Consider the following 57,671-nt stretch of genomic DNA (forward strand, 5'->3'; position numbering starts at 1 on the left):
AACGGCGAACTGCCCGCAGATCTACCCTGGATTGGCAAAGTCATTCAGGATATTTGCTACTACAACGCTAAAAACTACTTTAATTTTTAAAAATAAAAAATTGTACCGGGTACCATTTGGTTTCTCAGGCTAAGAAACCCGGCTTTTTGGTAAATATTTCAAAATTTGATCAAATAGGTGGATGAGCTTCTGGTATGTAGTTGCCAAGAGGGTACTATGGTCTTTATGGTGATACTGTATTTGAGAAAAGCGTTACCGGACAATCCGCAAAAAGGACGGGTACTCTTTTTAATAAAAGCTTAACCCGTTTGAAAGACGAAAACAGGATTCCGGAAAACGTGTATCTTTGAGTAAAGTTATCAGAAATGGCTGAGTTTGTAGAAAGATACATCAACCCCTTTACCGATTACGGATTTAAGAAGCTGTTCGGCGAAGAACCGAACAAGGACCTACTACGGGACTTTCTGAATGTGCTTTTACAAGAAGAGCAGGGCGAGATAATTGATTTAACGTACCTGAAAAGTGAGCACTTAGGAACTGGAGAATTAGACCGCAAAGCCATCTTTGATTTATATTGTGAAAATAACCGGGGCGAAAAATTTATTGTGGAACTGCAAAAAACCAAGCAGAATTTCTTTAAAGACCGCACTGTTTATTATTCTACTTTTCCCATTCGGGAGCAGGCCAAACGGGCCGACTGGAACTACGAGCTAAAAGCGGTTTATACCATTGCCATTCTGGACTTCGTGTTTGATGAGGATAAAAAGGATCACAATAAATTCCGGTACGATATTAAACTGACGGATACCGAAACCAAGGCCGTATTCTATGACAAGCTCACGTTCATTTACTTAGAAATGCCAAAATTTAACAAAACCGTGGAGGAACTGGAAACCCGGTTTGACAAGTGGTTGTATGTAATACGCAATCTTAACCGGTTAGACAAAGTGCCGGAGAAGTTAAGAGAGCGGGTATTTGAAAAATTGTTTGAAACTGCTGAAATTGCCCGGTTTACCCCTGACCAAGTCCGTTCTTACGAAGATAGCTTGAAATACTACCGCGATTTAAAAAACTCCCTAGATACGGCCCGAGAAGAAGGTTTACTGGAAGGAATAGAGAAAGGAATAGAAGAAGGTAAAATTGAAGTAGCTTCCGAAATGCTGAAGGAAAATGAACCTCTCGCAAAAATAATTCGATTTACAGGCTTGTCACGGGAGCAAATCGAAAGGTTGAAAACAAACCAAGCGTAACTAGTTCTGCAAAGCCACTAAAGGCTTTTACCCTCAACTGCTATAGTCAATTTAAAAATATCAAAATGGAGCTAGAATACCTGCAGAGCGTTACGAAGCAATTCGAGTATTATAAATTGCTGGGCGAAAAAACTTTTTACCAACTCCAGGGAAATGATTTTTTTTGGCAGTACAACGAAGAAAGTAACTCGATAGCCATTATCGTAAACCACCTGTGGGGCAACATGCTATCCCGCTGGACTGATTTTCTGACTTCGGACGGAGAAAAAGAATGGCGAGACCGCGATCTGGAATTTGAATCGATTATACAAACCAAAGAGGAGCTATTTGCCAAATGGAACGCTGGTTGGGAAATCTTGTTTGCCGCATTAAGCACAGTTAACCACGAAAATTTTAATACCGAAATTTACATCCGAAACCAGGCTCACTCCATAATGGAAGCCATTAACCGGCAATTGGCGCATTATTCTTATCACGTTGGGCAAATAGTGTACCTGGGGCGCATGATTAAAGGGCAGCACTGGGAAACCTTAACTATTCCAAAAGGAAAATCGGTAGAGTTTAACACCGAGAAATTTGCCAAAGGCAAACACAAGGGTTATTTCTCAGATGATTTAAAGTAAAAAAGCTAGCTAAATACGAACAAAGCAGGAGTGTTTTTTAAATTTTAGAATTGATCGTTCAGCTATCATCATAGAAAAACAGGCTGTTCTAATATAGCAGTCCTTACAATCTGCAATAAAGAATTTTGAATTAGCGTGCGTTCGAAATAAGCCCTTCATTACACTAAGAATAGTACTACCAAGAAATATAAAATTCTATTTTAGGTTTCTTGGTATCCATTTCAGTCATCCTGGAAGGATCTAACCAGTAGGTAACCGATAAGATCCTTCCAGGATGACTGATTAAAGAGAATGAGCCTCCTTTTAACATATAAGTACTCGGACAAAATTAATTAAGTGCATAACTTAGAATAAAACATTGACTAGTAGTGTCTTATGAATCGAACAACCAACAACTACTAACGAACAACTACTTAGTTATTTTTATCTCGAACTCACCTTAAATTAACCAACCTCAACAAAGCCCGTATTATTCTAAATTTTAAAAAAAGCCACTTACCGGTTTTATCTGGTAAGTGGCTCTTCTCTGGAATTTAATTTAACAGGCTAATCTGGCCTAATTAGCAAGGCTTTGACTAGATCAGAACAATAATTTTTATTGACCGATTAAAATAAAGGGCGCCCAGTAAAAGGGCGATTTATGCTGACTCTTTCGTACAAGCTTGCGTTTAGCCGTTTGGAGCGCTTCTGTTTTGTTCTTGCCCGAGAGAAGTGCCTGGTAAAAGTATTTCATTAAATCAGCGGTAGATTCATCTGATACTTTCCATAAAGATACTAATACGTTTTTAGCGCCCGCAAATAATAAGGCTCTGGTAATACCAATTACTCCTTCCCCTTGGGCTAATTTTCCTAAACCAGTTTCACAAGCCGAAAGCGTGACTAAATCGGCTTTTAAATGTAAATTATAAATCTCCCCGGTATACAGTATTCCATCTTCATGACTGGTGTTTTCTTGCGAAAGCAGTAAACCCGATAGTTCCGGAAAATTTTCGTTAACAAAACCGTGCGTAGCTAAATGAATATAATTATAAGTAGAAACCGTCGGGCTCTTAACCCGATCTTCGGTGGCTTTATGGTACAGGTATAGCTGGGTTTTAGCTCCTTTGGCCCGGAATAACTGCCCTATTGTTTTAACTTCCCTTTCCGAGGCAATTAAAGGCGTTACGTACCCACCCTCAAGCACTGAACTGCGGCGAATCTTCTCGGTAATAATTGGTAAATCAAAGTTGCTTGCCGTAAGAGGCTCAAATTTTTGAAAGGCATTACTGGTTGATTCAGAATTGAGAATTGTATAGTCAGTATTTAGGCCGACAGTATTTTTACTTCTCAAAACAGAAATAGGAAGATGACTTTTAAGGCGGGTAGAAAGTAAATTTTTAGCAAGTGCAGAATCAGCAAAAACAGGCGCCAGAGCTAACAACCGCTTCTTAGAATTTTCCTCCGGATGGCTTAATCGTTCATACAGCAGCCGTCCGGAATAAGCATAGCTAATGTGGTATTTGTGCACCAGGTACGCACGGGTTTTGTTTAAATTAACTTTGCCGGACTGCGTGAGCAATGCCTCAAATGGAAAAGAGGCTAATTTCCCTTCCGGAATAATAATTAAAGATTTTATATGGCGCGGAATAGCCGGCGGTAATAGTAATTTGTAGAGTTTATGAGCTACTTGTTGGTAAAGATCCGGATCTTTTAAAATAATGCCATCCCTAAAAGCGGTTAATTGCCGGTCAAAGAGGCTATCCAGGGGAATAGATTTTACCTCAAAAAAACTTTTACCCAAGATAAATATTTGAAGAACATTGGGTTTAAGCGCATACTCTAACACAACCGAACTGGAGTTAAGTTTACGCTGCAATTGCTCCGGCGTAACGGTAGATGGTTGATATTTTAAATTATAATATTTTGGATAAAATCTTTCGTACTGGCTAACCAAGTTTTCCTTTTGGCGATTGGCGTCAAATAATTGATTTTGATAGGTTAATAGCTTCGTGCTATCTGCTTCAGTACCTTTATTAAGTTCTTTTGCTAAACGCTGCGTATTTTGGGCAATTTGGTTACGTAAAGTTTGATCTTGTTTTAACAAGGAGTCCGGGATACCCGCAAATATTTTGGCCTTCGACTCAGTTAGGGAAGCTAAGAGCACGCCGGATTTTCCTTGCTCCGAAAAGTAGAAAGCTTTATCCAGGTAAGTTTGTTCCTGCGTGAGGCGATGGAGCTTTAAACATAAAGAAAGCGCTTGATGATATAAAGCTGCCGTATTGGCAGTGGAGGCAACTTTATCGGTCTCATTTTCCTGGTTGCGCTGAATAATTTTGGCTAACGAATCGGCGGTAAAGGAGGTGTGATAAGCCAAGAGTAGGTCTGTAATCTTGCCGGACTGGTCAAATAACTTCTCCAGAACTTCTGCTTTTTTCTGAAGAGAAGTAAGTAAAGTTTTAGAATTTAAAAAAGTAGTAGCTTGGCTTTTTAATGCAGGATTATGCGCAATAAGGGTATCTTGAAAAGTGGGTACATTCGCCAGCATGGCTTGTTGAAAGTGCTTTAATGCTTTTGGGTAATCGCCTTTTTGCAAATATACCTTACCTAAATAATTATAGGTATCGCCAACATTGGGATGCGTTTTACCCAAAGATTTTAAATAACTCTGGAGAGCCTTTGTATGGTATTCGGTGGCTTTCTGGTAATTCCCGCTGGCTTGGTACAAGATACCGTGTTGGTTATACGTATCGGCCACACTGGGGTGCGATTCACCTAAAGCGGCGCACCTAATTTGTAAGGCCATCTGGTAGTATTCCAGGGCTTTTTGAAAATCTTTTTTAATTTGATGCACATTGCCCAAACTGTAATAAGAATCAGCTACTTTAGGATGTTTTTCCCCTAATACAGCACACCTGATTTGTAAAGCTTTTTGGTAATATTCCAATGCTTTCTCGTAATTTTCTTTTGCCTCGAAAACATTTCCTATATCGTTGTACGAGTTGGCTACATTGGGGTGGGCTTCCCCTAAAGCAGAACGCCGGATCTGCAATGATTTTTGATGGTACTCCAGAGCTTTGTCGTATTCGCCTTTTAAAAAGTAAATACTGCCTATTGTTTGATGCGAGCTAGCTATACCGGGATGCGTTTGGGCTAAAACAGCGCTTCTGATTTGCAGCGCTTTCTGGTAGTATTCCAAGGCTTTATCGTACTCGCCTTTATCACCGTATATATTGCCAAACAAATGATAAGAATCGGCAACATCCAGGTGATTTTCGCCTAAAACCGAGCGCCGGATAAGTAAAGCAATTTGGTGGTATTCCAGCGCTTTGTCGTATTCTCCTTTGTTGAAGTAAACGTTGCCGATATTGTTGTAGGAACCGGCTGAACTAGGGTGGTCTTCGCCTAAAATAGAGCACCGGATCTGCAAGGCTTTCTGGTGGTATTCTAAAGCTTTATCGTATTCTCCTTTATAGTGGTAGTTATTCCCAATGCTGTTAAAAGAATTAGCTACATCCGGATGAAATTCGCCCAAAGCAGCGCGCCGGATTTGGAGTGCTTTAAGGTGGTATTCCAGTCCTTTATCGTACTGCCCGGTAATAAAGTAATCATTACCTATAGCATAGTAAGAATTGCTGATTCCCACATGCGTTTCATTTAAAGTAGCGCGCCGGATTTGTAATGCTTTTAGGTGATATTCCAAAGCTTTGGGATACTCTCCTTTTCCGAAATAAACATTACCTACCAAGTGATAAGAATCGGCTACCTCCGGATGATCTTCACCAAAAACCGAGCGCCGGATGCGCAAGGCTTTTTGCTGGTATTCCAGCGCTTTGTTGTGGTTACCTTTAACCAGGAGAACATGACCTAAATTAATGTAGGAATAAAGCGTTTTAGTTGAATCTTCTTTGACCTTCGCAATGGTTTCCAGTAAAGTCTGGTTTGCCTGGTCCAGCGCCTCGTTGTACTTACCCATGGAATATAGGTTATAAGTAAGTCCATTGTCACAATCTATTTTTTTCGCCCATTGCTGGTGCTCCCGGTACAATTCTGAGGCTTTTTTAAAATATACGATAGAATTCCCGTATTTTCCTTGTTCTTGTAAACTTAAGCCTTGATTATACAATTGGTGCGCACGCTTAATAGCCTTTTCTTTAAGCTGGTTCTGTGCCTGCACCTCCTGTATACCTAAACACATTAAAACAAAGATTATTACTAAAGAAGCTTTCATCTGGCCAGAATGGATACGTAAGAATGAATATCTTCAAAACTTTAATCTAAATAATAAGGAAATGACCATTTCTGTAGCGAATGACTATAAAACCTTATAAATTTAATATTATTTGTAATTTACTGAAGTTAAGTCAGATATTTTAAAAAACGCGGTAAAAACATAATGTTTTTCTCCTAATTATCTTTCCGTTGTTTATAAGAAATCTGTACAAAGCGGCATTAATCTATAATAGGGGAAAGCAGATGAAAACACTAAGGAATACCCGATGTATTTTTAAAACAAGAAATACTAACATGATAAATCTCCGCCAAATTATAAGTAGTTTGCTGCTATTTTATGGCTTAGCTGTAAAGGGATATGGACAAGAGTTATTGCCCACCACTTCCTATAAATACCAGGTAACCCGCCATGTATTTGATCGCTTGACATACGCATTTGCTAATACCCGTCCGCAACCCCGGTTAGAAATAATTGCGCGTAACTTGAAGAAGCCTCAAATTATTGCCCAATACCGGCCCGGCAGCCAACCGGTAGTGCAAATAGATGAAGAGGTTTATGATTTATGCCTAAAGCTACAAAGTGATTCATTAAACGCTTTGGCCGTTTTACTCAGTCATGAACTGGCCCACCATTACGAAAAACACGAATGGTATTTTACTTTTGGTATTAGTCAGTCCTATAATAAAATTCCGAAAGAAAGCATCCAACAGTTTGAATCGGAAGCTGATTTTTACGGGTGCTTTTACGGCGAACTGTCCGGTTTTGCAACCGGGCGGGTGTTTCCGCGCATCCTTGATTTAATTTATCAGCATTTTAATCTGGCAAACGTTTTAGAGGGTTATCCCACCAAAGAAAACCGAAAAGCTATTTATGCCGCTAAGCAAAAGGATGCCATTAAAATGGTTTCGGTTTTTAAGGCCGGTTTATTTCTTTACTTAATGCAAGAATTTGAATCGGCGGCCATGTGCTTTGATTACCTGGTAAATCAATTCCCAAGCCGGGAGATTATCAATAATTTGGCAGCGGCTAAACTGCAGCAAGCCTTATGGTTATACACGAGCCAAGAGCAGTCAAGTTTTGTGTACCCCGTAGAGTTAGATGCGCAAAGTCGTTTGGCCTCTTTAAGGCGCGCCCTACCCGGCGAGGTGAGCGATAAGCAATATGTGCAATTGTTAACCGATGCCCGCAAATATGCCGAAAAGTCTCGGGAGATTGATCCTACTTATGTACCCGCTTATATTAATCTGGCTTGTATTTATTCGTTACAAGGAAATCAGGCAGCGGCCATTGGTGTTATTAATGAGCTAAAACCAAGCAATATAACCGGCAATGCTTATTCCATCCGGGCTATCGCTTATCATAAAGATAATCAATTAAGTAAAGCGCAAACCGATTTTGAATTAGCTTTCCAGAAAGGAGCCTACCAGGGAAAGTATAATCTGGAACTGTTTAATAAATTAAATGAATCTTTGGCCGGGACTTTAACTACCTGGATGAGAAGTTGGTTTGCGGAAGAAGAGTCGGCCAGTGGTTTTGTAAAATCCGTTGCCAAAGAACAAATAGGCGCCCCCATCACTAACACGTCCTTGCCGGCACAAGCCTCCCGAATAAGTATTAGCAAAACGCCGCACCTGGTTGTTCAATGGAATGAGCAAAAGGACTATTCTCAATTAGGAATTCAAAATGGTACCCGGAACTACCTGGTGCATCTTACGCAGGATAATTACGCCAAACAAACAGCCCGTAAGGTAAAACGAGGTGCTCATCTGGAAACTTTAAAAAGCAAATACGGAGATCCGGCTTATTCTTTTTCGGGAGCTAAAGGGGAGTATCTGGTTTATCCCAATAATAAAATTGCTTTTATCATAGATAGAAGTAATCGGGTAAATAGCTGGTTTGTTTATGGTCGAATTTTTTAAATTTTAACTGTTTATAATTTCTCCTCAATCAAAAATTATTAAACAGAAAAAAAAGTGCCCGGAAAGAAGTTGTACCATATTCGCATTAATCAATCTTCCTGAAATATATACCTCCCTATTATTAACAACCTTTCTAAACGGGTTGTATCTGTTTATTTGCCGGTCGTTGTTTGTTAAAATGACAACTTTCTTCTTGCTTCGTTTAGTTTACAGAATAAGCTTCAATTAGAGTAAAAGCTTCTTTACTATATATTAAAAATTATTTTTTAATTTTTTAAAAAAGTAAGGTAACAATTATGAAGTAAGGAGTATGTATACAAGTACGGTCTTTAAGGCTACTCCAAATATTAAAAGGTATTGAAGTTTTAAGAACCGTTTCTAAAATAAACTCAAAAATTATTTACAACTAAGCAGCATGCAATTTAATGTCTGATAAATCTAAAAAATATTCTCAGAAATAACCTCATAATTTCGACTCCTTCTTTTTTTTAACTTAAAACTTTATATAATTTAGGCTGGATGGAGCATTCAGACCAAAAATATATAAAAGCATTAGTAACGAATGATGAAGTCTTGGTTAAAGAGATTTATCGAAAATTCTCCGGTAAAATCAAATGGATGGTTTTAAAAAATAACGGGACAGAAACAGCAGCGGGGGACATATTTCAAGAAGCTTTATTGTCTATTTGTCATAAAGCAAAAATGTACGACCTGGTTCTGTCGTGTCCTTTCGATGCATTTATTTATACTATTTGTAAAAATCTTTGGCTAAAAGAATTAAGCAAACAAAAAGCACATCCCGTAATTTCCGACGACGAAGGATTGGAGATAGGAGAAGATAATACAAAATTGGCGGAAGAATGCCTGATGCAGGAGCAACGGGTGAACTTATTGAATGAAAAACTCGATGAATTAGGTGGAGATTGTGCTAAACTGCTTCGCTTAAACTGGGGAGGTAAATCAATGGGGGAAGTAGCGCAAGAATTAAAGATGACTTACGCGTATGCCCGCAAAAAAAAGGTAGGCTGCATGGAAAAATTAATCGGGCTAATAAAACGAACCCCGCAGTTTAATTCATTGAAATGGTAAAAATATGAACCAAGATTATTTAGAGCAAATTGAGGCGTACTTAAATGGCGAAATGAGCCCGGTAGATCAATCTCTTTTCGAATCGGCTTTAGCTTCGGACAAAGAACTATCTCATACTTATAAGATGTACCGCACTATTGAAGCAGATATGCGCGGCTTTGAAAAATACAAGCTGGAGGATGACCTTCTAAAAAACACCTTAAGCACTTTAAATAAGGAATATTTTAAAAATGAACCGCAGCCAGCCACCAGAGTAATTCCTTTATATTCTAATCGGATTTTTAAAATGGCTGCTGCTATTGCGGCCAGTATAATTTTTGTTTTGGTTAGCTATTTTGCCTTTTTTCGGCCAGCAGAAAACATGCAAGTTCTGGCGGATGCTTACCTGAAAGAGCATTTACAACAAATTAGCCAAACGGTGAGTGTGCCGGACGACACGCTGCAATTTGGTGTGGCCGGAAAGCACCACGCGAAAGATACCAATCAGGATAGCCTGGCCATTGGCATTACTGCTTATAATAATCAGGAATTTAATACCGCTCTGGGCTATTTTCGGGGAGTTTTAAAAAAATATCCCAATGATAAAAACGTTAAAAAGTACACCGGTCTCGTTTACCTGCATACGCAGGCGTATGATCAAGCCTTGCGGGAGTTTGATGAACTAGCCAATAACCCGGACCTAGAAAACAATTCTGCCCTTTTCCTGAAAGCAGTAACTTTAATGCTGCGGAACCAGCCAGGCGATAAAAAAGAAGCTAAACAACTACTGCAACAAGTAGTAAAAACGCATGCCGAAGGAAGCAAAGAAGCGGCGGAGTGGTTGCAAAAGTTGTAGAATAAAGTGTTATAAAAATGGGTATTTCCTCACTTACAGATGGCTTTTTACAAATGCAATTGCCTGATTGTTGCCTCAATAAAAGCTTCGCGTAAGTTAAATCAATGACGTTCTTTTTTATTCTTTTGACAATTTTTCATTAAACCTTTTCTTCTCAGCCAGCGCCTTGGAACCTGCACCCAAGGACACAAACGGCTTATTTCATCTAAAATTTATTTTTTCGGGCAAAAAATCAATAAAAAAGGGTAACAATCCTGGCGCTACCGGAATCTATAAACGGAAATGCTTCGGAATCAACTATTGTGCTTGGTTTGCTTGTAAACTTGCAGAAATATCAAAATAAAGTTTTTTTGATCTGTCACCTTAGTAAGGTTTAGGAGGCATTGCCTGGAGCACTATATTTTACAAATACCTGGTTAATCCTAGTAATGCTGCCGCTCTCCGTAGTTCCGTTTTTTAGCATCTGCGCAGAAGGTTACGAACAAAAGTCTGGACTACCTACCAAAATAGCCTATGGTAACGCTCATCCTTAGGGGTGTATCTTACTCCGTGGAATAAGAAGATGGCGATTGGATAGTACCGACCGGAGAGCGGCCAGCATGGAGGGTTTAAAATTTAAAAAAACATGCCATTTGAACTCAGATGATACATGCCGCCGGATGGTTTAAATGCCTGGGTTGTTCCCAGATAAGCGCCTTTTTATCTAGTAGCAAACAAGCCGGTAGCGGCAGTATCAAATTATTTTAACTGGTTAATGATGCATCAACCGTTCTTAAATAATAAGATAAAGCAAAGCCTTGTTTATGTCTCTATTTGGGTAGTTGATGCATTAATTATTTAAAAATTTAAAAAAACTTGGCTGTTCTATTAATAGCCAAGTTTTTTTAAATTTTTAAATAGATGGAGTACGGCCCTATTTATTTTTATTTACCTGCTACCGTTGGCATGGGCTTATCAGAATAGGTGATAATATCTCCTAGTTGGCAGGTGTTTTCCGGAGTGGGATTAAGTAATTTAATTTTTACACTGTGTTGGCCATTCGGTAGTTTATATTTCCAGAATAACTCAGGACGGCGGCCGGTAAAGCTGGTGGGTAGTTCTACGGTTTCCAGCAGTTTGTTATCCAGGTATATTTCTGCTTTACATACGTACTCCGATTTAGAATCCCATTTGGCTGTTTCGCCGGTTACTACAAAGCCGTTGCCATCAAAAGTAAAAGTATACTCATCTTTTAAAGGTTTATTAACGTTTAAGCGTTTAGCCGGAAAATGGCCCCCAAAACTTTGTTCTAAACGCACGGGTTGAGGTTGTTGCAGCTGGATTGTAACGTTGTTGCCCACTACTTTGCCACCATTGCTGGTTATTTGTTGTAAAGCATGCTTTAAACCTATATCGTAAACTTCATTCAGCGACATGGTAGTATATTTGAAATCTAAAGACTCGACTTCTTTTAAACCTTGTTTCCAGTACGGGGGTATTTTGCTGTAACCCAACATGGTTCCTAAAATACCGGCCGCCGAGGATGGATTACAATCGGCATCTTGTCCGCAGCGAGTAGCAATTTCCACTGTTTTCCCGAAATCGCTGTTTCCATAGAGTAAACCAATAATCACGTACGCTGAATTTACGGTAGCATCAATATTAAAAGGTTTATAAATGCCATCCGGGCAACCTGTATCGGAGGTCCATTTTTTTTGTACCTCAAACCAGGTTTGTTTCCAATCGTTAGGGTATTGCTCGTGCCACCGGATTACATCGCTCATACATTGATAGTAATTGCTTTTAGCCGGAATTGTTTTCAAGGCTTCTTTTACAATATATTTTATGTCGTTAGAAGTAAAAGCAAGCGTATACAAAGCGCCCATGTAAACTCCACCGTACCAACCGTCGCCGTAGTTCATGATATGCCCAATTTTATCGCTTATCTGGGAAGCGGTATTAGGCATGCCCGGCGACATCAGGCCAGCAAAATCGGCTTCTATCTGATAATCAATACAATCGGCGTGCGGGTTATTTAACCAATGACCGGACTCCGGTGCGGCTATACCGTGTAAAATATTGTACCGGCCAACTTGGTTTGCGTGCCATAGGGCATAACCCGCGTTAGCGTACGATTTAGCAAAAGAACTCACCGGCGCATCTAAACCTTCTTTTTCTAACACATCCACAAAGGTGAGATCCATGTAAATATCATCGTACAAACCAGGATTTTCGGTCATGGTTTTTTTCAGATATCCATCGTACCAAACAATAGGTTGATATTCCTGAATGAGCGTACCATTGTAGCGAAACTCCATAGGGCCGCCGTATGTAACCCCAATAGTCTGACCAGCCCAGCCCCCTTTAATTTTATCTTGTAAAGCATCTTTCGTAAGGGTTATGGTTTTGTGATTAGAACTACTAGTTGGGCCATTGCCTGATTTAAATGTTTGGGAAAAGACGCTACTATAACAGAGTAGTAATAAGATTACAAAGGTTTTGTTCATATGTCAGTACGTTTTAAGCTATACAACTTTGTTACAATGGTTAGTAAAAATTTAAAAAACAGACAGGCGTATGATTATTCAACAGCCTTTACACTTTTATAGATGAAATAGAGCAGCTAAAGGAATGCTTTTTATACCTAGAGTTAGTGTAAAGAGCGTGTTGCTTAATTCAAACTACAAACAAGAAATCAATTTACTTCCGCTATAAAGTTGACCGACCAAGAATTTAATTAAAGTGCTTGGCTTAAATTGATTTACTAAGATAATTGTCCCGGTCGGGAATAAAATGCTGTAATTTCAACTTTCAGACATTCCTATTCATTATAAGCAACTTAGCTTAACTTAAAATTAGCTGCTTAACTGCAAGCAATTTTTCGAGGTATTTTTATATCAAGTAATTCCCTGAAATGCTACTGAGCCGGAGTAAATTTTAAAAATACTTTAAGCTGGGGCTTCTTTACTTGGTAAATAGGTTAAACAAATAGCTGCTCTTTGCTAAACCTATTTACCATTGTGCATTTTCCCACTCATTCAAAAATAAATATGTCTTGCATTTTAGTTGCAATATTTTAAACATCTTATTTTCATCGGGGTTTATTTGAATTGTGCAATTATGTTATTATTATGTTTAAATTGTTGATATTGGTTATTTACTAAATGCTTAAAAGTGTCTGGTAATATTTACTTTTTAATAAAAGCTGTATTTAATTATATTAAAATTAAAAAATTAATAAGTGTTTGGTATTTTAATAAAGTATGCTTCACTGTAAAATTGTTGTAAATATCTTATAAATACTGATCAGTGTAGATAAAAGCCGTTTTTTTAAGGTCTAGTTATTTGTGGCAAGTTTGTATAAATTGTACTTTTTTGTTTTTTATGTATTATATATTTTTAATATAATTGTTTTTTAATTTTTAATATAACCTCCATGTTCATACTTTAAATACCAGTTGATACATTTGTAATATAAATAAAAGTACAAAAAAATAGTTGGTATAAATTTAAGCGTGTTACTGTAATCTTTATTTTATGATAAAAACTTCTACAATTCTGATTTATTTAGTTAGCCTTTTTTGTCTGATTTTTACTAATGATAGTGTGGCGCAGACCTGGTTAGATGTAAATTCAACAGAGCTTGCCGGTGGAAGAGGGGCTAATCTGGTCTTTGCCTTGGCTAAGAATGGTACCCCTTATGTAGCTTATTCAAACGGATTATTAAGCGGCCGGGCTACAGTTAAAAAATTTGATGGAGCACACTGGGTGAAAGTAGGTGCCGAAGGTATTTCGGTAGATTATGCTGGTGAATTAGCCCTAGCGGTTGATGCTAATAATGTTCCTTACTTAGCTTACACGGATAATGCCACTAATGGACAATTAAGTGTAAAAAAGTTTGACGGAACCAATTGGGTTGCAGTTGGTACAGGACTGCAAACAAACAAATATCCGAACGGACTTCGATTAGTATTAACTTCAACGGGTACACCTTACCTCGCTTTCACGGAGAATGGTAAAGGCTGGGTAAAACAATTAAATGGTGCTACCTGGCAAACAGTAGGTACCGGTAGCTTTCCTTTGCCACAAACTGAAAAGTTAGCATTAGCTCTGGATCCAAAAAATACGCCTTACGTAGCATTTACTGATATCACTAAAAACGGACAAGCTGCCGTACAGCGCTGGGATGGTAGTAACTGGGTAAATGTGGGTACCAGCGGAATAGCCGTTGGTGCAGCCTTTGATCTTTCCATTAACATAGCTCCTAATGGCATTCCTTACATCACCTTCCGGGAATTTCAAGCCGCAGCTATTAATAAATTAGGAGTAACTAAAGTAAAACAATTTAATGGTACCACCTGGGAAGAAGTAAGTGCTTCTAACTTTTCTGATTCGTGGGTATATTTTGCCTCATTAGGAATCGATAACAATAATAACTTATACGTGGCTTACCGGGAAAGTGCTGCCGGAATGGGCAATCCGGGTCAGACAAAAGTAAAACGTTTGATTGGTGAAGAATGGGAAGAAATTGGTACATCAAATCTTACTTCCGGAGCCGTTAATGATGTTTTTCTTGCCCTTACCGATACTGGTTTAATGTACGTTGCCTTTGCGGATGGCGCAAAGGCCCGGGCAGCAACGGTCTTAAAAATTGATGTTTCTACTCTGGTAGTGACCGCAAAAGCTCCCACTAAATTAGATTTAACAACTAATAGCGATAAAGGAACCAGTGCCACTGACAATATCACGAATGTAGCTTTACCAACTATAACCGGTATAGCCGGCTCAAAAGCTCTGATTACTGTTTATGTTGATGGAAAAAGTGCCGGCACCACAATAGCTGATAGTATTGGTAACTGGAGCTTTACTTTTACAACAGCTTTAGCAGCCGGTAACCGGAATCTGGCGGCTACTGCCACCTATAATAATGGTTTAATTAGTGCTTTTAGTAGTACATTATGCATTAACCTGGACTTTACAGCCCCTGTTGTAAATGGTATAGCCAATAACGGAATTTATAAAACAAATAAAACTATTACTTATAGCGGCGGAACAGCAACCTTAAACAACGAAGCTTATGTAAGCGGTACCTTGGTTAGTGCAGATGGCGTATATAATTTATTAGCGAGCGATGTAGCAGGTAATACCACTGCTGTACAATTTACAATTGATCAAACAATTCCGGTCGCTAGCCTGGTAATAAATAACAATGCAGCCACTACTAACCAGAACGAAGCAACGCTTACGATTACTGCTCCGGATGCTACCTCAATGCGTTTTTACGATAACGACGATAATATAATATGGTCGGCTTGGGAGCCAGTAAACGCTACTAAAACCTGGACCTTATCAAGCGGTAGCGGCAGCAAGTGGATAAAATTACAAGTACGCGATGCCGCGGGTAATGTATCTGCATCGGTTTCTGATAATATTACTTTAGATCAATCAGCGCCAACGGTTTCTTTTAGCAGTACCGTAATCAGTCCTACTGGTACTAATAATATTCCCGTAAAAATTAATTTTTCTGAAGAGGTAATCAACTTTACTGCTGCTGCCGTTACGGTAACCAATGCTACAAAAGGTACCTTTTCCGGAAGTGGCAAATACTACACTTTATATATTAAACCGGTTAATGTGGCCGGAGGAGCATCCGCTGTGATTTCTCTCAACGTTCCGGCCGGCGTAGTAGCCGATGCCGCTACCAACAAAAATCTGGCATCTTCTACATTTACTATTACTTACGTTGCCCCCATCACGGCTCCGCAGGTGGTAAATCTTCCTTTCACGGTATTATCTGCTTCTACGGTAAGTTTAGGTGGTAATGTTACTTCCAGTGGAGGTAGCCCAGTAGTAGCAAGAGGTATTGTGTACAGCGCTACCGCCACCGCACCATCTATTAATAGCGCGAAAATTTTAATGGGTGCCGGAGAAGGATCGTTTACTACAACCTTAAGTAACTTAAAACCAGGTATTACCTATTACGCTCGCGCTTATGCTACTAACTTGGTCGGAACAACTTACGGAGCAGTTCAAAAAATTACAACCACTCCCTTAACTTCACTTGAAACCGGAACTACGGGTGTACCGGCTACTAACGTTAGCGAACCGGTAACCAACGCTACAACTACGCAAGCTAGCTTAAATGCTTATCCAAATCCTTTTCAGCAACAAGCTACTATCGAGTTTACCTATAACACAACTACTACCTATAGCATCGCCGTTTACGATATGAACGGAACACAAGTACAAACTTTACCTACAGGTACTGCTCAAGCCGGCGAAAAAGTTCAGGTTAGTTTATCCGCTGAAAAATTAGAAAGTGGTATTTATACCATTCGTCTCAGCACTCCAAAAAGCGTTCAAAATTTAAAATTAATCTGTAAAAAATAAATTCGCTTCCTTAAACAAACAAACCAGAATAAAAAACGGCCACTCCAGATAGAGTGGCCGTTTTTTATTCTGGTTTGTTTAACTATAAATCGGTAGAACGGCGGTTATCTAAATCCGTAGTTCGCCTATTTTCTAAATCTACATCGGTATCCAAATTATCGATTTCTACATCTGTACGGCGGACAGTATCTCGGATGGTTTCTTCCCGTTCTTCCACTTCTTTTTCCAGCGAAATCTCTTCTACTACCCGAGCTTCTTTAGCTACAACCGGTACTTCGGCGTGTTCAGTAATTTCAATTTCTCCTTCCTGGAAGTTAGATAAGTCGGCCTCAGTGGCGGGGCGGTTAACTGGAGTACGCTCCACATGCACATGTTCTTCGCGCAAGTTAATACTTTCTTCCACTGGTTTTTCAATAACGCGGCTGCGCAAGCGGGCTCCTCCAGTTTCAACTACCCGTTTACCAAGGTGTAGTTCTTCTTCTATAATCGGAATAGCACCTGTTTCGGTGGCGGTTGTAGTGGCACCAGCTTGACGGTTGCGGTAAAAATTATCTTCGTTGTAAAAATCGTGATTATAATAGTCATCGCCTCCAGCACCGGCCAAGGCGGCTCCAGTTCCTATTCCGGAAAAAGCATTCCGTACGGAATCTTCGTAATCGCGGGTTAGCATGCCTTTTTTATACCGAGGCAAGGAGCTTAATTGAGAAGCATCCAGGTTAGACAATATTACGTCATCATTCGACTCGTGTAATTCGGCTATTCCAATGGGGATAAGCACATCATTGTCATCGGTATCTAACATGCTGGTGTCTTCCAGGTCAAGTACCAAATAACGTACCTTTAGCGATTGCGGATCGAAAATAAGTTCATCTACTTCGCCAATCGTTTTACCCTGACGGTCCTTCACATCCCAACCCCGAATATCCGGTTGACCTTCGGCAATTTCGTAATCGCTGTCACTTAGTTCCAGCAGTTGATTGTTGTTATTATTATCGTTTAAAGCCATGATTTTAAGGTAATTAAATTAAACATTAAAATGAATAATACTGTAATTTCCCAACTTGGGTTTATTAATTTTTTAATTAATTAGCCTTGGTCTCCACGCCGAACTACAATTTCTACCCGGCGATTCTGCTGACGGCCTTCGGCACTGGCATTAGAAGCTACCGGCTGCGACTCGCCTACGGGATGCAACGAAATCCGGTCTTCGGTAATATTACCATTTTGCGTCAGCCAATTCTTAACGGCTTCAGCCCGTTGTTCCGCTAATTGCATGTTGTATCCCGCCGATCCTTGCGCATCGGTGTGTCCGTAAATACGCACTTGGCCATTTGCAAAACGTTTTCCCATCGATTCAGAAACTTGCTTTAACTTATCTGCAGCGTTAGCTTTAATGGTATTTTTGTCAGTATCGAACAAAATAGTTTCATCCACGGAGTAGATAGCGTATTCATCATTACCGCGTACGGAAATACCAGCATCAGTAATTTCTTCGTAAGTTGCAGCAGGAGCTCCAAAATCTATTCCTTCCCAATCTAGCGTGTTTCCTGTAGGAGCCATTGCGGTAGAATCAGCGGGGGCGCCAGTATTAGTTGGGGTAGTTGCTTCTTCCCGGTTGCAACCACGCAACAAGAAAAATAATAGGGCTAGCGCCAGAAGAGCTAAAAGAAGCCAGAGCCACCAGGGACGCTTACTTTTGGGTTGTACATTTAATTCGGCCATAATTGTAGTTTTTTAATAGTTAGTTAGAGTTGGTAGAACAATCGTAATTTTTATTAAGTGAGGTGATGTACGATTTAATAGAAAAATATGTTATCATTATTGCATTTTTTCATCTAATTAGATAAAAGGTTAACTTTAGTACTCGTATATATAAATTATTCTTCTCTGAATAATACTATTACGAAGTGTTAATTTTTTGAATTTTTTTAGGTTGGTAGAGTAAAAATTTAAAAAATTTACCTGAATAGGTGTTATGATCACTGCCTTGGGTATAAGGTAGGACAGTAATCAGTAGGTATCATGTTAAAACAAAGCTTAAAAATTAGATTTTAGTACTAAAATAATACCATAAGGCAGCAGTCCGGGCCATTACTGCATGCTTCCAGTTTTAAAATAAATGGTGTTAGGAGTAAACTACCCGATATTAATTTGTTGATAAAACCTTTTATTTAAATAGGCTGCTAGATAGCTTTTAGGTATTCTTTTTTATACGCGTACGGTGTTTTATGAGTAACTTCTTTAAACTGCTTGTTAAAGTTAGATAGGGTATTACAACCACTTTCATAACAAATTTGGGCAATGGTATTATCATCTTCCAACAAAAGTTTGCAGGCATAACCTATCCTTAGTTCTGTTAAAAAGGAAGTAAAAGATTTGTTAGTCCTGACTTTAAAAAATCGGCTGAAAGAAGTGGGGGACATACTGGCGATTTCGGCAACTTCTTCCAGTAAAATATTCTTCCGGTAGTTTTGCATAATAAAGGTGTATACTTCATTCATGCGATCTTTTTCTCCTTCTTTAACATTATTGGTATAACCTAGACTAGATATATATTGGTATTCCGTGGACTCGGACAATACATTTAAAATGGACAGTAGTTGAATAATCCCTTCCAGGCCCGGCAGGTACAACAAGTCTTTCATCATGTTGGCTATTTTTTTTCCGGTTTGGCCCTGGAATTCAATTCCGCGATTTGATCTCTCGAGTAGCTGCTTAATGCCTAACATTTCGTCTTTGTTTAGCAGGCAATCTCCAAATAAATTGTTAGGGAAGTAGATTACTATGCCTTGTGCACGTAATTGACTGTTTTTATTAAAAAAAGCGTCATCATTCCGCCACAAATGGGGCATATTAGGAGCGATAAATACCACTTCACCTTCCTGAAAATGCGCAATATTATCGCCAATAAACCGCGTACCCCGGCCTTCTAAAACAACGAACAATTGGTATTCGGAATGAAAATGCCAATTAGTATCAAAAAAAGGATCGTCTAAATAATTTATTACAAAAGCTTTCGACTCTCGAATTTCAGATTTGCGAATAGCAGATTTCATAGTAATACTTATATATCTTATAACTATATTTAAAATTTAATTAATGCTAAAATACAGTCAGTATTTGGTGAAAAACAGAAAGATTCTTAAAAAATAAATAAGGAACATTGTAAAACGCTCTAGTATTTATTGGAGGGTAATTTGAAACCTTTATTCTATTAATTTCTGGATGGCAATTATTAGAAAGTTGTCTTGTAAATAAGAAAATATAAAACAACCATAATACTGGTAGAACTGCGCAGTTTGCTGCAAGCTATTTTTAAGATGCACAATCTCAACTTCTACTAATCTTATACTAGTAGAAAATATTTATAACAAGATAATAACGTGGTGAAAAAATCAGTGACAATGAATAATAGTTAACTGATTAAACAAAGAGAGAAAGTTGATTTTAAAAGCTCAGATGGAGGATAATTTAAGTTGTTGACGGGTGCTGTTAATTATATCGAGCAAATTTTTTTTATTTTCTACTGCTTTATTGCTTGTAAGTCTTTCTCAAAAGTGATTTAGAAATAAAAATATCTTAAGCAATTATATGCAAATAATACAGCCATTTTAAACTAAATGGCCTTAAAAGCATGCTAAAATTTAAAAATGTATAGTTTACACTTAATTAAAACTTACTAGTGTCGGATTTACATTTACTCGTTGCTATTATTAATTCACCCTTTAATTTTTTTATTATGAAACACTTCGTACAGAAAATTCTACCTCCTCCCGGAGCTTGGTTCCATCTGAGGCTTCTAAAAAGAAAACTCCTTTATGCCAGTTTGCTGCTTGTTATGTCGGGGTTCATCAGTAAACCTAGTTTTGCACAGCAAACTACGGTGACTGGAAAAGTAACCGGAGAAAAAGAAGAAGGTTTACCTGGAGTAACGGTATTGTTAAAAGGAACATCCAATGGTACAACAACAGATCCGGATGGTAATTATTCGTTGAATGTACCTAATGGCAGCGGTACGTTGGTGGTTTCTTTTGTAGGTTATCTTACGCAAGAAGTGCCAATAAATAATCGCTCTGCTATCAACGTAGCCCTGGCCCCAGATACCAAGGCCTTAGAAGAAGTAGTGGTTGTGGGATATGGAACACAATCCCGGGGAACGGTTACCGGAGCTGTAAGTCAAATACAAGCCAATGATATTACCCGTACTCCGGCCGTAACTACTTCGGGCGCTTTGGTGGGTAAAGTGCAGGGCATTACCAGCCGCCAAACCGATGCCCGGCCCGGTGGTACTACCAATATTCAAATCCGAAATTTAGGTGACCCATTGTATGTCATTGATGGGGTGCCTTCCGATGCGGGTCAGTTTAATAACCTGGGAATTAATGATATTGAAAATATTTCCATTTTAAAAGATGCTTCGGCGGCCATTTACGGTTTACGGGCGGCTAATGGAGTAATATTGGTTACCACTAAAAAAGGCAAGGCCGGCGAAAAAACTAAAATTAACTTATCGGGTTATTACGGCTTGCAAAATTTTACCCGCTTTCCCCAACCGGCCAATGCGTACCAACACCAGCGGGCCTTAGTGGAGTCGGCGCAGAACCGCGGTGAAACCTCCAACATCACGCCGGAAGAACTGGAAAAATGGCGCATCGGTACCGAAAAAGGTTATCAAAGTACCGATTATTATGATTTTATCATGCGCCCCAACGTGCCGCAATACTTTTTAAACGGGAGTGCTTCCGGCGGTTCCGAAACCATGAATTATTACTTATCGGTTACCCACCTGAACCAGGAGGCGTTAATCAAAGACTTTCGATTCGATCGGACGAACATCCAGGCTAATTTAGATGCGGGTATTGCCAAAGGTTTACGGGTGGGTACGCAAATCAGCGGACGAATTGAGAAACGCCACCAGGCTGGTTTACCGGGGCTGGACGATTATTTTAATCCTTTTCTGAGTATTTTTACCATGTGGCCCACCGAAAGACCTTATGCGAACGACAACCCGAAATACATCAATCAGACGCACAACGTAAACGTAAACCCGGCTACCTACGACGAAGATATTACCGGACCAATAGATGAAATCTGGCGCGGTATCAAAGGCAACGTGTACGCGCAGTACGATTTTAATTTTGGTTTAACTGCCAAGGCCACCTATTCTTACAATTTTACCAATTTTGATTTTGATGGTTTTGAGTACACCTACGATGCCTATACTTACGACGCAGCTACCGATACCTATAATAAAGTACCCGGCGGTGGAAATCAAAATCCGTGGCGGGAGCGGCGCAAACGCAATGTAATCGACCGGTTTGCCCAGGTTCAGTTAAACTGGAACAAGCAATTCGGTAGCCACGGTGTATCGGCGGTAGCGGCTTACGAACGGTCGGATGTAGACAATAAATACATGATCGTGCATACCGTACCACCCAATAATTACATCCCTATCCAGTATTTTGCTAATCAGGATTTTCTGTTGGACGAGTGGAACGTAGAAGCCCGGGCGGGTTACATTGCCCGTTTATATTATAACTTTAAAGAAAAGTATTTACTCGAAGTACTGGGCCGCTACGATGGATCTTTCGTGTTTAGAAAAGATAGCCGATGGGGCTTATTTCCGGGAATATCCGTGGGCTGGAAACTTTCGGAAGAGAATTTCTTAAAAGATCGCGTTTCGTTTTTAAATGATTTAAAACTGCGGGCTTCTTACGGTAAAACCGGTAGCGACCGGTATCAGGATCCCGGCAATCCGGCCAATACCTTGTGGGTAGTTAACCCTTTTAGTTACTTATCGGGTTATAATTGGGCCAGCGGTAACGCCGTATTTAATGGGAACCTGGTACGGGCCTGCAGCCCAGAGGATTACCAATAACAACCCTTTCGTGGGTCGAAAATACCTCAACCAACATAGGTCTGGATTTTGCGGTTCTCGACAATAAGATTAGTGGTCAGTTTGATGTATTTGAACGTAAGCGGAGCGGCATGCCTGCTTCTAAATACGATGTGTTGCTACCCAGTGAGGTAGGCTATACCCTTCCATTGGCTAATTTAAATTCCGATGCCCATCGGGGAATGGAGGGCGTGATAAACTACAGGGGTAAGGCAGGAGAACTGAGCTATACTCTAGGGGTGAATGGTACAGTTTCGAGAAGGAGAGACCTGGAACAATATAAACCCCGGTTCGGGAATTCCTGGAACGAATACCGCAATTCATTTACTGATCGTTGGGCCAATATCAACTGGGGTTACCAGGTAGCTGGTCAGTTCCAATCGCAGGAAGAAATTGACAGTTATGCGGTGGATAACGATGGTCAGGGAAACCGTACCCAATTGCCCGGTGATTTAATATTTAAAGATGTAAACGGCGATAAAGTAATTAACGACTTAGACCAAAGGCCAATTGGTTACGCCGAAGGAGCCAACCCTTATTTTAGCTACGGTATTAATACCAGTTTCGCTTATAAAGGATTTAGTTTGTTCGTCGATTTTTCGGGAGCAAGTATGCAATCTTTCCTGCGCGATTGGGAGTTACGGTACCCTTTCCAGAACAATGGTACTTCGCCGGATTATATGTTCGAAGACCGTTGGCACCGGGCCGATCCGTTTAACAACGATAGCCCGTGGGTACCTGGTAAGTATCCGGCCATCCGCAAAGACAATGCCGGCCATGCCAACTTTCAACGGAGTGATTACTGGGTGACCAACGTGCGATACATCCGCCTGCGAAACCTGGAATTAGGGTATACTGTGCCCCAAAAAGTAATTAACAAAGTAGGTATTTCTAACCTGCGGGTGTATGCCAATGCCTCTAATCTTTTCTCGATTGATAACACCAAAGAGTTTGGGGTAGATCCGGAAATCTCTTCGGCCAACGGCTTGGTATATCCGCAGCAACGCTCATTTAATTTGGGTTTTGTTTTAGGTCTTTAATTCACGAATACATGAAAAGTATTTATAAATTTTTAATTTTTGGTGCCTCTTTACTGCCTCTGTCGGCTTGTCAGGACGATTGGCTGGAGAGAGAAGCGCCTAACGTAATTCTGGAAGAACAGGTCTGGAACGATCCCAAAATGATTACCAGCTTACTGGCTAATTTTTACAATCGTTTGCCTGCGCACTCGCAAATAAATGCCGGTTGGGAAAACTTTGCGGCTTACGATGAAGCCATGTGGTCGGGTAATGGCGAGGGTTCCAATAATATCTTTGCTTACGGTTTTGACCGCTGGCGTTTATGGGATTACGCTTTAATCCGGGATATCAACTTATCGCTGGAAAGCATGGAAAAGTTTGGTACAACGCTTACACCAGCCGAGAAAACCCAGTTTGCCGCCGAACTCCGGTTCTTACGAGCATATCAGTATTTTGAACTGGTGAAAAGAATGGGCGGCGTACCGCTCGTTACTACCCAACTCATTTACGATTTTAGCGGCGATGCTTCGGCGTTACAACAGCCCCGGGCGAAAGAAGCTGAAGTGTATGACTTTATTGCCAGCGAACTCGATGCGATTAAAGACCAGCTGGGTAACACGGGCAGTAATACCCGGGCGAATAAATTTACCGCCCTTGCTTTAAAAAGCCGGGCTATGCTGTACGCCGGTTCCATTGCTAAATACAACAGCCGGTTACCCGCTCCGATTGCTACCCCGGGAGGTGAAGTAGGTATTCCGGCCGATAGAGCTACGGAGTATTACACCAAAGCCTTGGAAGCCTCCCGCGAAATTATCACCAGCAATACGTATCAGCTACATACGGGCAATCCTAACCTGGGCGAAAATTTCTACGAAGCAGTATCGCGCAAGGCCAACAACAATGAAGTAATTCTGGCACAAGACTTTTTAGTATCCAAAGACAAGCGCCACGGCTTTACTTACGATAACATTGCCCGGAACATTCGCGAGGATAATTTATCATCTTCCATTATTACCCCGGTTTTAAACTTGGTAGAAGATTACGAATACCTGGATGGTACTTCGGGAGAGTTAAAGCTCCGCACGGTCAACAACAGCGATTATATTTATTATGATAATTTACAGGATGTTTTCGCCAATAAAGATGCCCGTCTATACGGTACCGTTATTTACCCCGGTACTTCCTTCCGGGGGCTGGAGGTGCAGGTACAAGCCGGCGTAAAAGTCTGGAATGGCAGCGACTACCAAACCGTAGAATCCGATGTATTAGGTTCCAGATACACCGATGGTGGTTTACTGACCGGGGCTTCCGGTCCGCAGCGTTCGCAAACCGAAGTGTCTAATACCGGTTTTTACCTGCGCAAATACATTGATCCGGCCCCGGGTGCCAGTACCCGCGGAATCCGGAGTGATATGTGGTGGGTCCGGTTCCGGTACGCCGAAGTGTTACTGAATGCTAGCGAAGCAGCTTTAGAATTAGATTTATTACCCGAAGCATTGGGCTACGTGAACCAGGTAAGAGAAAGAGCCGGCTTTGGCTCTAATAGCTTAACCGAGCTAACCTTAGGAAGACTCCAGAACGAGCGACGGGCAGAGTTTGCCTTTGAAGACCACCGGGTATGGGATTTAAAACGGTGGCGCATTGCCCACGAAGTCTGGAATGGCAGTGAGGCTAGTCCGGATGCAGTGCTCTATGCTTTATACCCTTACCGGGTAGTTCGGCCGGGGCACCCCACGCATAATAAGTACGTGTTCGATAAACTTCGGGCTCCCCGGTTCCGGGCACCGCGTAACTTTCAGATGGGCAACTATTATTCTTCCATCGACCAAGGAGTGTTAAACAATAATCCGAAAATCATCAGAAATCCATTCCATTAATTTAGCAACATGAAAAGTAATTTTTTAATTTTTATAACCCTTGCTGTGATTACTTTGGTTACCGGTTGCCAAAAAGACAACTACGACCCGCCATCCTCCACTTTATCGGGGCGGGTGGTGTACGAAGGCCAACCCATTGGCGTCAGATCGAACGGGGTGCAACTGGAATTATGGCAGCCCGGTTACAATTTGTTTACCAAAATACCGGTATATGTAGCCTGGGATGGCACTTTTTCTGCATCCTTGTTCGACGGCGATTATAAATTGGTTCGTTTAAGAGGCAATGGTCCTTGGTTAGACAATGCTGATACTATTAATGTGCAGGTAAAGGGTTCCACGGTAGTAGATGTGCCGGTAACGCCGCATTTTATTGTCAAAACCTCCACCTTTCAGAAAAATGGCAATGCGGTAACAGCTACCATTAATTTGCAACAGATTAATGCGGGCAGCAAACTGGAGCGGGTAAACCTGTATTTAGGAACTACCACTATTGTGGACCAAAATAACAATGCCGGTGGCGCCGAAGTATTGGGTACCGCTATAACGGATTTATCGCAACCCATTACGCTAACGGTAAATGCACCGGCCAATTTAGTAAGCAAGGGCTATACTTACGCCCGTATTGGCGTAAAAACCGAAGGTGTTGCCGAAAGGCTGTATTCGGTGCCGCAGCAAGTATCTTTAAAGTAAAAAATTTAAAAAAAATATTCCGGAATAAGTTTTTATAAGCTTATTCCGGAATATTTTTTTATCCCTATCCTAATAAATTATGGTGCTTTGGGAAATAGCAATTCTATAAAAAATTTGGTTGAGAATAATAAATAAACCAAGTTTATAATTATGTTGGTTACCACTTTTTACTTTTAAATTATTTTAACCTTAGCTTCAGCCATAATTATTACTAAAGGACCAGGTGGGCTTGTTTAATTTGATGTTTCAAACTGAAAATTTAAAAAAATGAAATATTGGTTTTTGTTTTTAGTCTTTGTTTTTGCGGTACCGAGTAGTAAGGCCCAAACAGGCAACTGGCAACCAGTCGGTAATAAGATCCGGACCGAGTGGGCCGCCAAAGTTAATCCTGCTAATCCTTTACCGGAATACCCGCGTCCGCATATGGTGCGCGAAAACTGGCAGAACCTGAACGGATTGTGGGACTATGCTCTGCAACCCAAAAGCCAGGAAAGCACCCGACCTACCACCTTTAACGGAAAGATTCTGGTACCTTTTGCCGTAGAATCTTCTTTATCCGGGGTAGGCAAAACCGTCGGCAAAGACAGTGTTTTGTGGTACCGCAGAACCATTATGGTTCCGGCTAAAATCAAAAAGCAAAATGTATTGCTGCACTTTGGCGCCGTAGATTGGTTAACCGAAGTTTTTGTAAACGGCCAATCCGTAGGAACCCACCAGGGTGGTTATGATCCGTTTTCGTTTGATATTACTTCGGCATTAAAATCGGGTACGCAGCAGGAAATAGCCGTGCGGGTTTGGGACCCAACCGATGATGGCCCCCAACCGCGTGGCAAACAAGTTAAAAAACCCGAAAGCATCTGGTATACCCCGGTAACCGGTATCTGGCAAACCGTGTGGCTCGAAGGCGTACCCAAAACCTACATTACCGCTACGAAACAAACTCCCGATATCGATAAGCAAACCTTGAACGTAAGCGCCCAAGTGCAGAATGCGCAAAGCAGCGACAAACTTCGGGTAAGTGCCTGGGACGGTAAAAAGAAAGTAGCGGAACAAGAAGTGGCCAGTGGTGCGGAAGCCGCCCTGAGCGTGACTAACGCTAAATTATGGACGCCCGAATCGCCGTTTTTGTATGATTTACGGGTGGCCGTGGTGCGTAACGGCAAAGTAGTAGACGAAATAAAAAGTTATTTTGCCATGCGAAAAATCAGCATGGCGCCCGATGCCAATGGTACCCAGCGCATGCTGCTAAACAAAAAATTTGTATTTCAATACGGCCCCCTGGACCAAGGCTGGTGGCCCGATGGCTTGTATACCGCTCCCACCGACGAAGCTTTGGTTTTTGATATTCAGAAGACTAAAGACATGGGCTTTAACCTGATCCGGAAGCACGTAAAAGTAGAGCCGGCACGCTGGTATAACTACTGCGATAAAATGGGCATGCTGGTGTGGCAGGATATGCCGAGCGGCGACTTAGGCGCCCGTTGGGTAAATAATCCCGCCCTCGAAATGCTGAACGCCGACATGACCCGTACCCCTGAATCGGAGAAAATATACCGGCAGGAGTGGATCGAGATTATGCAGGATTTACACAACTTCCCGAGCATTGTGGTGTGGGTGCCGTTTAACGAAGCCTGGGGCCAGTTTAAAACCGCCGAAATTACCAACTGGACCATGCAGAAAGACCCTTCGCGGTTAGTAAACAGCGCCAGCGGCGGTAACTTTCACCCAGTAGGGCATATCATCGATTTGCACAATTACCCGTCTCCGGCCATGCCTCGGACGGATTTGTTTGGGGCTAAACAAGTTATTGTGTTGGGGGAGTTCGGAGGATTAGGCTTGCCGCTGACCGGCCACACCTGGCAGCAAAAAGATAACTGGGGCTACCAGAGTTTTAAAAATCCCGAGGAGTTATTTGCCCGCTATTCCAAGTTTATGGATACCATGTCGGAGTTAATTAAAACCGGCTTATCAGCCGCGATATATACCCAAACCACCGATGTAGAAATAGAGACCAATGGCCTCATGACTTACGACCGCAAAGTTATTAAAGTGCCTACGAACCGCTTAAAAGAAGTGCATACCAAATTGTATAATCCGGGTTTGGTTAGTTTAAAATAAAATGTATGACAGCATCTAGTAATATAAATTTTGTGAATTGGCCGCTGTTTATTCAATCTGTTTCTTACGCTGGTAGGTGCTTTATGCCTTACCAGCGTAGGATTTTTTAAAAATTTATCGGCTAAACTGCTTTTATAACTGCGTTATGCCATATTTTAAAATATGAAATCCATATCCTTTTACCTTGTACTGTTGATATTTCTATCCTGTGGCTGCAATCGCACAAACAAAAATGAGGCGGCTATTAAAATAGTAGATAATCCAGTAGAAGAACAATCAAAATTTATCGACAGCCAGAGATTCAAGGTAGAAAAGCAAACCTACTTTAGTTTAAAAGAGTGGAATTGGGAAGACAGAGAATCAAAGCTTACTGAACTAAATAAAGAAGAGGTAAATAAATACTTCCAAGCACCACTAGACTCGGAAAAAACTTATAATACTTTTTACTTCTTTTCTATTCAGGAGAACACGCCGACCAGAAAATCAATAACCATCTTAGAATCGGATGAGTCTTGTTGTAACACTTTGCATTTGCTAACATATGACAGGAACGACAAGCTTGTCGGGAAAAGCATTGTCGCTGGTTCAGGAGGTGATGGCGGCTGGGGATATGATGCTTACGGCAAATTTGACTCAGATTCAACGTACTACTTTACACATGTGGAGTTAGAAACAATAAGGGATGACTCTATTGGCTGGGAAGCTGAAGTTGACTCTCTCGTGGTTAGGTTTACAGTTGATAGAAATCTTAATTTCAAGCAGCTATCAGAGAAGAAGTTTGAGTACAACAAAGTGCACGTATCAAAATAAAAACAAGGCAGAACAAGGTGCATAAGCCATGCTACGGCCGCCGGCCTTCTACACCTCATGCAATAGCCGGTTTTTTCTATTTGCAGGAATATCGATACCAGAATCTTTTTCGAGAAGCAAGATTTTTAAATTTTAAACATGAACGCTTTTGCTAAAACTAACTTCCCTCAAGTAATGATTACAAGCTTTTTAAATTCAATCTAAATTCCAGAGTAATCCTTTTATAATGAAAAAACTAGTTGCCAGCTTTATAGTCTTCTTGCAAGTTCTGGGGCTCCAAGCCCAGGACGTTCGTCCGCCGGCGGTGCCCTTGATTACCATTGATCCGTATACCAGCGTTTGGTCGTTCACGGACAAGTTAAACGAAGAACCAACCAAGCACTGGACTGGCCGCAATCAGCCGATAAACGGATTAATCCGGGTGGATGGGAAAACGTACCAGTTCTTAGGGGCGGAAGCACCGGTTTACCAAACCATTGTACCTACGGCCGTTTCGGAAGCTTATCCGGTGCATTATACTTTTGAAAAACCCGGCAATGACTGGATGAAACCAGGTTTTAGCGCCACTGCCTGGCAAGCTGGTAAAGGTTCTTTAGGTTCCGATAACATGAACCCGAAACCAACTACCTCCTGGAACACCGAGGAAGTTTGGCTGCGGCGGGAAATAAACCTGCCCGCCGTAAATCCGGAGCAAATAATTTTAACCATGTTTCACGACGATAACGTGGAATTATACATTAACGGCTTGCCCGCTTACGAATGTGCCTGCTTTACGAACAAATACCAGCAATATTCTTTAACACCGGAAGTAAAAGCTTCCTTGAAAAAAGGCAGAAACCTGGTAGCGGCGCACGTGAAAAATACCGCCGGCCCTTCGTTAATTGATTTTGGCTTGGTAAAAGAGTTACCCGTTACCGTTACGGTAGATAAGGCTGCTCAGAAATCGGTGCAGGTAAACGCCACCCAGAGCATTTATGATTTCACGGTGGGGCCAGTAGATTTAAAAGTAACTTTTACCTCTCCTTTGCTTTTAAACAAACTCGATATTCTGTCGCGGCCGGCTTCTTACATTACCTGGCAAGCCCAAGCCAACGATCGTAAAACCCACGACGTTAAAGTTTACTTTGATGCATCCGCCGATTTAGCCGTAGACCAACCCGATCAGAAAGTTACCTGGCAAAAAACCACGGCTAATAATTTAAACGTACTGCGCGTAGGTACCAGTGAGCAAAAAGTTCTGGGTAAAAAAGGCGACGATGTGCGCATTGACTGGGGTTATTTGTACGTAACCACTCCGGTAGCTGCCCAAACCGGCACCACCATTACCATTGGCACGGCGGCCCGCACCGCATTCACCAAGTCGGGAGTTTTAACCACCACCCTGGATACCAACAAACCTCGTTCCGCCAACGATAAACCCGTAGTATTAGCTACCGTTCAAAATTTAGGCAAAGTTGGCTCTACCCCGGTAAGTAATCACGTAACGGTGGGGTACGACGATATTTACGCCGTCGAGTTTTTTGGTAAAAAATTGCCGGCCTGGTGGCGCCGCGATGGCAAAGCTACCGCCGAAACCATGCTGGCTGCCGCCGAAAAAGATTATGCCGATTTAGTAACGCAATGCGCCGCTTTTGATAAACGTCTATCCGCCGATGCTACGCAAGCCGGCGGCGAAGCTTACGCAAAACTCTGTGCCTTAAGCTACCGCCAAGCCATTGCCGCGCATAAATTAGTGGCTAATACCAATGGCACGCCGCTCTTTTTCTCTAAAGAAAATTTTAGTAACGGTTCTATTGGTACCGTAGATATTACTTACCCGTCGGCACCGCTGTTTTTGTTGTATAACCCGGTGTTGCTGCAAGGCATGATGGAACCAATTTTCTATTATTCCGAAAGCGGTAAATGGACCAAACCTTTTGCCGCCCATGATGTGGGAACCTACCCAATAGCCAATGGCCAAACCTACGGCGAAGACATGCCAGTGGAAGAATCCGGCAACATGCTTATTTTAACTGCCGCCATTGCCAAAGCCGAAAAAAACGCCAACTACGCCAAAAAACATTGGCAAGTACTAACCACCTGGGCCGAATATTTAAAAAAAGAAGGTTTTGACCCGGCCAACCAATTATGTACCGACGATTTTGCCGGCCACATTGCCCGCAATGCCAACTTATCTATTAAAGCTATTCTGGGTTTAGCCAGTTACGGCCAGTTGGCCGGGCAGTTAGGCGATGCTAAAACCGCCGAAGCTTACCAGAATACCGCCAAAGAAATGGCCCAAAAGTGGATGCAGCTCGCCAATGCCGGCGACCATTACAGCCTGGTTTTTGAAAAACCCGATACCTGGAGCCAGAAGTATAATCTGGTGTGGGACGAACTCTTGGGTTTAAATATTTTCCCGGACGAAGTAGAAGAAAAAGAAATAAAGTATTATTTAACCAAGCAGCAAAATTACGGTTTACCGCTCGACAGCCGTAAAACGTACACCAAAAGCGATTGGATTATCTGGACCGCCACTATGGCCAATAATCCCGCCGATTTCCAGAAGTTAGTACAGCCGGTATTCCGTTACGTAAACGAAACCACTACCCGCATGCCCGTAAGCGATTGGCACGAAACTACCGATGGGAAATCGGTCGGTTTCCGGGCGCGCTCCGTAGTAGGAGGGTATTTTATCAAAATGCTTCCGAAATAGGTAAAATAATCTATCCAGGAAGCAACCCGGATTTAAAAAATTTAAAAAAACAGCCCGCCCCAGTCGTAAGATTTGGCGGGCTGTTTTTTGGCTAATTAATTTTGAGCGTTCCTACCGCTACTTGCAAAAATTGTATTAGTTTGGCTCTTTCTTTTTAAAGCAAAATCACCGGAAAAAGAATCGGCTTAGCTGTATTTTTAAATTTTAACTCAGTTTAGGGAACTGGCTGGTCAGCAAGTCGATAAATTAGAGGTAACCGGTTGATAATGCGTAATTGGCAAAGCCACCGTATCTTTTACTGGATTTTTTAAAAATTTATCATCAACTTAAAGGTTCCCTCTTAATAATAGTAACTCTATATGGCAAAATTCAGAAGTAGCGATTGGTTTGGCAAAACCGACAAAATGGGATTTATTTACCGGAGCTGGATGAAAAACCAGGGCTATCCGGAAGATATGTTTGATGGCCGGCCAGTGATTGGAATATGTAATACCTGGTCGGAGTTAACGCCGTGCAATGCGCATTTGCGCGATATTGCCGAAGTGGTAAAACGCGGCGTGTACGAAGCCGGTGGTTTCCCGTTGGAGTTCCCGATTATGTCGTTAGGCGAAACTTTGTTGAAACCAACGGCGATGCTGTTCCGAAACTTAGCCAGTATGGATGCCGAGGAATCGATCCGGGGTAATCCGATTGACGGGGTAGTACTTTTAACCGGTTGCGATAAAACCACGCCGTCCACGGTAATGGGCGCTGCCAGTGTAGATTTGCCTACCATTGTGGTGCCCGGCGGACCAATGCTGAACGGTAAATTTCAAGGCCAGGACATTGGCTCGGGTACGCACGTCTGGAAATTTGCCGCCGACGTGAAAACCGGCAAAATGCTGCAGGAAGATTACATGTTCGCCGAAAGCTGCATGTCGCGGAGTGCCGGCCACTGCATGACCATGGGTACGGCTTCCACGATGGCCTGTATGGTTGAATCGTTGGGATTGACCTTACCGGGAGCGGCGGCTATTCCGGCCGTTGACTCGCGGAAAAAAGTATTGGCGCATTTGTCCGGTCGCCGGATTGTGGAAATGGTAAAAGAAGATTTGCGGATTTCTAAAGTTTTAACCCGCGAAGCTTTCGAGAATGCCATTAAAGTAAACGCGGCCGTTGGCGGATCTACCAATTTAATCATTCACCTAACGGCTATTGCGGGCCGCATCGGGGTAGAGTTAAACTTGGAAGATTACGATGATTTGGGCAGTAAAATTCCGCTACTTTTAAATCTAATGCCTTCCGGTAAATACCTGATGGAAGACTTTTTCTACGCGGGCGGTTTGCCGGTTATATTAAACGAATTGCGGGAACACCTGCACATGCATACCACTACCGTAACGGGCAAAGGCCACGCCGAAAATATTGTGGGTAAAATAAAATCGTATAACCCGGAAGTAATTGCCCCCATTTCCAACCCCCTGATTAAAGAAGGCGGTATTGCAGTGTTAAAAGGTAATCTGGCCGAGAATGGTGCGGTAATTAAACCTTCGGCCGCATCGCCCGAGCTGATGGTGCACCGTGGCCGGGCTGTGGTTTTCGAAACCATCGAAGATTACCATGCCCTCGTGGATGATCCGGATTTAGACATTGATGAAACTTGTATTATGGTTTTAAAAAATGTAGGACCAGTAGGCTACCCCGGCATGCCCGAAGTGGGTAATATGACCTTACCGAAAAAAGTTCTGGAAAAAGGCGTGGTAGATATGGTGCGGATTTCGGATGGCCGCATGAGCGGTACGGCTTATGGTACGGTAGTGCTGCACGTTTCGCCGGAAGCCGCCATTGGCGGAACGTTGGCCGTGGTGCAAAACGGGGACTTTATTGAGCTCGACGTACCCAACCGCCGTTTGCACCTGGATGTATCGGAAGAAGAAATTGCCCGACGGAAGCAAAACTGGCAAAGACCGGCGCCGGTAGCCGACCGCGGCTACGTGAATATGTACATAAAACACGTGCAGCAAGCCGATAAAGGCGCCGACCTGGATTTTCTGGTAGGTGGCTCCGGCGATAAAGTCAGCCGCGATTCGCATTAATTTAGTTGGAAGGTTGGTAAGTTAGAAGGTTTAAAAGTTGTAAGGTGGGAAGAATGAGTGTAGGTAGGGTACAAGGTAGGAGCCTGAAAGGCTAAGACAACTTAAAATGACAACCTGCCTTATTTTAGCGCTGGGATTTTAAAATTTTAGGGGAGTAGGGTATCCGGCAACTCGTTATTTTAATTGAAAAATAATTATTCAACCTTCCAGCCTTAAAACTTTCAACTTTCTAACCTTTCAACTTACTAACCTTTCAACTTACTAACCTTTCAACCTTACAACTTTTCAACTTTCCAACCCTCCAACCCAATGACGATACTCGTTGTTCTTCTCTGCATTATTTCGCTTATTTTATTAATTACCTGGGGTAAAGTAAATGCCTTTCTGGCCTTTTTAATCGTTTCTATTTTTACGGGTTTGGGTTTAGGTATTCCTTTATCGGCTATTAATGCGTCGGTGCAGAAAGGGATTGGCGACACTTTGGGTTCGTTGGTAATTGTGGTGGTGTTAGGGGCCATGCTGGGTAAGTTAGTGGCCGAAAGTGGAGCCGCCCAACGCATTGCCAACGCCATGATGTCGGCGTTTGGGGAGAAATACATTCACTGGGCTTTAATGATTACGGGGTTGGTAGTGGGTATTCCGTTGTTTTACAACGTGGGCTTTGTGCTCATGATTCCGTTAATCTTTTCGGTGGCTTATACCTACAAACTGCCTTCGGTGTACATTGGCGTGCCCATGTTGTCGGCCTTATCGGTAACGCACGGGTTTTTGCCGCCGCACCCTTCGCCCGCAGCCTTAGTAACGCAATTTAAAGCCGACATGGGCTGGACTTTGGTGTACGGATTAATGGTATCGGTACCAGCCATTATTGTGGCGGGACCACTATTCGCGAAAACTTTAAAAAATATGGTATCCAAACCCCTGGAAGGTTTCGTGGTGCAGAACATTCCCGCCGAGAAACTGCCGGGTGTTACCAATAGCTTGTTGTCGTCGTTATTTCCGGTATTCATGCTCATGTTTACCACCTTGTTTTTGGTTTTCGTGCCGAAAGATAGCCTTCTGAGTCAAACCCTGAAATTTGTGGGCGAACCCAATATCGTGATGTTGCTGGCCGTAATTCTAGCTACCGTTACCTTAGGTCTGAACCAGGGCCGCAGCATGGCTTCCATCATGGGCGTTTACGGCGATGCCGTGAAAGACGTAGCTATGATCTTACTAATCGTGAGCGGGGCCGGTATTTTAAAACAAGTTTTACTGGACAGCGGCGTCAGCGCCGAAATTGCTTCGGTATTGCAAGGCTGGACCTTGCATCCTTTACTATTAGGCTGGCTGATTGCCGCTATTATCCGGGTTTGTCTGGGATCGGCCACGGTGGCCGGTTTAACTACTGCCGGTATTATCTCGCCGCTCATGAAACAAATATCTGTAGATCCTAATCTAATGGTTTTGGCTATTGGCGCCGGTAGTCTCATGTTTTCGCACGTGAACGATGCTGGTTTCTGGCTTTTTAAAGAATATTTTAATCTATCCATTAAGCAAACCATCCGGTCCTGGTCCCTGATGGAAACGTTGGTTTCTATCGTGGGTATTATGGGCGTGATGGTAATTGACTATTTTATTCAGTAATAGGTTTCTGAATTATGAAGCTTATTATTATAGCTTTTATACTATTTTATCCATTATATCAATACAATAATTTTAAAATTAGTGGAGATTATACGGTTATACTCGATAAGAAAAACAGGAACAAGATCAGTCAAAATTATATTATAACTTTCCGTGGAAGCACATACACGAAGGAAGTAAACAATGGCAAAAAGATTAATGGGAAGATTGTTCGAGTTACACAAGTTGATAAAAACTCACCAGTGACTTATTTAATTGATGCTAAGGATTATCCATCAAAAAATTATTTAGATAGTTCATTTAATAAATCTTTTGGAGATGTTGTTATTGAATTTAAAGAATCTGAGAAGGATACTTTAAATTTTAGACTCACTTATTATTCTAATTTACATATAACCATAAATACAGGTAAATTAATTAAAGTTAAATAAAGATTAATTGTGCCTGATTCAATTTGATTAAGTCCAATAAATAAATAATTAATAGTTAATTATGAATTTTTTAAAATTTAAAGAATCTTTATTTGCCTGCTGCATTTTTCTTTACTCAGCGTTCCCCGTACTTTCGCAGCAAACGGTAAAATCTCCATTAAGCAAAAAAACATCAGGTAACCCTATTTTCCCGGGCTGGTACGCCGATCCGGAAGGCATTATTTTTAAAAATAAGTACTGGGTGTATCCTACTTATTCAGCTCCGTACGAACGGCAAGTGCACCTCGATGCTTTTTCGTCGCCGGATTTAGTAACCTGGACCAAACACAGCCGCATTATCGATACGGCATCGGTAAAGTGGGTGAAAAAAGCGATGTGGGCGCCGGCCGTTATTCAAAAAGGTAATAAGTATTACTTGTTTTTTGGGGGTAACGATATTCACGACGATGCCAAGGAAGTAGGGGGTATTGGTGTAGCGGTAGCCGATAACCCAGCCGGACCTTTTAAGGATTTACTGGGTAAACCCTTAATTGGCAAAATCCACAACAAAGCGCAACCCATCGACCAGTTTGTGTTTAAAGATAAAGATGGCCAGTATTACATGATCTACGGGGGATGGGGCCGCTGCAACATTGCCAAGTTAAAAAGTGATTTTACTGGATTTACCCCGTTTTCGGACGGCGTTACTTTTAAAGAAATTACGCCCAAAGGCTACGTGGAAGGTCCATTCATGTTTATCCGCAACGGTAAATATTACTTCATGTGGTCGGAAGGTGGCTGGACCGGCCCGGATTATCGGGTAGCCTACGCCGTTAGCGATTCGCCCTTTGGCCCTTTTCAACGGATTGGTACCGTGTTGCAGCAAGACCCCAAAGTAGCTACTGGCGCCGGGCACCACTCGGTTATTCAGGTTCCCGGCAAAGACGAATGGTACATGGTGTATCACCGCCGCCCGCTGGACGAAACCGATGGCAACCACCGCGTAACCTGCATCGACCGGATGTACTTTGATGAAAAAGGCCTGATTAAACCGGTTAAAATTACGTTTGATGGAGTAGCCAGCAGGCCTTTGAAGTAACCGGTTTTTGATAAAACAGTTTTAACAAACCTTGGTTTGTTGACCAGGTAGTAGTCCGGAAGTTTGATCGTTTGAAAATTTTTGGAGCAAAAGGAAGGTAGTATAATCTGTAAGTGGCCGTCTTGCTGCTTGAATTACGAAAAAATTTAAAAAATCATGAGAAACATTTTGCTTGTACTTTTCAGTTTAGGTGTTTTTTCCTGTAATACCAACCAAACCAAGGAAGCTACTTCCGGACAAACCAATACTACCAATTCATCTGCTAAAAGCACAGCCGTTACTTACAACAATCCGGTTTTACCCGGCGATTACGCCGATCCATCGGTGGTGCGGGTAGGCGACGATTATTGGGCCACGGCTACTTCGTCGGAGTGGGCGCCTTTGTACCCCATTCTGCATTCTAAAAATCTGGTGGACTGGGAAACAGTAGGGCATGTTTTTCCGGAAAAAGGACCTGCCTGGGCCGATGCTCATTTTTGGGCTCCCGAAATTACTTACGATAACGGTAAGTATTATATTTACTACACCGCTCAGAAAAAAGGCGGTAATTTATGTGTGGGAGTTGCCAGCGCCACCCAGCCCACCGGCCCTTATACCGATCTTGGTCCGTTGGTTTGCCAGGAAGTAGGCTCCATTGATGCTTTCCCGATTCGCGACGAAAAAGGCGAGTTATACATGGTCTGGAAAGAAGACGGCAACAGCCAAAAGTTACCTACTCCCATTTGGGGGCAAAAATTAAAAGAAGATCGTACCGCCTTAGTTGGTGAAAAATTTGAACTGTTCCGCAACGACCCGAAAACCTGGGAAGGCGGCCTGGTAGAAGGGCCTTTTATATTAAAGCAAAACGGTTATTTCTATACTTTCTATTCCGGCGATGCTTGTTGCGGCCGGGGCTGTACCTACGGGGTAGGAGTAGCCCGCTCCAAAACGTTACGCGGACCTTGGGAAAAATACGCCGCTAATCCTATTTTAAAGCAAAGCGACAACTGGAAGTGTGCCGGTCACGGCTCGGTGGTTTCGGATGCGCAAGGGCGGGACTTTTACCTGTATCACGCTTATAAAAAGGATGATTTTGTGTATCCGGGCCGGCAGGGCCTACTCGACGAAATTACCTGGAACAAAGATGGTTGGCCGCAATTTGCCAAAAATGCACCCAGTACCGCCGCTGCTGCCCCTTTAAACCAGAATGCGCCCGATATTTACAACCTAAACGATGAGTTTAACCAAAAAGCTTTGTCCGAAAGCTGGCAATGGCCGGTTAATCAAAAACCAGCATACCAGTTAAAACCGGAAGCAAACGGCCAACTGCTGGTAAAAGCTTCGCCGGCTGCTCTGGGTACCGTATTGGCTCAACGCACTTTAACCGGCGATTATGCCACTACCACTTTGCTGGATAAAAGCAGCCTCACCAATGGTGCTACCGCCGGCCTGGCCGCCGTAGGCGATAACAGCAACGCCGTTGGGGTAAGCGTCAGCAAAGGCGATCTGATCCTTTGGTCCGTGAAAGACAATAAATTAACCACACTGGATAAAATAAAGGCTCCTGCCGAAAACACAGTACAATTAAAACTAACCGCTCGGAAAGGCGACCAATTAGAATTTGCCTGGAGCACCAACGGCACGGCCTGGAACCAGTTCAACAAAGGCCAAGCCATTGATGCGGCCTACTTGCCGCCCTGGGACCGGGGCGTGCGTACCGGACTATTCGCCAAAGGCCCAACTAACACCACGGCTACTTTCGACTGGTTTAAAGTAGAAAATCTGGATTAATCAAATAGTTGCTACCAACGGGTAAGTTCCAGTAGGTACTTTCTTATGGCAGGTTGCAAAACTTCGCTGTAGGTATATCTCTTGCTTTCTAAAAAAACAAAAATTTTAAATTTTTTCCATTTTTATGAGGTATAAAATGCTCGCTTCTTCTTTAACCTTCCTGTTTTGTACTTCATTTAAGCCCGTTGAACTTTATCAAACCGAGAGTAGCGCGATAGCACCCTCGTACGTTGCGCCAGTCTATAAGGCCTTGCCCTTAGGCGCCATTAATCCCAAAGGCTGGTTGCACCACCAATTGCAGATTATGCGCAAGGGCACTACTGGCCATCTGGACGAAATTTACCCGAAAGTAAAAAACGATAATGGCTGGCTCGGCGGCAAAGGCGATGCCTGGGAAGAAACACCTTACTGGCTCGACGGGGCCGTGCCCTTGGCCTACTTACTCGAAGATAAAGTTTTACAAACCAAAGTGCTCCGCTACATTAACTGGACCCTGGATAATCAGCGGCCCTCCGGCTATTTTGGCCCGATCACTAAAGAAGAACGGGAAAAAGGCGTAAAAGTAACCGCCGAAAATTGCGGGCAAGGGGAAGATTGGTGGCCCAAAATGGTAATGTTGAAGGTAATGCATCAATATTACACCGCCACGCAAGACTCGCGGGTAATTCCGTTTTTCACCAAGTATTTCAATTATCAGCTTAAGTCTTTAAAGCAATGCCCGATTGGTAAATGGACAGACTGGGCCGAATCGCGGGGAACCGAAAATGTAATGCTGGTGCAATGGTTATACGGCATCACCCAAGACCCTTCTTTATTGGAACTGGCCGGTTTAATTGAGTCGCAATCTTTTGCCTGGAGTACCTGGTTGGGCAACCGCGATTGGGTAATTGGGGCGGCCACGCAGCAAAACGATGAACAGTGGATGCGTCGGCACGGCGTAAATGTAGCTATGGCGATAAAAGCGCCCGCCATTAATTACCAGCGTACACAAGATAAAAAATACTTGACGGCTTTAAATACCGGTTTTAACGATTTAATGACTTTGCACGGCTTACCCATGGGTATTTTTTCCAGCGATGAAGATTTGCACGGCAACGATCCAACGCAAGGCACTGAACTATGCACGATCGTGGAAACCATGTTTTCGCTGGAAGAGATAATTGGCATCACCGGTGATCTGCGCTACGCCGATGCTTTGGAACGCATGACTTTTAATGCGTTGCCGACGCAAACTACCGATGATTATTATGCCAAGCAATATTTTCAGATCGCGAACCAGGTGCAGGTAAAGCGGGGCGTTTTTAATTTTTCGTTACCCTTTGAACGCGAAATGAACAACGTGTACGGCATGCGCAGTGGTTATACGTGTTGTTTAGCCAACATGCACCAGGGTTGGACCAAATTTACGCAGCATTTATGGTACGGCACCGCGGATCAGGGAGTAATTGCCATGGCTTATAGTCCCAACCAGTTAAAAACCAAAGTCGGCAAAAACAACACCGCGGTAACCATTAACGAGGTTACCAATTATCCTTTCGAGGATGTTATTAATTTTGAAATTTCTACCAAAAACACTGCTGCATTTTCTTTGCAGCTGCGCGTACCCGCCTGGTGCCAGGCACCAGTAGTTAAAATAAACGGACAAACCGTGGAAGCCCAGCAAAATGCCGGGGTTATTACCCTGAATCGTACCTGGAAAAATAAAGATAAAGTACTCTTGCAATTACCCATGGAAGTAACCACCAGTAACTGGGGCCGTAATTCCCGGAGTATCGAACGGGGCCCCTTAGTTTACGCGCTAAAACTGGAAGAAAAATGGGAAAAAGGAACCGATGAAAAAGAAGGCAATTACTGGAATGTGTTTCCAAAATCGGCCTGGAACTACGGTTTGCTGCAAAATACAGTGAAAGAACCTGCCAAAAACCTGCAGGTTAAAAACAGTAAACCCGTATCGGATTCCTTTGTCTGGAACCTGGCCAATGCTCCCCTTGAAATTACGGCTATGGCCAAGAAAATACCGGATTGGCAAATTGTGAACGATGTAGCCCCTCAACCAGTAACCGATCGTACCGGAATTTACCGCGGTAAAGTAGAATCTAACGTAGAGAAGATAACCTTGGTGCCGTATGGTTGTACCAAAGTCCGGATTGTAGCTTTTCCGGTGGTACCAAATTAATTAGATGTTTACAATCGTATAAAATGAACAATTTTTTAAAAAATTCTTTAATGCTCCTGGGTTTAGGCACCAGTAGTTTCGTAATGCCCGCTTGCAATGCCAAGCAGAATCAAACGGAATCAGTTACTACCGCTTCAGGCACTCAAACCGATTCTTCGGCTACTACGGTTTCAACTGATTCCACAAATAATACATCTTTCGGAAAATTAAAAAATGGTACCGAAGTACAGCAATATACTTTAACCAATAGCAAAGGCACCCAAGCCGTTTTTACCAATTATGGTGGCCGTTTGGTAAGTTTAATCGTGCCGGATAAAGATGGTAAACCGACCGATGTGGTAGTGGGTTTTAAAAACGCCGCCGAATACGAAGCGTCGACCGAGCCGTATTTTGGGGCTACCATTGGCCGGGTAGGTAACCGCATTGCCAATGGTAAATTTACCCTCGATGGTAAGGAGTATAAGCTTTTTACCAATAACGGACCCAATACTCTGCACGGCGGTAAAAACGGGTTTCAGGCGGTAGTCTGGAACGCTACCCAACCCAACGATCATACTTTGGAACTGACCTACTTGTCGAAAGACCTGGAAGAAAACTTCCCGGGTAACCTGAACGTGAAAGTTACTTACGCTTTAACCGACAACAACGAATTGAAAATGGACTATGAGGCCACCACCGATAAAAAAACACCGGTGAACCTGACGAATCATGCTTTTTTTAATTTAAACGGCGAAGGCAGCGGTACCATTCTAAACCATATCATCCAAATAAACGCCAACCGTTATACGCCGGTAGATGCCACGTTAATCCCGACGGGTAAAATAGAACCGGTAGCCGGCACTCCTTTTGATTTCCGGAAAAAGCTGGCCATTGGTACCAACATCGAAGCAAAAAACGAACAATTAAAAAATGGCGGCGGCTTCGACCACAATTATGTACTTAACGAGAATAAAGCCCAGGGTTTAAACATGGCCGCCCGGGTAACCGGCGATAAAAGCAACATAACCATGGATGTGCTTACTACAGAACCCGGCTTACAATTTTACAGTGGTAACTTTATGCAAAGTAAAAACACCTTTAAAGGTGGGGCCAAAGACGATTTTCGGACTGCTTTCTGTTTAGAAACCCAGCATTTCCCGGACGCACCTAATCAACCAAATTTTCCTTCTATAATGCTGGAACCCGGTAAAACTTACCGCACTAGCTCGGTTTACCGGTTCTTTAGCAAGTAAATAGTAAAAATAATAAATCCTTGTGGCGGAATCTATTTAACAAGTCAGCTAAATAGATTTCACCGCAAGGACATTAAAAATGTAGTTCTGATTTTTATTTAGAGCTTTTGGTTCTGAGATCAAGTTTACCTGAATCGCCATCACGGATAATACCAGGCTCTTTATAATCACCTATTTTTCTAAAAAATTTTAAAAAATGAAGAAAAAAGCACTGGCTTTATTGGCTTAGTAAGTGCTCCAGGTGTGGTGTGCGTATTGCCACAAAAAGCTTCCGAGCTCCCACAAGCCGTAAAATATAAGCCCAAGTACCAGCAGTAAAGACACCATAATAAGAATCAAAACTCCCGTACCGGTGCCACTATATTTTCCTTCCTGGTAATGCCGGCGCAGCAAACGCACATTGCGATCGTTGGCCTTGTAAGCAAAATCAAAAATGTTCCCGATTAACGGAATGCTGCCTAATAGGGCATCCAGAATTATATTAAAACACATCAAAATTACCACTTTCCGGCTTACCCCGTAACGCGCCATGGTAAAGACCAGTATACCCGAAACTGCGTAGGTAGAAAGTGTACCGGCCAACGGAATAAAACCCAGTATGGGATCTAACCCGAATTTAAAACTAGTACCCGGGAACCGGAACTGACTGTCCATTAAACGAGCTACAGATTCTACCCATCTTAATCGTTCGTCGGGTAAAGGAGTGAGTGGTGATTCGGTATTTTTCAAAATCTTTTAATTTTAAAGGTGGTTATAAAGTTTTGTAACGTTTTTTGCCGGTTCGCAGCGGTTTAGTAGTTCTAAACCTTTAGGTAAGTAGGCAGTTTTCTAATATGATGGCGTATATTTTTAAATTTTTTCGCAGTTGGTCTGCACCTGACGCATTATTTTTAAATTTTTTGTTCAAACCGATTATTGGTTTATCGCTGTTTTTCTGTTTTCTACAAGTTTCTCTACCAGCCTTTGCTCAATACTCCGCTGATTCTGTTTTTGTAAATCAGGATAAGCTGTTCTACTTTATTTTTGATAACGATGCTACTTTTAAGGTGGATTATTATTATACGCAAGGGATTGGCGTAATTCATTTTAACCCGGTTTTTCAAAAATCAATAATTAATAAAATCTTGCTTACGTCTAAAAACACGGGGGCTGAAAAGTTTTACGGGTTGGCTTATAAATACGACGGATTTACTCCCACGAACATCCGGGACCCGGAAATACGGATCGGCGACCGGCCCTATGCTTCGTATATGTTTTTAAATCAGTTAGCCGGTTCTACTCATAAAATTAAAAAAGAACGAATTACCAGTTCTTTAGACTTAGGTATAATCGGGCCGGCTACCGGGGCAGGTAAGTTTCAACGAAAAATTCACGAGTACCTGCACCACGGGATACCGCAAGGCTGGAAATACCAGATTAAAACGGATTTAATCTTAAATTATAATGTATTATATCAGAAAGGAATTGTACATACTAAACCACTGGAAATAATCGGGGAAGCAGGAGGGAGTCTGGGTACTTTATATACCCATGCAACGGCCGGGGCTATGGTCCGGTTGGGGTGGATGAACTCTTATTTTTCAGATCTGGGCATCAGTAATAAAACAACAAGGAACCAGGCCAATTTACGCAAATGGCAACTGTATGCTTTTGGCCGCACCCAAGGAAGGTTGGTGGGGTATAATGCTACCATGCAGGGCGGTTTTTTAAATGCAAATAATGTATACACTCTGGAAGCCTCCCAGATTTCGCGCACCGTGCTGGAAAGTCAAACCGGCTTGGCTCTAATTGTTAAAGGTTTACGACTCGAAACAGCTGTTAACTTTATTTCGCCGGAGTTTACCAACAGCCGCCGCCATAAATGGATGCACTTTAACGTAGGTTTCGCATTTTAGCTAACCGATTGTTAATGATTGACCTATAACAGCAGTTCTATTGAATATTTAAAAAATGGCCGAATCGCGGAGATTTCAATTAACAGTTTTACCCATTTATTGCGGGTTAGTCATTGGTAATTAATTACCTAATATTTGGCTGTTGTCTCGTTAAAATTTAAAAAAATAAGGTCGTGCCCGGAGTTAGTAAAACCCTCTGAGCACAACCTTGATTTTTTAAAATTTAGCACAAATACCGGGTACTTGGAAAACCAATAATTACTCGTTTACGCTTTTAACTTAAATTTGCCCGTGAAATATTTAACGGCTTGTTGGTGGGTTTCGGTGGCAAATTGCTTGTTATAATCCGGGTTACTGGGGTTTGCAAAAGCGTGCGGTGCATCGTAGATTTTGTAAGTCAGTTTTTTGCCCGCTTGTTTCATGTTGGCATCAAACTGCTGTACTACCTCTTGCGAAATCATTTTCTCGGTGGCAAAAAATCCCAGTACATCGCTGTTTAAAGTTTTCAAGCGGGCTACTTCTTTCTCGGGCATTCCGTAAAACATTACACAGCCTACATTTTGCTTACCCGTAATTATGGCTGATTGCAAGGACCACATGCCGCCAAAGCACCAGCCAATAGAAGCTATTTTGGCCTGAGGTCCAGCATACGACTGTGCACCTTTGATGATATTTTCGAGCCGGGCAGGTTTAACTCCCTGCACGTATTTCATGGCATCTTCGCGGGAGGCCGCCACTTTGCCATCGTACAAATCCACGGCAATTACATTTACTTCTTGTTTTAAATCATTGTAATAACTCTCGGCTTCTTTCTTGATGTGATCATTTAAACCCCACCATTCCTGGTAAACGAACAAGTAATTGTTTGATTTTTTCGAAGCTTTTAATTCGTAGCCTTTGCCAGTCTGGCCATCAGCGGTGGTAAAGGTAATCATTTTACCAACTTCGCTTTGGTGCGTGTAGGGTAGGGGATTTGCGTGGTCCATCACAAATTTTTTATCAGTGCTTACCAGCATCGCAAAAGTTTGCGAAACTTCACTAGGCTTGGTGCAACAGCTAGCGTGTTGGGCCAGAGCAGCCGGAATAGTGGTAGCCGATAAGAAGAATAGTAGCGTAAAAAGTTTTTTCATAGTATTTTTTTAAATTTTTATCGAACATCTAACATCCAACATCTAAATTACTGCATCCACTGTGGACAAATAACCTTGCCTTTATTAAATAACTTCAAGCCCAGTACAATTTCGTGCGAACCGGTGTTACTTATGCTTAGATCGGAGTTGTTATAATCGTAGGAATACCCAATATCCATGAGGTAGCTAATGTTTAAGCCCACCAATCCGGCAAAAGACTCCTGGCTCCGGTACGAAACACCAGCCCAAACCCGGTCCGCGTAAATAGCCCGTAAATTAGCATCTACCGAAAAAGGGCTGGGGCCCGCCATTTTCATCATCACCGAAGGAACTAAGGCCAAATCGTTGCCTAAACGGAACTTGTAGCCGGCTGTGGCGTAAAAATGTCGTTGTATTACACCGGGGGTTTTCTGGATGGGTGAATTATTTAAATCAGTACGGCCCCGGGCGAGTTGGGCGCCAGCTAAACCCACGAAAAAATCTTGGGAGTAAATCCAGGTGCCTAAGTTCAAGTCTAAATACGTTTTGTTTACAAAGTCAGCGGTAATAGCCGGATCAGCCGGGTTAATGAACGTTGCCTCCGCAGTATTTAAACTATTCCGGATCATCCCGGCCGAAAGCCCCACCGAAACGTTAATGGTATGGCTAACCGGTAAATGAAAAGCGTAACTACCGGTTAAATTGGTACGGCGCAAAACTCCGGTTTTATCTACGTTGGCCATAATACCCACACCGTGGTGCGGCCGGGCTTTGTAAAAGCGATTGCGATTAACCGTATGCGTTTTGTTATTATACCGGTTTTTAACGCTGGCCGCTTCTTTGTTGAGCGGGGTGTGAGCACTCACGTAATACGTAACGGGCGCCCCATCTAGGCCCACCCATTGGTAGCGCGTGCCCATTCGTACATCGGTATAATCTTCTATCCCCGTGACAGCCGGATTAAACAAATATTGATTTAGCATGTATTGGCTAAATTGCGGCCGTTGCTGCGCCTGTACTCCCGTTACCCAACCAACCAATAGAGCAGTAATTAATAAAATTCTTTTCATACAATAATCTTAACGGACGAGCGTAACATTACCCGAAATAGGTTTAGAAATATTATCCAGGCGGATAATGTAATAATAGGTAGCTAACGGAAGATCCTGGCCATTATACGTACCATCCCAAGCTTTTTTATAGCCGGTATCAGAGGTAAATACTTTGGTACCCCAGCGATTAAAGATCTCCACGGTTGCTTGCGGATAATTTTCTATTTGCTGAATTTCCCAGGTTTCGTTAATGCCGTCGTGGTTCGGGCTAAAAGTGTTCACAATTATTACCCGTGGAATAACCGTAATAGTTACCTCATCGGTAGCGGAACAGCCTTCTTCGGAGTAAGCGGTAACTTTGTAGGTAGTAGTTTTGGCTGGGCGGGCCACCGGCCGCTGCACATTCGGGTCGTTTAAGCCCGCGGCGGGTTCCCATTGGTACCGTACCCCGCCCCGGGCAATCAGTTCCATGGTATTGCCTTCAATAATGGTGGTATCGCGGCCTGCATCGGCGGTAATGGAAACAATATTTACCGTAACTGGGGTACGGGTTGGACTCACACACTGGTTTTGATTAACCGTTTGCACGTAGTACGTGGTGGTTTGCCGTAACCGCGACGTTACAAAAGTAGCTCCTTCAAAAAGTATGTTACCACCCGTAGCTGTTTCGAACCATTGGTAGGTGCCACCCGGACCAGTAGCTACCAGGGTGGCGGTACTATCGGTACAAGTGGAAACATTGGCAGCCTGCACCACCGGTGCGGTAGGTAAAGGCGTAACATCTATCTGTACCGTTTCCGAAACACTGGAGCAATTATCCGAAATCACGGTCCGCCGGAACCAGGTAGTGCGGGTAATAACCGGCGGTGTGTAATTTTGGGTGTTATTGGTACCAGCGGCTGGCGCAAAAGCCGCGGTAGCGCTGGTAATACTGCTTTCCCATAAATACGTGTAAGTGCCATTGCCGCCCGCCGGGGCCGAACCATTTAAGGTTTGGGGTGCCGTATTCTCACACACGGCCGGCTCGGTGCCACTGATGGTATTAGCCGTAATAGCCGGTAAAACCGTTATTTGTACAGCATTGCTGTAATTGGTATCGCACCCTCCCGAAAGAACACCGCGCCGGAACCAGGTAGTAATGGTAATTGCCGGTGGGTTGTAGTTAGCGGTATTGTTGGTGCCGGTGGCGGCAGTAAAGCCACTGGTTGGCCCGGTGGTACTGCTTTCCCAGATAAATTGCAGCGGCTGGGTGCCCCCTTGCGGAGTTGAACCCGTTAACGGCGCCGGCCGCTCCCCACCGCACAGCGATTGATCGGCCAGAATGGTGTTATTTGTTACCGGTTGCGTAACCGTAACTTGTACCACATTCGAAGAATCGACGCAACCGCCGCCAGCCGAGAGAACATAACGCCGGAACCAAGTAGTTTGACTCAGTACACCCGGTTCGTAATTTTCTTCGTCATTTCTATTGGTAGCAGGTCCAAAGCCGGCGTTAGCACTACTGGTACTGCTACGCCACTGAATAATACCAGTAGGTAAAGCACTACCGGTAAGCGGCAGTACGGGTTCGTTAACGCAAACTTGCTGTTCCCCGCTGATAGTACCGCCGGCCACTCGGGGACTTACGGTAATAGCAACTACGTTACTGGTATCAGGCTCACAGGAGGCAGAGATTACCAAGCGCCGGAACCAGGCATTGCTCTGCAGAACCGGTGGGGTATAATCGCGACCGTTACTAACACCGGGAGCGGTATTATAAGTACCATTTAATCCAGCCTGACTAAATTGCCAGGTGTACCGGTAACCGGTGGAGTTGTCGTCGCCGGTAGGCTGAGTGCCAGATAATAAAACGGGAGCCGAACCCTGGCATACTTCCTGATCCTGAGAAATGGTATTATTTTCTATAGCCGGAAAAACATTTACATCAAAGCGGGTACGAGGGCCGGTGCTTTCGCAGCCGTTCGGACTAAGGGTAGTTACATAAAAGGTAGTAGGAAGCGTTAATTTACCAGTGGTGTAGGTAGCAGCAGTAGCTACTGGGGTACCTCCCGTAGCAACGGTATAATAATTAAAAGTATTACCCGCCGGACCGGTTGGCGTAATAGTAGCGGTTTCTCCAGCGCAAATGGCTAGGCCGGCTACCGCAATAGTGGGTGGATTTGGAATCTGATTTATCGTGATGACGGTTTGGCTCGGATCTCCTTGTTGCGCAATGGAAGGATCGTTAGATCGGCCGCACTCATTCGCAAAACTGACAGAGACTTGATAATCCCCTATATTGGGAAACCGGATTACGGGATATTTTGAAGTAGCGGATGTTCCTTCTACATAAGTAGCCCCACTGGTACCCGATACTACCCACTGGAAGGAGCCAGCGACTTCGGTACCCAAATTGGCATCGTAATTTACGTTTTGAGCCGTGAACGCAATAGTGGTGTCGCCGCAAACCGGACCAATGCCGCTTAATTGCACTTCGGGGAAGGCAATCAATACACTTTGCGAGGTAGTGTCGCGGCCGCAGCGGTTCTCTACGATCAATTGAATCTGGAACCGGCCTTGAGCGGTAAACTGGTAAACCGGCGTAGCGGACGTGTCGGTAGTGTTGTCAATGTAAATAAACCCGGTGGCAGGCTGGCCCTGATTATTCAATACCGCCCATTTACGGGTTATTTTGCCGCCTCTGGCCTCGGTAGTATCCGATACAGTTACGTTTACCGGTACACAAGGAGCCGGATCTAAAGGGTTTGCGGCAGGTGGTTCGGCCCGTTCTTTTTTCACGATTTCCATACCGGCCACCGGTTTAGTAGCAATCTGATACAACTTTGTTACGGTGGTACTGCAAGCAGCCGTTACAGCGGTTATGCTGATGGGGAAAGTACCTGTAGTGTCAAAAGGAATGGTATTCCGGATAAAGTTCTGGGCCGTGAACAATGAAGGATCGTAGCTTTCAGGCGTTCCGTCCGGAGTCCAGCGAACAATATACTGGGTAATATTGGCCGCATTCGCCGCCGAAATATTGTTAAATAATTTTGCTCTCACGTTCACTGAGGAATCCTCCGGAATGCAAATTTCAAAATTAGCACTGTCAATAACATCGGCCGGCGTAAAAACAGGCCCGCCATCAATGGTTACCGATTGCGGTGCAGATGCTGCCGAACGACAACCTGCCCCCGGCGTAGCGGCTACTACGGTTACGTTAAATTGTTTGGAACCAGCGCCCAAATAAATAAAAGGATGCGCCACTGTGAAACCTTCGGCGGTAGTGCCATCGCCAAAATCCCAGATATAATCTAAATTCGGATCTTCCGTTCCATTAACCCGGAAGTTCATGGGAACGCCGGAACACTGAGGACTAGCGGTAGTTATGGTAAATTGGGGAGCTACTAAATCAGCAGTCCTGCGGGATACAGTTACGGGCTTGGAAGTGTTAGCCCCACCGGGGCAAGACCCGCTTCTACTCGTAACTTCGTAATAAATATCGGCGATCCGGCCTTGTTGGGCTTCTATAAAGGCTTGGGTAACGGTAAAGGTTTGGTTGGTATCTCCGGGAGCAGCGTCTCTTCCGCTGATCTTCCATTTGTATTTTAAATCCGGATTGTTAAGACCTTCGTTGGCAGTGATAGTAATCGAGCCGCCATTACAAACAAAAAGCGAAACAGGGCCTGCTGGAGTTATTCTATTTGGAAGGGGACATTGTTGCGCGTAAGTAAAAACCGAGAAAAGTACAAAAACCAGAGATAAGTATAAGTAACGTAAAAGCTGCTGCATTGAGGTGAAATTATAAATCGCCTGAATCTACTAGTAAATTTGATAAATTTAAGCAAAACTAGGAGAAAATATGCGAATGCAATTTTAAAATTTTTATAACGTTATTAATGATTACTGGTTATTTTTGAATGTAGCTAACGCCTCTTTATAGGTGTTTATGGCCCTTTTTCGCGCTAATTCGTGGTTAACCAAAGGCTTATTATAATTGGAACTTTCCCATTCGGGCACCCAGTGCTGCACGTATAATTTTTGCCGGTCGAATTTTTGAATTTGTGCGCTGGGGTTAAATACCCGGAAGTAAGGGGCTGCATCGCAGCCCGAACCGGCGGCCCACTGCCAGCCGCCGTTATTCGCTGCTAAGTCGTAATCCAGTAATTTACCGGCAAAATAAGCTTCGCCCCAGCGCCAATCAATGAGTAAATGTTTGCACAAAAAACTGGCAACTACCATCCGGACCCGGTTGTGCATAAACCCGGTAGCGTTTAACTCGCGCATGCCGGCATCTACCAGCGGGTAGCCGGTAGTACCGGCGCACCAATGCGCAAATTCATCTTCGTTGTTGCGCCAGGGAATGTGGTTGTAGGCGGGTTTAAAGGCCTGGATCGCCACCTGCGGAAAATGGTACAGGATCATGTGGTAAAAGTCGCGCCAAATAAGTTCATTCAGCCAAGTAGAATTTAAACGTTGCGCCAACCGTACTGTTTCGCGGATGCTGATCGTGCCAAAGCGTAAATGCAAGCTTAACCGGGAGGTTCCGGACTGGGCCGGGTAATCCCTTGTTTGGTCGTATGTTTTAATAATTGCTTCCGGCGCTATCTTACCCGGAAACCTGATAGAAGTAGGTTTAAACCCGATCTCGGCCAGGGTAGGCAGGGGAAAAGGAGCCGTACCTACTAAATTTTTAAAATATTGCTCGGTAGGGTACGATTGCACGTAAAAGTTATTCAGGGTCAGGAACCAGCGTTTTTTGTAGGGCGTAAAAACCGTGTAAGGTTTGCCGTCGGGTTTAACTACCTCGTTTTTCTCGAAAATTACCTGGTCCTTAAACGTATGAAAAGAGATGTTTTCTGCCGCTAGTAAATTCCGGATTTCCGTATCGCGTTGTTCGGCGTAGGGTTCGTAGTCGTGGTTGGTGTATACAGCCGCAATTTTTAAATTTTGCATCAGATCCGCGAATACAGCCCGGGGTTGGCCCTTTTTCACTAAAAGCCCGGAACCTGCCTGCTGCAAACTGCGGGCGAGTTCCGTAATGGTATCGTGAATAAATTGTACCCTTGGGTCGTGCGTATCCGGGAGTTTATCCAGGATATCCGTATCAAAAATAAATAAAGGTAATACGGGCGTTCCGCCTTTTAAAGCGTGGTACAAGCCAGCGTTATCCGGAAGGCGTAAATCGCGGCGAAACCAAAAAATGGCAACGGGAGTAGTAGACAGCATTTTTTAAATTATGATTACCGAAGCGACGATAAACCGCCATCCATAGCAATTACCTGGCCCGTCATCCAAGCGGCTGCGTCGGATAATAAAAATTGAGCAAGCGCGGCTACTTCTGCGGGCGTGCCGGTGCGGTTAAGCGGATGTCTTTTGCCGGCCGCTTCGCGTTTTTCGGGCGTAGCTAGTAAGTGGCCGGCTAAAGGTGTATCGGTAAGCGAAGGCGCAATAACATTTACCCGGATTTTTAACGGGGCCCATTCGGCCGCCAAGGCTTTGCCTAAACCTTCTACGGCGGCTTTGGCCGAAGCCGTGGAGGCGTGAAAACTCATGCCGGTTTGGGCTGCCACCGAACTAAACAAAATAACCGCAGCTTCCCCGGCTTTTTTTAAGTGCGGTAAAAAAGCTTGTAAATGCGTAATGGCGCCTAATACATTTAGCTCCCATTCTTCCCGGAAATCGGCGGGAGTAAGCCGGTGAAAAGGTTTTAAATGAATGCTGCCCGGCAGGTAAATACAGCCGTGCAGCGTATCTGGTAACTGGTTTATTAATTCCGGGGTAGGGGTTTGCCGCACATCCCAGGAAATAGGGGTTACGTTGGGCAAAGGTAAAAAATCAGGCTGATGCCGACTCAGGGCAAACACCCGGTAATTTTCGCGATTAAGTAATTGGGTGAGCGCCGCCCCAATGCCGGAACTAGCGCCAATCACTAAAATATTTTTTTCCGCCATACGGGGAGTCTGGTTCTATAGAAAAATTTAAAAAAATAGTCGGATCGATAATTTATGGAAACTACAACTCTTAAGTAAGTGTAAATAACGCATGTTAAACTGCCAGGTAGTAAATTTGTTTACGACCAATCGCTTTATTCTATAGCCTCTATTTTTATTTACTTCTCCGGCTGCCTTTTTTGCTTTTACCTGGTTCTAGGAAGGGTAAAATTTTTAAATAAATTGCAGCATTGTTTTCCTATTTCTTATCATAATCTGCCATCATGAAATATCTTTTTTATACCGGCGCTTTTTGCTTGTTACTGCTGCGCCAGGTTTCGGCCCAAAATACCATATCGGCCGCGGAAGTAAGCCGGATTGTAAAAACCTTAGCCGCCGACGACATGCAGGGGCGCCAAGCTTTTACCCCGGGCAATACCAAGGCGGCGCAGTTTATTCAGTCAGAATTTAAAAAAGCGGGCTTGCAACCCATGCCGGGACTTTCTTCTTTCGAGCAAAAGTTTCATGTTTACCAAGTAGAATCCGTGCAAAACAGCTTGGTTCTGGATGGGGATAATTTGCCCCAGGAATCTTATTTTATACAAACCAGCGCCCAAAAGGTAGTTTTAAACCAAAGTAGCCCGGCTTTAACCAACATAACCCGGATTGCGGCCCAGGATAATTTGAGTCAGAAGTTTCAGGCGGTTTTAGCGGCAAAGAAAAGTAGCCTGGTGCTGATCGATACCGCCCACGCCGAAATGTTTAAACGTTACCGCCATTACCTCGGCCGGAATAATGTGCACCTGCAGTTAGACAGCACTACCTTGGTTTTTGCGCTTACCAAAAACCTGCAGCCCAAACAAGTACAGGTTACCGCCATAAACAAAATTACCCCGAAAAGTTTGCAAAACGTAGTGGCCTATTTACCCGGTAAATCGCGCAAAAACGAGTTTGTTATTTTCTCGGCGCATTACGATCATATTGGCGTATTGCCGGCCGTTAACAACGATTCCATCGCCAACGGGGCCGATGATGATGCTTCCGGAACTACCGCCGTGATTGCTTTGGCCCGGTATTTTAAAAAATTAAACAACAATGCCCGCAGCCTGATTTTTGTAGCTTTTACCGCCGAAGAAATTGGTGGTTACGGCTCCCAGTATTTCTCGAAGCAACTAAATCCGCAGCAAATTACGGCCATGTTTAACATCGAAATGATTGGCAAAGTAGCGCAGTTTGGCAAAAATGCCGGCTTTATGACCGGTTTCGATAAATCGGATTTAGGTACGATTTTTCAAAAAAACCTCAGCGGTACCAAGTTTACTCTTCACCCGGACCCGTATATTAAAGAAAACTTATTTTACCGTTCCGATAATGCCACGCTGGCCCGGTTGGGCGTACCGGCCCACACCATCTCTTCCGATAAAATTGATACCGATCAGTTATACCACTCCGTAGAGGATGAGTTTGCCAGCCTGGATGTAACCAACATGACCCACCTGATTGAGGCCATTGCCCAGGGAGCCCGCAGTGTAATAGCCGGTAAAGCTACGCCTACCCGGATACAAGCTAAGGATGTAGAATAAAGGGTTACAGTTGATTTTTAAAAAAATAGGTAGTAGCCGGCGTTTTTCTTTTTGTGGTAGATAAATACGGGTTTTATTTACTTGATTTAGTGCTAGATATCCGTAGAAATATTTTAAGATCAGGGTTTTTACTACTTAATCTGTATTTTTTTCGCAATAGTGTTAACTTTTTGTTAAGCTTTTGCGTATCGCCATAAATTAGTAATAAAAAAGGTGAAAGTGGTCTAGGTAAAAATCGCAGTTGTTTTAATGATGAAAGATAGCGTACCCCCTAAGGGTGAATTAGTTTTATTATGTAATAATGGCTATTTCGTAGAAAAAATTTTATACAGCAACATCCAGTTTGAACAACGCGAAATTTTGTTTAAATCACTTATTTCATTAGCTGAAGTGCAATCTTTTGATGCTGTATTACAGTTGGTAAGCGAAATCAGAGCTAAAGGCAGCAGTGTAGATTGGCCCATTCAAATTATTCTGGGCGACCACGCCTATAACTTTACTTTCTCGGGTACCTGCATGAACGAGCACGTGGTGCTAACGGCTCAAGTAGAAGGTACTAATTTAAAATTAATTTCCTCTGCCACCCAAAGCAATAAATTTAAAGGTAATTACATGTATGCTCCCGGTAAATTAGCTTCCGATGATTTGTTTTTTATGGAAGAAATTAACCGCTTAAAGGTTAATTAGGTAAAATAAAAGCATTCAGATAATTGATAATACAATTTTTTGTAAAACAAATGAAAAAGCCGGCTTCTAGTAAGCCGGCTTTTTTATTTGTTTTAACGCCTGTTCCGGTAGTAAGCTTGGTTGTGGAAAAAAATTGGCCGGTATAAGAGCTGTGTTAGCATAAGTAAGGTAAAGGGGATATTTTTAAAAATTTTTAATACTAAATTACTGCTGTTGCAAATAGCGTTTATTCCGGATGTTGGTTGGAGCCTTTTTAAGCCTCCATGAGTTGGTGCTATCTCAATTGACATAGTAACCAGCTTGCCTCGTGGCCGGCGGGCCCCGTTTAGCTCTTCCGGTGTAACATTAAGCTTCCTTTCCTTGCTCCGCTGCGGAATGTGGCTTAATGCCACACCGGAACCTTAGAAGGCCCTCCACAGCCAAACTGATGTTGTTTATACTTAGCCACTGTTCTTAACTCGTCAAAGTAATAAGAACAAGTTGTTAGTAACATTCCGGAACCTGGCGCAAGTGTTCAGCGCAGCGTCACCTGGGCCTTTCAGACAAGAGTCGGTTTCCTAACTGACGGGTTCCTAGCATTGTTATTTCAAATGACTAATCTGATTACATCTCTTTTCAACCGGGTCTTTTCTGCTCAAGGCAGCAAGTTAGATACCACCTGAGCCTGGTGGCTTGAAAAGGCTCCAACCAACCAACAGAATAAATGCTATCTAAAGCCGTAATTATTTACTTACTACCAATCATCTTCATCATCTAAACCCATAAGCTGGTTATACGCTTGCTGCAACTCCGAGAAAGCGTGCCGGTTGCCTTGTTGTTGGCTGATGAGCAGGCCTTTTTGGTAAATTTGCCCGGCTTGGGCTTTTTCCCCAAACACTTCGTATAACTTACCGGTATGGTAATAAGTGGCCACGTAGTCTGGGTGGTCATTTAAAAGGATTTGGTAATATTCCAGGGCTTTTTTCGGATCTATTTTTAAATACTCGGTAGCTATGGCATAGATGGTAAATGCGTCGGTGGGATCTTCGCGGTAAAACTCGAAAAGTTGGTCTAATCTGGTACGGTTACTTTCCATTCTGGCTTATTTTTATAACTTTGCGCAAATTTAATTTTTCTACGTAAACAAATCGCCGATGAAGATTTTAGTTTGTATAAGTAACGTTCCCGATACCACTACTAAAATTTCTTTCTCATCTGATAATAAAGAACTTAACACTGCCGGCGTACAATTCGTAATAAATCCTTACGATGAATATGCCCTTACCCGGGCCATTGAACTGAAAGAAAGTTTAGGTGGTTCGGTTACGGTATTAAACGTAGGTTTAGCCGATACGGAAGCCAATATCCGGAAAGCTTTGGCCATTGGCGCTGATGATGCCATCCGGGTAAACGTAAAGCCAACGGATTCTTTTTTGGTGGCGCAGCAAATTGCGGCAATTGCCAAGCAAGAGGCGTATGATTTAGTTTTGATGGGGAAGGAGTCGGTAGATTATAATGGTTTTCAGGTGCACGGCATGGTAGCCGAATTGCTGGGCTGGCCCGCCATTGTACCGGCCATTAAGCTGGACGTGGCCGGTACTACCGCTACGTTAGAACGCGAGATAGAAGGCGGAAAAGAAATAGTGCAAGTAGCTTTACCCGTGGTAGTGAGTTGCCAGCAACCCATGAGCGAGCCCCGGATTCCGAACATGCGCGGCATTATGACGGCCCGGACCAAGCCTTTAAAGGTGGTGGAACCCGTAAGCAGCGAAGCTAAAACTAAAACGGAAGCTTATGCGTTGCCGGAAAAGAAATCAGGCGTAAAGTTAATTGATCCGGCCAATGCCGGCGAATTAATCTCGTTGTTAAGAAACGAAGCAAAAGTAATTTAGATATGTCGGTTTTAGTATTTATAGAATGTGCGGATGGTAAGGTAAAAAAATCTTCGCTGGAAGCGGCCTTTTACGGAAATCAAGTTGCTACCCAATTGGGTACTTCGGCAGTGGGCGTGGCAATAGGAGAGGTGGCCGCCGACGAATTAAAAAATTTAGGGCAATACGGCATTACCAAAGTTTTACACGACACCGAAGCCCGCCTGAAAGATTACGTGAGCCAAGCCTACGTAAAAGTAGTAGCCGCCGCGGCCGAAAAAGAAAGTGCTTCGGTTATCGTTTTATCGAACACCAATATTGGCACCGGTATAGGAGCCCGTTTGGCGGCCCGCTTGCAAGCCAGTTATGCTACCAACGTAGTGGCCTTGCCCGAAATTTCCGGAGAAACTTTAAAAGTTAAAAAAACGGTTTTCTCCGGTAAAGCTTTCGCGGACGAGGTGCTCACGGCAGCCACCAAAATAATCGCGCTTAAAAAGAATGCGATAGAGGTAGCACCCACCGGCTCTGCCGAGGCCGGGGTAGAACCATTTACCACTCCGCTTACTGATGCCGACTTTAGCGGAACGCCCCAGGAAACCATCCGGGCGACCGGCGATGTATTGCTCACCGAAGCTGATATTGTGGTTTCCGGCGGGCGCGGTTTACGAGGACCGGAAAACTGGCATTTGATTGAAGATTTAGCTAAAGCTTTAGGCGCGGCCACTGCTTGTTCTAAGCCCGTAGCCGATGTGGAATGGCGTCCGCACCACGAGCACGTGGGGCAAACCGGTATTACGATCAGCCCTAATTTATACATTGCCGTGGGCATTTCGGGGGCTATTCAGCACTTAGCTGGGGTAAACTCTTCTAAAGTAATTGTCGTTATCAATAAAGATCCGGAAGCGCCATTCTTTAAGGCCGCTGATTACGGGATTGTAGGAGATGTTTTTGAAGTAGTGCCCAAATTGATAGAAGCAGCAAAAGCTCTGGAAAAATAATCAGCAGAATACATTACACGAGACGATAAACTGTGAAAAAAATTCAGTTAGAAATATTAGGCTTATCATCCAGCCAGTCCCAATCCGGATCCTTTGCTTTAGTCTTAGGAGAAAAAGACGGAAACCGCCGTTTGCCGATAATTATCGGCATGTTCGAGGCGCAGTCCATTGCCATACAAATCGAGAAAATTAACCCGAACCGGCCCTTAACGCACGATTTATTTAAATCTTTTGCGCAACAGGTCCGGATAATTGTAAAAGAAGTGTTAATCTCGGATTTAAAAGAAGGCGTTTTTTATTCAAAAATAATTTGCTCCGATGGCCTTCGGGAGTTTGAACTGGATTCCCGTCCGTCGGATGCTATTGCCATTGGTTTACGGTTTGGGGTAAATATTTATACCGTAGAAAGTGTTTTATCCGAAGCCGGTATTATTTTGAGCGACCTGGAAGAAGAAGAGGAGGAAGAAGACAGCGATGCCCCCACCACCAGCAAAGCCGAGCCGGTGTACGAAAGCAAAGAAAACATTAAAGAAATGAGCGTAGAGGAGCTAAACAAGATATTAATTGAAGCCCTGGATAAAGAAGACTACGAGCGGGCCGCTAAAATCCGGGATGAATTAAATAAAAGAGGTTGAAAATTTTAAAAATAAAGAGAAAGCCTCTCCAACTTCTAAAGTTGGAGAGGCTTTCTCTTTATTTTTAATAAACCGATTGCCGAGCTACCTAAATACTTTGAATATCACCGAGTTCTTCGTCTACTTTTTTAGCGGCCCGCATTAAGGTACTGGCAAAAATAAACT

40 protein-coding genes (2 of these 40 only partly in view) are annotated in these 57,671 nt (G+C 43.1%); 27 read left to right on the forward strand and 13 right to left on the reverse strand.

Annotated elements, in window-relative coordinates; all coding sequences use genetic code 11:
• The 3 genes from uxaC to AHMF7616_RS02570 all read left to right on the forward strand — a co-directional run.
• Positions 1 to 90: the end of a glucuronate isomerase gene (gene uxaC, locus AHMF7616_RS02560; protein WP_115371458.1), read on the forward strand. It extends 1,356 nt beyond the left edge of the window; the window shows 90 of its 1,446 coding nt (coding positions 1,357–1,446); its start codon lies beyond the left edge, outside the window; the stop codon is at positions 88 to 90.
• Between the two features lie 275 nt (positions 91 to 365).
• Positions 366 to 1,250 carry an Rpn family recombination-promoting nuclease/putative transposase gene (locus tag AHMF7616_RS02565; RefSeq protein WP_115371459.1) on the forward strand — a complete coding sequence of 295 codons (885 nt, stop codon included), beginning with the start codon at positions 366 to 368 and terminating at the stop codon, positions 1,248 to 1,250.
• A gap of 65 nt (positions 1,251 to 1,315) precedes the next feature.
• The gene (locus tag AHMF7616_RS02570) at positions 1,316 to 1,873 is read left to right on the forward strand and encodes a DUF1572 family protein (RefSeq protein WP_115371460.1); all 558 of its coding nucleotides are present in this window, start codon (positions 1,316 to 1,318) and stop codon (positions 1,871 to 1,873) included.
• A 595-nt stretch (positions 1,874 to 2,468) separates the two neighbouring features.
• Here AHMF7616_RS02570 and AHMF7616_RS02575 read toward each other — a convergent pair.
• Entirely contained in the window at positions 2,469 to 6,080 is a 3,612-nt protein-coding gene (locus AHMF7616_RS02575) for a CHAT domain-containing tetratricopeptide repeat protein (protein ID WP_115371461.1), read from the reverse strand.
• 296 nt (positions 6,081 to 6,376) lie between these two features.
• On the opposite strand from AHMF7616_RS02575, the gene AHMF7616_RS02580 reads away from it, so the two are divergent.
• From AHMF7616_RS02580 to AHMF7616_RS02590, 3 genes are all read left to right on the forward strand, one after another.
• Positions 6,377 to 8,002, forward strand: a complete 1,626-nt coding sequence (locus AHMF7616_RS02580; RefSeq protein WP_115371462.1) for a M48 family metalloprotease — start codon at positions 6,377 to 6,379, stop codon at positions 8,000 to 8,002.
• Between the two features lie 519 nt (positions 8,003 to 8,521).
• The gene (locus tag AHMF7616_RS02585; protein WP_115371463.1) at positions 8,522 to 9,091 is read left to right on the forward strand and encodes an RNA polymerase sigma factor; all 570 of its coding nucleotides are present in this window, start codon (positions 8,522 to 8,524) and stop codon (positions 9,089 to 9,091) included.
• 4 nt (positions 9,092 to 9,095) lie between these two features.
• Entirely contained in the window at positions 9,096 to 9,926 is an 831-nt protein-coding gene (locus AHMF7616_RS02590; protein ID WP_115371464.1) for a tetratricopeptide repeat protein, read from the forward strand.
• Positions 9,927 to 10,849: 923 nt separating this feature from the next.
• Here AHMF7616_RS02590 and AHMF7616_RS02595 read toward each other — a convergent pair.
• Complete coding sequence (locus AHMF7616_RS02595; RefSeq protein ID WP_115371465.1) at positions 10,850 to 12,412, reverse strand: ADP-ribosylglycohydrolase family protein; 1,563 nt, start codon at positions 12,410 to 12,412, stop codon at positions 10,850 to 10,852.
• A gap of 1,099 nt (positions 12,413 to 13,511) precedes the next feature.
• On the opposite strand from AHMF7616_RS02595, the gene AHMF7616_RS02600 reads away from it, so the two are divergent.
• Positions 13,512 to 16,295, forward strand: a complete 2,784-nt coding sequence (locus AHMF7616_RS02600) for an Ig-like domain-containing protein (RefSeq protein WP_158546079.1) — start codon at positions 13,512 to 13,514, stop codon at positions 16,293 to 16,295.
• Positions 16,296 to 16,377: 82 nt separating this feature from the next.
• On the opposite strand, the gene AHMF7616_RS02605 is transcribed toward AHMF7616_RS02600, so the two are convergent.
• From AHMF7616_RS02605 to AHMF7616_RS02615, 3 genes are all read right to left on the reverse strand, one after another.
• Positions 16,378 to 17,301 carry a DUF2382 domain-containing protein gene (locus AHMF7616_RS02605; protein ID WP_233507287.1) on the reverse strand — a complete coding sequence of 308 codons (924 nt, stop codon included), beginning with the start codon at positions 17,299 to 17,301 and terminating at the stop codon, positions 16,378 to 16,380.
• Positions 17,302 to 17,381: 80 nt separating this feature from the next.
• The gene (locus tag AHMF7616_RS02610; RefSeq protein ID WP_115371467.1) at positions 17,382 to 18,017 is read right to left on the reverse strand and encodes an OmpA family protein; all 636 of its coding nucleotides are present in this window, start codon (positions 18,015 to 18,017) and stop codon (positions 17,382 to 17,384) included.
• A gap of 461 nt (positions 18,018 to 18,478) precedes the next feature.
• Positions 18,479 to 19,351 (reverse strand): AraC family transcriptional regulator, encoded by an 873-nt coding sequence (locus AHMF7616_RS02615; RefSeq protein ID WP_115371468.1) that lies wholly within the window; start codon positions 19,349 to 19,351, stop codon positions 18,479 to 18,481.
• Positions 19,352 to 20,178: 827 nt separating this feature from the next.
• On the opposite strand from AHMF7616_RS02615, the gene AHMF7616_RS27670 reads away from it, so the two are divergent.
• From AHMF7616_RS27670 to AHMF7616_RS02680, 14 genes are all read left to right on the forward strand, one after another.
• Entirely contained in the window at positions 20,179 to 22,173 is a 1,995-nt protein-coding gene (locus tag AHMF7616_RS27670) for a SusC/RagA family TonB-linked outer membrane protein (RefSeq protein WP_317047578.1), read from the forward strand.
• 110 nt (positions 22,174 to 22,283) lie between these two features.
• A complete protein-coding gene (locus AHMF7616_RS27675; protein WP_317047579.1) occupies positions 22,284 to 23,231 on the forward strand; it encodes a SusC/RagA family TonB-linked outer membrane protein in 948 nt (315 codons plus the stop codon).
• Between the two features lie 11 nt (positions 23,232 to 23,242).
• Positions 23,243 to 25,087 (forward strand): RagB/SusD family nutrient uptake outer membrane protein, encoded by a 1,845-nt coding sequence (locus tag AHMF7616_RS02625; RefSeq protein WP_115371469.1) that lies wholly within the window; start codon positions 23,243 to 23,245, stop codon positions 25,085 to 25,087.
• A 9-nt stretch (positions 25,088 to 25,096) separates the two neighbouring features.
• Entirely contained in the window at positions 25,097 to 25,777 is a 681-nt protein-coding gene (locus tag AHMF7616_RS02630; RefSeq protein WP_115371470.1) for a DUF3823 domain-containing protein, read from the forward strand.
• Between the two features lie 267 nt (positions 25,778 to 26,044).
• Positions 26,045 to 27,895 carry a glycoside hydrolase family 2 protein gene (locus AHMF7616_RS02635; RefSeq protein WP_115371471.1) on the forward strand — a complete coding sequence of 617 codons (1,851 nt, stop codon included), beginning with the start codon at positions 26,045 to 26,047 and terminating at the stop codon, positions 27,893 to 27,895.
• A gap of 162 nt (positions 27,896 to 28,057) precedes the next feature.
• Entirely contained in the window at positions 28,058 to 28,705 is a 648-nt protein-coding gene (locus AHMF7616_RS02640; protein WP_115371472.1) for a hypothetical protein, read from the forward strand.
• Positions 28,706 to 28,931: 226 nt separating this feature from the next.
• Positions 28,932 to 31,400, forward strand: a complete 2,469-nt coding sequence (locus AHMF7616_RS02645; RefSeq protein WP_199474063.1) for a glutaminase family protein — start codon at positions 28,932 to 28,934, stop codon at positions 31,398 to 31,400.
• Positions 31,401 to 31,759: 359 nt separating this feature from the next.
• Positions 31,760 to 33,475: an IlvD/Edd family dehydratase gene (locus AHMF7616_RS02650; RefSeq protein WP_115371474.1), complete on the forward strand. Its 1,716-nt coding sequence runs from the start codon at positions 31,760 to 31,762 to the stop codon at positions 33,473 to 33,475.
• A 309-nt stretch (positions 33,476 to 33,784) separates the two neighbouring features.
• Positions 33,785 to 35,101 carry a gluconate:H+ symporter gene (locus AHMF7616_RS02655; protein WP_115371475.1) on the forward strand — a complete coding sequence of 439 codons (1,317 nt, stop codon included), beginning with the start codon at positions 33,785 to 33,787 and terminating at the stop codon, positions 35,099 to 35,101.
• Positions 35,102 to 35,115: 14 nt separating this feature from the next.
• The gene (locus AHMF7616_RS02660) at positions 35,116 to 35,532 is read left to right on the forward strand and encodes a hypothetical protein (RefSeq protein WP_115371476.1); all 417 of its coding nucleotides are present in this window, start codon (positions 35,116 to 35,118) and stop codon (positions 35,530 to 35,532) included.
• A 61-nt stretch (positions 35,533 to 35,593) separates the two neighbouring features.
• Positions 35,594 to 36,610: a glycoside hydrolase family 43 protein gene (locus AHMF7616_RS02665; protein ID WP_115371477.1), complete on the forward strand. Its 1,017-nt coding sequence runs from the start codon at positions 35,594 to 35,596 to the stop codon at positions 36,608 to 36,610.
• 156 nt (positions 36,611 to 36,766) lie between these two features.
• Positions 36,767 to 38,380, forward strand: a complete 1,614-nt coding sequence (locus tag AHMF7616_RS02670) for a family 43 glycosylhydrolase (protein WP_115371478.1) — start codon at positions 36,767 to 36,769, stop codon at positions 38,378 to 38,380.
• Positions 38,381 to 38,516: 136 nt separating this feature from the next.
• Entirely contained in the window at positions 38,517 to 40,556 is a 2,040-nt protein-coding gene (locus tag AHMF7616_RS02675) for a beta-L-arabinofuranosidase domain-containing protein (RefSeq protein ID WP_199474066.1), read from the forward strand.
• A 23-nt stretch (positions 40,557 to 40,579) separates the two neighbouring features.
• A complete protein-coding gene (locus AHMF7616_RS02680) occupies positions 40,580 to 41,788 on the forward strand; it encodes an aldose epimerase family protein (protein ID WP_233507289.1) in 1,209 nt (402 codons plus the stop codon).
• Between the two features lie 225 nt (positions 41,789 to 42,013).
• Here the strand turns inward: AHMF7616_RS02680 and AHMF7616_RS02685 are convergent, their stop codons facing one another.
• A complete protein-coding gene (locus AHMF7616_RS02685) occupies positions 42,014 to 42,517 on the reverse strand; it encodes a DUF4112 domain-containing protein (RefSeq protein WP_233507292.1) in 504 nt (167 codons plus the stop codon).
• Between the two features lie 170 nt (positions 42,518 to 42,687).
• On the opposite strand from AHMF7616_RS02685, the gene AHMF7616_RS02690 reads away from it, so the two are divergent.
• Positions 42,688 to 43,683, forward strand: a complete 996-nt coding sequence (locus tag AHMF7616_RS02690; RefSeq protein ID WP_158546080.1) for a lipid A deacylase LpxR family protein — start codon at positions 42,688 to 42,690, stop codon at positions 43,681 to 43,683.
• 266 nt (positions 43,684 to 43,949) lie between these two features.
• Here AHMF7616_RS02690 and AHMF7616_RS02695 read toward each other — a convergent pair whose 3' ends face one another.
• The 5 genes from AHMF7616_RS02695 to AHMF7616_RS02715 all read right to left on the reverse strand — a co-directional run bounded on the left by AHMF7616_RS02695 (position 43,950) and on the right by AHMF7616_RS02715 (position 51,774).
• Positions 43,950 to 44,813 carry a dienelactone hydrolase family protein gene (locus AHMF7616_RS02695; protein ID WP_115371481.1) on the reverse strand — a complete coding sequence of 288 codons (864 nt, stop codon included), beginning with the start codon at positions 44,811 to 44,813 and terminating at the stop codon, positions 43,950 to 43,952.
• Between the two features lie 47 nt (positions 44,814 to 44,860).
• Complete coding sequence (locus tag AHMF7616_RS02700) at positions 44,861 to 45,862, reverse strand: PorP/SprF family type IX secretion system membrane protein (RefSeq protein ID WP_115371482.1); 1,002 nt, start codon at positions 45,860 to 45,862, stop codon at positions 44,861 to 44,863.
• A gap of 9 nt (positions 45,863 to 45,871) precedes the next feature.
• A complete protein-coding gene (locus tag AHMF7616_RS02705; RefSeq protein WP_115371483.1) occupies positions 45,872 to 49,612 on the reverse strand; it encodes an Ig-like domain-containing protein in 3,741 nt (1,246 codons plus the stop codon).
• A 111-nt stretch (positions 49,613 to 49,723) separates the two neighbouring features.
• The gene (locus tag AHMF7616_RS02710) at positions 49,724 to 51,049 is read right to left on the reverse strand and encodes a cryptochrome/photolyase family protein (RefSeq protein ID WP_115371484.1); all 1,326 of its coding nucleotides are present in this window, start codon (positions 51,047 to 51,049) and stop codon (positions 49,724 to 49,726) included.
• A 14-nt stretch (positions 51,050 to 51,063) separates the two neighbouring features.
• Positions 51,064 to 51,774: an SDR family NAD(P)-dependent oxidoreductase gene (locus AHMF7616_RS02715; protein ID WP_115371485.1), complete on the reverse strand. Its 711-nt coding sequence runs from the start codon at positions 51,772 to 51,774 to the stop codon at positions 51,064 to 51,066.
• A 263-nt stretch (positions 51,775 to 52,037) separates the two neighbouring features.
• Here AHMF7616_RS02715 and AHMF7616_RS02720 point away from each other — a divergent pair, with 263 nt between their 5' ends.
• Positions 52,038 to 53,336, forward strand: coding sequence for a M20/M25/M40 family metallo-hydrolase (locus AHMF7616_RS02720; RefSeq protein ID WP_115371486.1), 1,299 nt, complete (start codon positions 52,038 to 52,040; stop codon positions 53,334 to 53,336).
• Positions 53,337 to 53,585: 249 nt separating this feature from the next.
• Positions 53,586 to 54,023, forward strand: coding sequence for a hypothetical protein (locus AHMF7616_RS02725; protein ID WP_147275594.1), 438 nt, complete (start codon positions 53,586 to 53,588; stop codon positions 54,021 to 54,023).
• A 733-nt stretch (positions 54,024 to 54,756) separates the two neighbouring features.
• Here the strand turns inward: AHMF7616_RS02725 and AHMF7616_RS02730 are convergent.
• Entirely contained in the window at positions 54,757 to 55,098 is a 342-nt protein-coding gene (locus AHMF7616_RS02730; RefSeq protein WP_115371488.1) for a tetratricopeptide repeat protein, read from the reverse strand.
• A 58-nt stretch (positions 55,099 to 55,156) separates the two neighbouring features.
• Here AHMF7616_RS02730 and AHMF7616_RS02735 point away from each other — a divergent pair, with 58 nt between their 5' ends.
• From AHMF7616_RS02735 to AHMF7616_RS02745, 3 genes are read left to right on the forward strand one after another with little or no spacing between them, the layout of a single operon-like run.
• A complete protein-coding gene (locus tag AHMF7616_RS02735) occupies positions 55,157 to 55,894 on the forward strand; it encodes an electron transfer flavoprotein subunit beta/FixA family protein (protein ID WP_115371489.1) in 738 nt (245 codons plus the stop codon).
• A gap of 2 nt (positions 55,895 to 55,896) precedes the next feature.
• Positions 55,897 to 56,871, forward strand: a complete 975-nt coding sequence (locus AHMF7616_RS02740; RefSeq protein WP_115371490.1) for an electron transfer flavoprotein subunit alpha/FixB family protein — start codon at positions 55,897 to 55,899, stop codon at positions 56,869 to 56,871.
• A 32-nt stretch (positions 56,872 to 56,903) separates the two neighbouring features.
• Positions 56,904 to 57,506, forward strand: a complete 603-nt coding sequence (locus AHMF7616_RS02745) for a bifunctional nuclease family protein (RefSeq protein WP_115371491.1) — start codon at positions 56,904 to 56,906, stop codon at positions 57,504 to 57,506.
• An 88-nt stretch (positions 57,507 to 57,594) separates the two neighbouring features.
• Here AHMF7616_RS02745 and AHMF7616_RS02750 read toward each other — a convergent pair whose 3' ends face one another.
• A protein-coding gene (locus AHMF7616_RS02750; RefSeq protein ID WP_115375429.1) for an ABC transporter ATP-binding protein crosses the window boundary here: on the reverse strand, positions 57,595 to 57,671 show its final stretch. The gene runs 703 nt beyond the window's last position; the window shows 77 of its 780 coding nt (coding positions 704–780); its start codon lies beyond the right edge, outside the window — the gene reads right to left on this strand; the stop codon is at positions 57,595 to 57,597.

The organism is Adhaeribacter pallidiroseus, assembly GCF_003340495.1.
Classification (GTDB): Bacteria; Bacteroidota; Bacteroidia; order Cytophagales; family Hymenobacteraceae; genus Adhaeribacter; species Adhaeribacter pallidiroseus.

Excerpts from the sequence above, each read along its gene's own strand:
- AHMF7616_RS02565 (WP_115371459.1), top strand. The coding sequence starts at position 366 with ATGGCTGAGTTTGTAGAAAGATACATCAACCCCTTTACCGATTACGGA.
- AHMF7616_RS02570 (WP_115371460.1), top strand. The coding sequence starts at position 1,316 with ATGGAGCTAGAATACCTGCAGAGCGTTACGAAGCAATTCGAGTATTAT.
- AHMF7616_RS02575 (WP_115371461.1), bottom strand. The coding sequence starts at position 6,080 with ATGAAAGCTTCTTTAGTAATAATCTTTGTTTTAATGTGTTTAGGTATA.
- AHMF7616_RS02580 (WP_115371462.1), top strand. The coding sequence starts at position 6,377 with ATGATAAATCTCCGCCAAATTATAAGTAGTTTGCTGCTATTTTATGGC.
- AHMF7616_RS02585 (WP_115371463.1), top strand. The coding sequence starts at position 8,522 with ATGGAGCATTCAGACCAAAAATATATAAAAGCATTAGTAACGAATGAT.
- AHMF7616_RS02590 (WP_115371464.1), top strand. The coding sequence starts at position 9,096 with ATGAACCAAGATTATTTAGAGCAAATTGAGGCGTACTTAAATGGCGAA.
- AHMF7616_RS02595 (WP_115371465.1), bottom strand. The coding sequence starts at position 12,412 with ATGAACAAAACCTTTGTAATCTTATTACTACTCTGTTATAGTAGCGTC.
- AHMF7616_RS02605 (WP_233507287.1), bottom strand. The coding sequence starts at position 17,301 with ATGGCTTTAAACGATAATAATAACAACAATCAACTGCTGGAACTAAGT.
- AHMF7616_RS02610 (WP_115371467.1), bottom strand. The coding sequence starts at position 18,017 with ATGGCCGAATTAAATGTACAACCCAAAAGTAAGCGTCCCTGGTGGCTC.
- AHMF7616_RS02615 (WP_115371468.1), bottom strand. The coding sequence starts at position 19,351 with ATGAAATCTGCTATTCGCAAATCTGAAATTCGAGAGTCGAAAGCTTTT.
- AHMF7616_RS27675 (WP_317047579.1), top strand. The coding sequence starts at position 22,284 with ATGCCTGCTTCTAAATACGATGTGTTGCTACCCAGTGAGGTAGGCTAT.
- AHMF7616_RS02625 (WP_115371469.1), top strand. The coding sequence starts at position 23,243 with ATGAAAAGTATTTATAAATTTTTAATTTTTGGTGCCTCTTTACTGCCT.
- AHMF7616_RS02630 (WP_115371470.1), top strand. The coding sequence starts at position 25,097 with ATGAAAAGTAATTTTTTAATTTTTATAACCCTTGCTGTGATTACTTTG.
- AHMF7616_RS02635 (WP_115371471.1), top strand. The coding sequence starts at position 26,045 with ATGAAATATTGGTTTTTGTTTTTAGTCTTTGTTTTTGCGGTACCGAGT.
- AHMF7616_RS02640 (WP_115371472.1), top strand. The coding sequence starts at position 28,058 with ATGAAATCCATATCCTTTTACCTTGTACTGTTGATATTTCTATCCTGT.
- AHMF7616_RS02645 (WP_199474063.1), top strand. The coding sequence starts at position 28,932 with ATGAAAAAACTAGTTGCCAGCTTTATAGTCTTCTTGCAAGTTCTGGGG.
- AHMF7616_RS02650 (WP_115371474.1), top strand. The coding sequence starts at position 31,760 with ATGGCAAAATTCAGAAGTAGCGATTGGTTTGGCAAAACCGACAAAATG.
- AHMF7616_RS02655 (WP_115371475.1), top strand. The coding sequence starts at position 33,785 with ATGACGATACTCGTTGTTCTTCTCTGCATTATTTCGCTTATTTTATTA.
- AHMF7616_RS02660 (WP_115371476.1), top strand. The coding sequence starts at position 35,116 with ATGAAGCTTATTATTATAGCTTTTATACTATTTTATCCATTATATCAA.
- AHMF7616_RS02665 (WP_115371477.1), top strand. The coding sequence starts at position 35,594 with ATGAATTTTTTAAAATTTAAAGAATCTTTATTTGCCTGCTGCATTTTT.
- AHMF7616_RS02670 (WP_115371478.1), top strand. The coding sequence starts at position 36,767 with ATGAGAAACATTTTGCTTGTACTTTTCAGTTTAGGTGTTTTTTCCTGT.
- AHMF7616_RS02675 (WP_199474066.1), top strand. The coding sequence starts at position 38,517 with ATGCTCGCTTCTTCTTTAACCTTCCTGTTTTGTACTTCATTTAAGCCC.
- AHMF7616_RS02680 (WP_233507289.1), top strand. The coding sequence starts at position 40,580 with ATGAACAATTTTTTAAAAAATTCTTTAATGCTCCTGGGTTTAGGCACC.
- AHMF7616_RS02695 (WP_115371481.1), bottom strand. The coding sequence starts at position 44,813 with ATGAAAAAACTTTTTACGCTACTATTCTTCTTATCGGCTACCACTATT.
- AHMF7616_RS02700 (WP_115371482.1), bottom strand. The coding sequence starts at position 45,862 with ATGAAAAGAATTTTATTAATTACTGCTCTATTGGTTGGTTGGGTAACG.
- AHMF7616_RS02705 (WP_115371483.1), bottom strand. The coding sequence starts at position 49,612 with ATGCAGCAGCTTTTACGTTACTTATACTTATCTCTGGTTTTTGTACTT.
- AHMF7616_RS02710 (WP_115371484.1), bottom strand. The coding sequence starts at position 51,049 with ATGCTGTCTACTACTCCCGTTGCCATTTTTTGGTTTCGCCGCGATTTA.
- AHMF7616_RS02715 (WP_115371485.1), bottom strand. The coding sequence starts at position 51,774 with ATGGCGGAAAAAAATATTTTAGTGATTGGCGCTAGTTCCGGCATTGGG.
- AHMF7616_RS02720 (WP_115371486.1), top strand. The coding sequence starts at position 52,038 with ATGAAATATCTTTTTTATACCGGCGCTTTTTGCTTGTTACTGCTGCGC.
- AHMF7616_RS02725 (WP_147275594.1), top strand. The coding sequence starts at position 53,586 with ATGATGAAAGATAGCGTACCCCCTAAGGGTGAATTAGTTTTATTATGT.
- AHMF7616_RS02730 (WP_115371488.1), bottom strand. The coding sequence starts at position 55,098 with ATGGAAAGTAACCGTACCAGATTAGACCAACTTTTCGAGTTTTACCGC.
- AHMF7616_RS02735 (WP_115371489.1), top strand. The coding sequence starts at position 55,157 with ATGAAGATTTTAGTTTGTATAAGTAACGTTCCCGATACCACTACTAAA.
- AHMF7616_RS02740 (WP_115371490.1), top strand. The coding sequence starts at position 55,897 with ATGTCGGTTTTAGTATTTATAGAATGTGCGGATGGTAAGGTAAAAAAA.